At 40.9% G+C, this 57,671-nt stretch carries 45 protein-coding genes, 1 pseudogene, 1 riboswitch and 1 other annotated feature (1 of these 48 only partly in view); of the genes and pseudogenes, 16 read left to right on the top strand and 30 right to left on the bottom strand.

The window, feature by feature from the left end:
• Nucleotides 1–541 precede the first annotated feature (541 nt).
• A complete protein-coding gene (locus tag A6755_RS04905) occupies nucleotides 542–1,642 on the bottom strand; it encodes a GerAB/ArcD/ProY family transporter (RefSeq protein WP_063589928.1) in 1,101 nt (366 codons plus the stop codon).
• A gap of 553 nt (nucleotides 1,643–2,195) precedes the next feature.
• The gene (locus A6755_RS04895) at nucleotides 2,196–2,417 is read right to left on the bottom strand and encodes a hypothetical protein (protein ID WP_063589926.1); all 222 of its coding nucleotides are present in this window, start codon (nucleotides 2,415–2,417) and stop codon (nucleotides 2,196–2,198) included.
• Between the two features lie 332 nt (nucleotides 2,418–2,749).
• Here A6755_RS04895 and brnQ point away from each other — a divergent pair, with 332 nt between their 5' ends.
• Entirely contained in the window at nucleotides 2,750–4,090 is a 1,341-nt protein-coding gene (gene brnQ, locus A6755_RS04890; protein WP_034310842.1) for a branched-chain amino acid transport system II carrier protein, read from the top strand.
• 595 nt (nucleotides 4,091–4,685) lie between these two features.
• Here the strand turns inward: brnQ and A6755_RS04880 are convergent.
• From A6755_RS04880 to A6755_RS04850, 8 genes are all read right to left on the bottom strand, one after another.
• A complete protein-coding gene (locus tag A6755_RS04880) occupies nucleotides 4,686–5,225 on the bottom strand; it encodes a DinB family protein (RefSeq protein ID WP_244889634.1) in 540 nt (179 codons plus the stop codon).
• Between the two features lie 159 nt (nucleotides 5,226–5,384).
• Complete coding sequence (locus tag A6755_RS28430) at nucleotides 5,385–5,531, bottom strand: YuzK family famiily protein (RefSeq protein ID WP_197281894.1); 147 nt, start codon at nucleotides 5,529–5,531, stop codon at nucleotides 5,385–5,387.
• A gap of 299 nt (nucleotides 5,532–5,830) precedes the next feature.
• Nucleotides 5,831–6,706 (bottom strand): L-serine ammonia-lyase, iron-sulfur-dependent, subunit alpha, encoded by an 876-nt coding sequence (gene sdaAA, locus A6755_RS04875; protein WP_053536547.1) that lies wholly within the window; start codon nucleotides 6,704–6,706, stop codon nucleotides 5,831–5,833.
• A gap of 40 nt (nucleotides 6,707–6,746) precedes the next feature.
• Nucleotides 6,747–7,409 carry an L-serine ammonia-lyase, iron-sulfur-dependent subunit beta gene (gene sdaAB, locus A6755_RS04870; protein WP_054399153.1) on the bottom strand — a complete coding sequence of 221 codons (663 nt, stop codon included), beginning with the start codon at nucleotides 7,407–7,409 and terminating at the stop codon, nucleotides 6,747–6,749.
• Between the two features lie 349 nt (nucleotides 7,410–7,758).
• Nucleotides 7,759–12,090 carry an endonuclease gene (locus tag A6755_RS04865; protein WP_063589924.1) on the bottom strand — a complete coding sequence of 1,444 codons (4,332 nt, stop codon included), beginning with the start codon at nucleotides 12,088–12,090 and terminating at the stop codon, nucleotides 7,759–7,761.
• Nucleotides 12,091–12,144: 54 nt separating this feature from the next.
• The gene (locus tag A6755_RS27495) at nucleotides 12,145–14,955 is read right to left on the bottom strand and encodes a bifunctional metallophosphatase/5'-nucleotidase (protein WP_244889633.1); all 2,811 of its coding nucleotides are present in this window, start codon (nucleotides 14,953–14,955) and stop codon (nucleotides 12,145–12,147) included.
• Between the two features lie 650 nt (nucleotides 14,956–15,605).
• On the bottom strand, nucleotides 15,606–16,391 hold the full coding sequence (locus A6755_RS04855) for a PhzF family phenazine biosynthesis protein (protein WP_063589923.1): 786 nt from the start codon (nucleotides 16,389–16,391) through the stop codon (nucleotides 15,606–15,608).
• 301 nt (nucleotides 16,392–16,692) lie between these two features.
• Nucleotides 16,693–18,105 carry a glycoside hydrolase family 18 protein gene (locus A6755_RS04850; RefSeq protein WP_063592435.1) on the bottom strand — a complete coding sequence of 471 codons (1,413 nt, stop codon included), beginning with the start codon at nucleotides 18,103–18,105 and terminating at the stop codon, nucleotides 16,693–16,695.
• A 635-nt stretch (nucleotides 18,106–18,740) separates the two neighbouring features.
• On the opposite strand from A6755_RS04850, the gene A6755_RS04840 reads away from it, so the two are divergent.
• Nucleotides 18,741–19,118 (top strand): hypothetical protein, encoded by a 378-nt coding sequence (locus A6755_RS04840; protein ID WP_231688529.1) that lies wholly within the window; start codon nucleotides 18,741–18,743, stop codon nucleotides 19,116–19,118.
• A 1,308-nt stretch (nucleotides 19,119–20,426) separates the two neighbouring features.
• Here A6755_RS04840 and A6755_RS04830 read toward each other — a convergent pair.
• Complete coding sequence (locus A6755_RS04830) at nucleotides 20,427–21,170, bottom strand: hypothetical protein (protein ID WP_134402083.1); 744 nt, start codon at nucleotides 21,168–21,170, stop codon at nucleotides 20,427–20,429.
• A 524-nt stretch (nucleotides 21,171–21,694) separates the two neighbouring features.
• Here A6755_RS04830 and A6755_RS04825 point away from each other — a divergent pair.
• Entirely contained in the window at nucleotides 21,695–22,444 is a 750-nt protein-coding gene (locus tag A6755_RS04825; protein ID WP_063589919.1) for a sulfite exporter TauE/SafE family protein, read from the top strand.
• Nucleotides 22,445–22,525: 81 nt separating this feature from the next.
• Here A6755_RS04825 and A6755_RS04820 read toward each other — a convergent pair whose 3' ends face one another.
• Together A6755_RS04820 and A6755_RS04815 are read right to left on the bottom strand one after the other, a co-directional pair.
• The gene (locus A6755_RS04820) at nucleotides 22,526–24,130 is read right to left on the bottom strand and encodes an ABC transporter permease (RefSeq protein WP_063589918.1); all 1,605 of its coding nucleotides are present in this window, start codon (nucleotides 24,128–24,130) and stop codon (nucleotides 22,526–22,528) included.
• A complete protein-coding gene (locus tag A6755_RS04815) occupies nucleotides 24,130–25,047 on the bottom strand; it encodes an ABC transporter ATP-binding protein (protein ID WP_063589917.1) in 918 nt (305 codons plus the stop codon). The genes A6755_RS04820 and A6755_RS04815 overlap by 1 nt, the downstream gene beginning before the upstream one ends.
• Nucleotides 25,048–25,199: 152 nt before the next feature.
• Here A6755_RS04815 and A6755_RS04810 point away from each other — a divergent pair, with 152 nt between their 5' ends.
• Nucleotides 25,200–25,787 carry a TetR/AcrR family transcriptional regulator gene (locus A6755_RS04810; protein ID WP_034310816.1) on the top strand — a complete coding sequence of 196 codons (588 nt, stop codon included), beginning with the start codon at nucleotides 25,200–25,202 and terminating at the stop codon, nucleotides 25,785–25,787.
• A 75-nt stretch (nucleotides 25,788–25,862) separates the two neighbouring features.
• Here A6755_RS04810 and A6755_RS04805 read toward each other — a convergent pair whose 3' ends face one another.
• Entirely contained in the window at nucleotides 25,863–26,561 is a 699-nt protein-coding gene (locus A6755_RS04805) for a GntR family transcriptional regulator (protein WP_063589916.1), read from the bottom strand.
• A 1,650-nt stretch (nucleotides 26,562–28,211) separates the two neighbouring features.
• Here A6755_RS04805 and A6755_RS04800 point away from each other — a divergent pair.
• Entirely contained in the window at nucleotides 28,212–28,661 is a 450-nt protein-coding gene (locus A6755_RS04800; RefSeq protein ID WP_063589915.1) for a GNAT family N-acetyltransferase, read from the top strand.
• Between the two features lie 96 nt (nucleotides 28,662–28,757).
• Here A6755_RS04800 and A6755_RS04795 read toward each other — a convergent pair whose 3' ends face one another.
• Both A6755_RS04795 and A6755_RS04790 read right to left on the bottom strand, forming a co-directional pair.
• Nucleotides 28,758–29,774: an ABC transporter permease gene (locus A6755_RS04795; protein ID WP_048690069.1), complete on the bottom strand. Its 1,017-nt coding sequence runs from the start codon at nucleotides 29,772–29,774 to the stop codon at nucleotides 28,758–28,760.
• Nucleotides 29,771–30,496, bottom strand: coding sequence for an ABC transporter ATP-binding protein (locus A6755_RS04790; protein ID WP_063589914.1), 726 nt, complete (start codon nucleotides 30,494–30,496; stop codon nucleotides 29,771–29,773). Before A6755_RS04790 ends, A6755_RS04795 begins: the two co-directional genes overlap by 4 nt.
• A 118-nt stretch (nucleotides 30,497–30,614) precedes the next feature.
• Here A6755_RS04790 and A6755_RS04785 point away from each other — a divergent pair, with 118 nt between their 5' ends.
• Nucleotides 30,615–31,214, top strand: a complete 600-nt coding sequence (locus tag A6755_RS04785) for a TetR/AcrR family transcriptional regulator (RefSeq protein WP_063589913.1) — start codon at nucleotides 30,615–30,617, stop codon at nucleotides 31,212–31,214.
• A 45-nt stretch (nucleotides 31,215–31,259) separates the two neighbouring features.
• Here A6755_RS04785 and A6755_RS04780 read toward each other — a convergent pair whose 3' ends face one another.
• Both A6755_RS04780 and A6755_RS04775 read right to left on the bottom strand, forming a co-directional pair.
• A complete protein-coding gene (locus tag A6755_RS04780) occupies nucleotides 31,260–32,519 on the bottom strand; it encodes an MFS transporter (protein WP_084737423.1) in 1,260 nt (419 codons plus the stop codon).
• Nucleotides 32,520–32,843: 324 nt separating this feature from the next.
• The gene (locus tag A6755_RS04775) at nucleotides 32,844–33,035 is read right to left on the bottom strand and encodes a hypothetical protein (RefSeq protein WP_034310797.1); all 192 of its coding nucleotides are present in this window, start codon (nucleotides 33,033–33,035) and stop codon (nucleotides 32,844–32,846) included.
• A gap of 329 nt (nucleotides 33,036–33,364) precedes the next feature.
• Nucleotides 33,365–33,507, top strand: a riboswitch (cyclic di-AMP (ydaO/yuaA leader).
• A gap of 175 nt (nucleotides 33,508–33,682) precedes the next feature.
• Between A6755_RS04775 and A6755_RS04770 the strand changes: the two genes are divergently transcribed.
• On the top strand, nucleotides 33,683–35,020 hold the full coding sequence (locus tag A6755_RS04770; RefSeq protein ID WP_063589911.1) for a TrkH family potassium uptake protein: 1,338 nt from the start codon (nucleotides 33,683–33,685) through the stop codon (nucleotides 35,018–35,020).
• 23 nt (nucleotides 35,021–35,043) lie between these two features.
• Nucleotides 35,044–35,700 carry a potassium channel family protein gene (locus tag A6755_RS04765; RefSeq protein WP_034310793.1) on the top strand — a complete coding sequence of 219 codons (657 nt, stop codon included), beginning with the start codon at nucleotides 35,044–35,046 and terminating at the stop codon, nucleotides 35,698–35,700.
• 122 nt (nucleotides 35,701–35,822) lie between these two features.
• Here the strand turns inward: A6755_RS04765 and A6755_RS04760 are convergent, their stop codons facing one another.
• The 3 genes from A6755_RS04760 to A6755_RS04750 form a co-directional block, all read right to left on the bottom strand.
• The gene (locus tag A6755_RS04760) at nucleotides 35,823–36,656 is read right to left on the bottom strand and encodes an STAS domain-containing protein (RefSeq protein ID WP_063589910.1); all 834 of its coding nucleotides are present in this window, start codon (nucleotides 36,654–36,656) and stop codon (nucleotides 35,823–35,825) included.
• A gap of 327 nt (nucleotides 36,657–36,983) precedes the next feature.
• Nucleotides 36,984–37,685, bottom strand: coding sequence for a class I SAM-dependent methyltransferase (locus A6755_RS04755; protein WP_063592434.1), 702 nt, complete (start codon nucleotides 37,683–37,685; stop codon nucleotides 36,984–36,986).
• 343 nt (nucleotides 37,686–38,028) lie between these two features.
• Entirely contained in the window at nucleotides 38,029–38,649 is a 621-nt protein-coding gene (locus A6755_RS04750) for a class I SAM-dependent methyltransferase (RefSeq protein WP_063592433.1), read from the bottom strand.
• A gap of 268 nt (nucleotides 38,650–38,917) precedes the next feature.
• Between A6755_RS04750 and A6755_RS04745 the strand changes: the two genes are divergently transcribed.
• Both A6755_RS04745 and A6755_RS04740 read left to right on the top strand, forming a co-directional pair.
• Entirely contained in the window at nucleotides 38,918–39,196 is a 279-nt protein-coding gene (locus tag A6755_RS04745; RefSeq protein WP_222620182.1) for a PadR family transcriptional regulator, read from the top strand.
• 16 nt (nucleotides 39,197–39,212) lie between these two features.
• Nucleotides 39,213–39,932 carry a pentapeptide repeat-containing protein gene (locus A6755_RS04740; protein ID WP_063589909.1) on the top strand — a complete coding sequence of 240 codons (720 nt, stop codon included), beginning with the start codon at nucleotides 39,213–39,215 and terminating at the stop codon, nucleotides 39,930–39,932.
• A gap of 124 nt (nucleotides 39,933–40,056) precedes the next feature.
• Here the strand turns inward: A6755_RS04740 and A6755_RS04735 are convergent.
• Nucleotides 40,057–40,945 (bottom strand): annotated as a pseudogene (locus A6755_RS04735) (PhzF family phenazine biosynthesis protein).
• Nucleotides 40,946–41,091: 146 nt separating this feature from the next.
• Nucleotides 41,092–41,304, top strand: a binding site (T-box leader).
• Nucleotides 41,305–41,368: 64 nt separating this feature from the next.
• Between A6755_RS04735 and A6755_RS04730 the strand changes: the two are divergent.
• Nucleotides 41,369–42,193 carry an ATP-grasp domain-containing protein gene (locus tag A6755_RS04730; protein WP_063592432.1) on the top strand — a complete coding sequence of 275 codons (825 nt, stop codon included), beginning with the start codon at nucleotides 41,369–41,371 and terminating at the stop codon, nucleotides 42,191–42,193.
• Between the two features lie 172 nt (nucleotides 42,194–42,365).
• Here the strand turns inward: A6755_RS04730 and galE are convergent, their stop codons facing one another.
• The 6 genes from galE to A6755_RS04700 all read right to left on the bottom strand — a co-directional run bounded on the left by galE (nucleotide 42,366) and on the right by A6755_RS04700 (nucleotide 50,584).
• Nucleotides 42,366–43,337, bottom strand: a complete 972-nt coding sequence (gene galE, locus A6755_RS04725; RefSeq protein ID WP_057279109.1) for a UDP-glucose 4-epimerase GalE — start codon at nucleotides 43,335–43,337, stop codon at nucleotides 42,366–42,368.
• A 93-nt stretch (nucleotides 43,338–43,430) separates the two neighbouring features.
• On the bottom strand, nucleotides 43,431–47,033 hold the full coding sequence (locus A6755_RS04720; RefSeq protein WP_063589908.1) for a CDP-glycerol glycerophosphotransferase family protein: 3,603 nt from the start codon (nucleotides 47,031–47,033) through the stop codon (nucleotides 43,431–43,433).
• A 137-nt stretch (nucleotides 47,034–47,170) separates the two neighbouring features.
• Nucleotides 47,171–48,058 carry a UTP--glucose-1-phosphate uridylyltransferase GalU gene (gene galU, locus A6755_RS04715; protein ID WP_034310766.1) on the bottom strand — a complete coding sequence of 296 codons (888 nt, stop codon included), beginning with the start codon at nucleotides 48,056–48,058 and terminating at the stop codon, nucleotides 47,171–47,173.
• A 401-nt stretch (nucleotides 48,059–48,459) separates the two neighbouring features.
• Nucleotides 48,460–49,101: an NAD(P)-dependent oxidoreductase gene (locus tag A6755_RS04710; protein ID WP_063589907.1), complete on the bottom strand. Its 642-nt coding sequence runs from the start codon at nucleotides 49,099–49,101 to the stop codon at nucleotides 48,460–48,462.
• Between the two features lie 377 nt (nucleotides 49,102–49,478).
• Complete coding sequence (locus tag A6755_RS04705) at nucleotides 49,479–49,889, bottom strand: disulfide oxidoreductase (RefSeq protein ID WP_034310756.1); 411 nt, start codon at nucleotides 49,887–49,889, stop codon at nucleotides 49,479–49,481.
• Between the two features lie 2 nt (nucleotides 49,890–49,891).
• The gene (locus A6755_RS04700) at nucleotides 49,892–50,584 is read right to left on the bottom strand and encodes a DsbA family protein (protein ID WP_034310754.1); all 693 of its coding nucleotides are present in this window, start codon (nucleotides 50,582–50,584) and stop codon (nucleotides 49,892–49,894) included.
• Between the two features lie 312 nt (nucleotides 50,585–50,896).
• Between A6755_RS04700 and A6755_RS04695 the strand changes: the two genes are divergently transcribed.
• Complete coding sequence (locus A6755_RS04695; protein ID WP_034310751.1) at nucleotides 50,897–51,331, top strand: Rrf2 family transcriptional regulator; 435 nt, start codon at nucleotides 50,897–50,899, stop codon at nucleotides 51,329–51,331.
• A 45-nt stretch (nucleotides 51,332–51,376) separates the two neighbouring features.
• On the opposite strand, the gene A6755_RS04690 is transcribed toward A6755_RS04695, so the two are convergent.
• Nucleotides 51,377–54,478, bottom strand: coding sequence for an SH3 domain-containing protein (locus A6755_RS04690; RefSeq protein WP_063589906.1), 3,102 nt, complete (start codon nucleotides 54,476–54,478; stop codon nucleotides 51,377–51,379).
• Between the two features lie 584 nt (nucleotides 54,479–55,062).
• On the opposite strand from A6755_RS04690, the gene A6755_RS04685 reads away from it, so the two are divergent.
• The 4 genes from A6755_RS04685 to A6755_RS04670 all read left to right on the top strand — a co-directional run bounded on the left by A6755_RS04685 (nucleotide 55,063) and on the right by A6755_RS04670 (nucleotide 57,066).
• Nucleotides 55,063–55,668: a protein kinase family protein gene (locus A6755_RS04685; RefSeq protein ID WP_034310746.1), complete on the top strand. Its 606-nt coding sequence runs from the start codon at nucleotides 55,063–55,065 to the stop codon at nucleotides 55,666–55,668.
• Nucleotides 55,669–55,702: 34 nt separating this feature from the next.
• A complete protein-coding gene (locus A6755_RS04680) occupies nucleotides 55,703–56,146 on the top strand; it encodes a DUF6376 family protein (RefSeq protein WP_034310742.1) in 444 nt (147 codons plus the stop codon).
• Nucleotides 56,147–56,265: 119 nt separating this feature from the next.
• The gene (locus A6755_RS04675) at nucleotides 56,266–56,694 is read left to right on the top strand and encodes an SRPBCC family protein (RefSeq protein WP_095391274.1); all 429 of its coding nucleotides are present in this window, start codon (nucleotides 56,266–56,268) and stop codon (nucleotides 56,692–56,694) included.
• Nucleotides 56,695–57,066, top strand: coding sequence for an ArsR/SmtB family transcription factor (locus tag A6755_RS04670; protein ID WP_063589905.1), 372 nt, complete (start codon nucleotides 56,695–56,697; stop codon nucleotides 57,064–57,066). It abuts the gene before it with no gap.
• Nucleotides 57,067–57,104: 38 nt separating this feature from the next.
• Here A6755_RS04670 and A6755_RS04665 read toward each other — a convergent pair whose 3' ends face one another.
• Nucleotides 57,105–57,671 carry the final stretch of a YhgE/Pip domain-containing protein gene (locus tag A6755_RS04665; RefSeq protein ID WP_063592431.1) on the bottom strand. Its footprint extends 2,283 nt past the window's final position, so 567 of the gene's 2,850 nt are visible here — the last part of the coding sequence; its start codon lies off the right edge, out of view — the gene reads right to left on this strand; it ends in the stop codon at nucleotides 57,105–57,107.

Genomic DNA, 57,671 nt, shown 5'->3' with positions numbered 1-57,671 from the left:
ACATAATTGTTAAAAAAGTCAAACTATTTTTAATAGTCGATTTGACTATTTAGTAATACAAAAAAAACGTTCAGTGATTCCGGAAATACGCTCCCTTTCCGCCGACTGCCTGCCAAGCCTCCTCGACGCAAGCGTCTGTGGGGTCAGAACTAGCCAGTATTTCGGCAGGAGTGCCGCAAATTTCTTCAATCCAATAAGAGGTTTAATAAAACAGTAAACCATTAAGGATAATCTAGTTCAGTTGATTTCCACTACAGGCACTCGCTTTCCGCGGGCGGTCCGGGAGCCTCCTCGGCCTTGCGCCTGCGGGGTCTCCCCTCGACACGCTTTTCCCGCAGGAGTCTCGCACCCTCCGTTCCAATCAACTTTAAAATTTTAGGTAAAATCCTTTTGTCGACAAAGTGAGAGCTGCATTATTGAAGTAAAAGCACCCATTAGTTCATTAAGGAAAGCATGCTTTTTTAAAGAATTCGCCCTTAATGGAATGACACCTGAGCTTCTAATAGAATTTTACACTTGTTTCTTAATAGATAGACCCGCCTTAGTTACGTTGATCATTTTTCTGAACTTTGGCGATTATTAGTAATATCAATGGCAGCAGAAACCCGAATGTCATGGCATAAAACGGCCAGATTTCTGTAATGAATTTATTATAATGGACAATATTCGGTGACATCATCAGAGTAAAGGCAATCAAGAGGATACCAAACGGAAAAACCAGAGGACGATAATCTTGCAATTTTAACGTTTGTGCCGTACTTAAAACGGTCACATAAAAAAACAAACTAAATCTAATAAAAATTGTGATGAACCATATTATGGCTATTATTGCTTCCAGCCGCGTCAGGAAATCAGCGATATTTATCTTCTTTGCCAACATATAGATTGGATAATTTTGTCTTATCGTTGACTCGGAACCAAGTACAAGAATGGCTAACATGGTTATAATGATCAAAACACTTCCAGCCAACAATTGACCGACAAAAAGGCTTTTTCTTATTTTGGCTTTTTGACTTACGAACGGGAGGATCATTAGAATCGCAACCGGTTCAATAAACGGAAAAACAAAAAATGGTATAGAACCCCGTATAACCTGTTTCACTCCCCCCTCCCATACGGGTTGCAGGTTTTGAAATTTAATCTCAGGAAGCAGAAGAATTATCAAGGTTGATATCAGTAATAAAACAAAGGGGAAAAATATTTCCGCGCTTCGGGCCAAAGGTTCCAAACCAAGACGCGCGGCCATGAGGACGACACTCATAAAAAGAATCATGATCACTTGAATTGGAGTATCAGGCATAATATGACTTATCATAAAATCACCAATTTCACTCAGATAAGTCGCTGTAGTTATAAAGAAGTAGCTTATAAATAGAAGAGAAATTGCCATTCCCAGCCACTTCCCCAGAATTTTTTGGCTGTATTCCACTAATGTTAAATCAGGATAACATTTCCTTAAGGCCTCATATATCAAAACAATCAATAACGGTGCTATTGCCACGCTTATCATGCCCGAAATCCAAGCATCTTGTTCAGCTTCGGAAGCGACAACGGAGGGAAGGACTAAAATAGAATCTCCAAGCGTATATAGAATCACTAATATCAACAGTTGACGGCTTCCGATTTTACCCTTCTCGAGCATTTTCATAAGTTCCTTTCACGACAAAACGGTAAGTTATAGACAAAACGCAGAAATTCTGATTCCATAACCATTATTGACAGAAGAAGACTATACAAACCCTGTTGAGTGCAAGTTATTTTTACTCCCGTTGAAAGGATACCTTAGAGCTTCGATTCAATTTCTAATTTAAAAAGTATCGCTCCATGAAAAAAGAGCTGCATATGCAGCCTAAATGTAGACAAACCCTTTGAAAATTAAGTTTTCCTCAGTTTTTATTTGGGTTTATAAAACCTCGAATTTCGATTTCCACTACAGGCACTCGCTTTCCGCGGGCGGTCCAGGATCCTCCTCGGTGCGCTTTTCCCGCAGGAGTTTCGCACACCCGCTCCAACCAACTTTGTTTTGAAATTTTGGATAAACCCCTTTTGTCTACAAACTCAAGCGCTGCCAAAGCAGCTCCCTTATTGAAGTACCAGTCCTTAATAAAAGTAATAATTGTTATTTTAACGTCATTTTATTTTATTGATTAAACAACTACAATTAGCCTAACACCCCCTCAAACTAAAACAGAAGTTTAACCATCATTTTCCCTGCTTCTTTTTCCTTCAAAATATATCGATGCCGCAAGAATGATGATTGCAATTGATACAATGCCAGATAGCCAAAATAAGTCCATATCCGTGAAATACCCTACTATATTAACAATGGAAAGCGCGAATATCAAAATTAGTGATAAAACATCCTTTTTGTTTTGTTTCCGTTTTTCAAAGAATAATCCCAGTATTTTTTCAACCATTCTAAAACACCTCCTTATTTTTCCACAATTAATACCGCTTCTAAATTCTCACTTTTTATCGTGAGCTCAAACTGCACGACGCAAAGCAGTTTTTTCCGCATCCTCATTTCCTTTATATTTCAAATTTCATGAGTATGAGCAGCCTTTAGATGTTCAAAATAAGATAAGGGCGGACCACTGATCATCAAGGTAAATAATAAAAAACAAAAAATATATTGAAATATCAATTTAATTTAGTTATAATACTGTACGGTCTTAGTATTACTGTTTATATAATTTTTAGAAAATTTAATAATTTTCTAAAATAGCAAATTTTGGTCGGAGGGTTTATTTTGTCTAATAAGGTTCCATCTTCATTTATAGTAGTGATTGGGTTCATGTTATTTGCCCTTTTCTTCGGTGCAGGGAATTTAATTTTCCCGCCAATGCTTGGTCAATCGGCAGGCATGAATATCTGGTCGGCTAATGCAGGGTTTTTGGTCACAGGAGTAGGATTACCGTTACTTGGTGTACTGGCACTCGGTTTTTCTGGAAAAGATGACTTACAATCATTAGCGAGCCGTGTCCATCCAGTATTTGGTATTGTATTCACAACCATTCTTTATTTAGCCATTGGTCCATTATTCGCCATGCCTAGAACAGGAAACGTTTCTTTTGAGATCGGTGTAAAACCTTTTTTGCCTGAAGATCCAGGTCCATTGCCTTTACTTATTTTCACCATCATCTTTTTTACACTTTCATGTCTTCTTTCGCTCAATCCTGCGAAAATTGTCGAAATTGTGGGGAAAGTTTTGACACCCATCAAGTTGACGTTCATTGGAATCCTGGTGGTAGTCGCTTTCGTTAATCCAATTGGAGATTTTGAAGCACCTGCCGAGCACTATATGGTTCAACCATTTTTTAACGGGTTCAGAGAAGGATATTTAACCATGGATACTCTTGCATCTTTTGTTTTTGGCATCATCATCATTAATGCCATCAAAGAAAAAGGTGCCAAAACAAAAAAACAAATCATGATCGTTTGTGGAAAAGCGACTGCCATTGCGGCGGTTATCCTTGCTACCATTTATACAGCTCTCTCTTATATGGGTGCTTCAAGCGTTGGGGAACTTGGACGCTTGGATAATGGAGGCATTATCTTGGCGAAAGTCTCGGATTACTACTTTGGTTCATATGGCGGGCTATTATTGGGCTTAATGATCACAGTAGCTTGTATTACGACGAGCGTAGGACTCATTACCTCTTGCTCGACGTACTTCCATAAACTATTTCCAAGTCTGCCTTACAAAACGATTGCCATAAGTTTATCCATTTTCAGTGCAATCATTGCCAATATTGGACTAACTGAGTTAATTGCCATTTCAGTACCGGTTATGACAGCCATTTATCCATTAGCCATTGTTTTGATCTTCCTAACATTTCTTCATTCCTTATTTAAGGGAAGACCTGAAGTTTATCAAGGCAGCTTACTTTTAACATTCATCGTCAGTCTATTTGATGGATTAAATGGAGCAGGTGTACACATTACTTTCATCAATGATTTCTTCACTGCAATACTTCCTATGTATGAAGCTGGGCTTGGGTGGATCATCCCTGCCATTGTTGGAGGATTCATTGGGTATGCAAGCAGCGTCTTAAAGTCGAAATTCGGTCATGATCACCAAATTGATTAAATGATATAAAATCAGTCCAGGCATATACACTGTAGATGAACTCGAGATAAGCGAGTTTGCCTACAGTTTTTTTATTAAAAAACGTCTCAGTTGGTTTCATCCCATAAACCATAACCAAGTCTTGTTTTCAATTTCAATTTACGATGGCGTCACCGTCTTTTATAGCACTGACCGCTATAACCTCATAAGATCGGAAACCTCAATGCTTTCATCCGTGAAGGCTTGGACCTGTTCTTTAATTTAAAAACAAATAAAAACGTAAGCACATCATCACTCCGAGAAATATTCTTTTTTCCTCCGTCTTGTCTTGGACCATGTTGAAGATTGACATTAACCAATATACCATAAACCGTAACTCATTATGGGTAATCCACCATAAATATCCAACCATACCGTAACTCAACATACAAAAAGCTGCCATAAAGGCAGCTCCAGACTGAAAGAAAAGCAAGTTTATCTACGCGTTCTTTATTTATTAAACATTCCTGTGGATAACGGTAAAAAAACAATAAGGATAATCTAGTCCTGTTTTAAAATCATGGTTCGGTGTGAGACCATGTTGATAGCAGGGATAAAACATCACATTTCTTTAATTTCACATTTCTTTAATTTCACATTTATTCCGTAATTTCTTCAGCAATTGGAAAATCTGACCTCGATGATGTGATTCATGTTCAATCAAATGGTAAACGACCCATTCAGGTGTGACGTCATATTGATCAAGCACCCTCGGTTTACGCCACTCCTTCAGGTCCATCGTGCGGAAGTTTGAAAGAAATACCTCACGCACCTTATTGAGTCGGTAGAAATGTTCGTCCAATGTTTGTCCTTCAATATGATTTAGGGAGCCATCTTCAGCACGGCACCCTACTGGAAACAACGCGGATATTTCCGTATCCCATTCCGTAACAAGGACCTCTTCGTATAACCAATCTGCCTCTATCAGCGCGATGTGATATAACATCGAGCCAATCGTTTGCCTTTCATCGATTTTCGAATCGAGTATATTTTGGCTGATTCCAGTCAATTCTGATATAAGCGTACGGCGAACATCTTCTAAACACCATAGCCACCGCCCAATTTCCTCTTCATATCCCGGTAATGCTGATACTAGCAATGCTCTTTTCTCCAACAAGACCATCCTCCTCTTCATGAACGTACATTCTATTTAAAAGTGATGTTTCCTTCTTTTTAATGGAAAATTACCCTTTATGGCCGGACAAAAAGAGCAATCTTTTCGATTGCTCCTTTTTCCAGATTTTTTCGTTTATGTTATCGATATCGCAGATCGAAATTAGCTCCCCAAAAAAAGATTGGCTCTCATCTCCTCTGATATACGCCTGCCCTGTAGATAATCCTGTTCCCGTTCTTGTTCAACCATCATGCGTTGCTCCAGTTTTTGAGCATATAGTGCATAGCCGATTCCATGAGCCTGAAACATCGCTTTTTCCATTGCCGACGTGTACGTTAGTTCGAGAAAATTAATGAAGAATCAATCCTTCCCATAGTGAATTTCGTACTCATCTTATCATTGAAAGGGATAACTCACAAAGTTGCTATGGCTCCATATTCACTGATAATTCAGATTTTTCAACGACTGTTTCCATCCCCGTGTCCAAAAACGCCAAATCGCTCGGTCTTCCTCTAATTTCCTTTTTTCATTCACAAAAATAGCCTCATTTATTTTTAAGACAAATTAAAAATCCCATTAACAAACCTATTGTTAATGGGATTGGATGTTTATTTATATGAACCGAAAATTTCCTTTGCCAATTTTCGCCCAGTAGGAGTCGCAGCCAAGCCGCCTTCTGCCGTTTCACGAAGTGCAACCGGCATGGTCAATCCTATTTTATACATGGCATCGATCACTTCGTCACATGGAATGCGGCTCGTAATGCCCGCAAGTGCCATATCAGCTGCCGTTATTGCGTTGGATGCACCCATTGCGTTACGTTTCACGCAAGGAACTTCAACCAACCCAGCCACTGGGTCACAAACCAATCCAAGCATATTCTTCAAAGTGATCGCCATCGCTTCTGCCGCTTGGCTTGGTGTACCGCCGGCCAGTTCCACTATCGCAGCTGCGGCCATTCCGCTTGCCGAGCCCACTTCTGCTTGGCAGCCACCAGCCGCTCCAGAAATGGAAGCATTGTTTGCAACCACGAATCCGAAGGCAGCGGAAGTGAAAAGAAATTCAATCATCTCTGCCCGGGTCGGGTTTAATTTTTCTTTCACGGCAAATAATGTACCGGGGACAACTCCCGCAGAACCTGCAGTCGGAGTGGCACAGATCATTCCCATTGCTGCATTCACTTCGTTCGTGGCAACAGCTTTACTGACGGCATCCAATAATAAATTACCTGCCAGTGCCTTGCCCGACTTGATATAATTTTGCAAAAGAACGGCATCTCCGCCCGTTAGGCCTGTCACGGATTGCACACCTTTCAGGCCTCTTTCCACCGCTTGTTCCATCACTGTCAAATTCCTGTCCATCTTTTCGATGATCTGTTCTCTCGACAGGCCTGAGAACTCCATTTCTTGTAAAATCATGATTTCCGCGATTTTCACATTTTTACTTTCAGCAAGTTCTACTAACTCTGCTACATTTCGGAACATGTTTTTACCTCCATATCTATGCCAGCACTTTTAATGATGATCATTCAACCATCCTTATGACTTGCGACACGTTTTCCAATCCTTCAATTTCCTTCATCACATCGCTCTGGATTTTCTGATCGACTTCAATCACCATGAGAGCCATTTGACCTTTTTCTTTTCGTGAAACTTCCATATGACCAATGTTAATTTCATGATTCGCCAATACGGTCGAAACGGAAGATATGATTCCAAACACATCGTTATGCACGACTAAAATGGCTGGGTTTTCCCCTGACAATTTGAGCTTGAATGTATTCAGCTCCGTTATTTCTATCGTTCCGCCGCCAATCGAGATCCCGACAAGTTCCAATTCCTTATCCTCGTCGAACAATCTGATTTTGACTGTATTAGGATGATCCATCACAGTATCCTCGATTGTAAAGGAAACGTCCATACCGGCTTCTTCCGCTATCGTTAAAGAGGCAGGGATTCGTTCATCATCCGTATCGAAATCCAAGATCCCGCCTACGACAGCAACATCCGTACCGTGTCCCCTGTATGTTTTTGCAAAAGAACCATATAAAGAAATAATCGCTTTCTTCGGTTGCTTTCCGAATAATGTCCTTGCTACTCTGCCAATTCTGGCAGCTCCTGCTGTATGTGAACTTGAAGGTCCAATCATGACGGGACCGATTATATCGAATGCAGATCTGTATTTCATCGTGTAATGCCCCATTTCTGGCAATAAATTTTTTAACCGTCTTTTAAAGTGAATGAAGATCAAAAAGCGGCATTATTACTATATTAAAATATTTTTATTATTTCTGCAATGAAAACCCTTTCATTGCATATCCCATATTAACATATATTACATAACATACCTACCAATATTTTTTATTATTTAACCTAGAAATAATATTTGATTCTTCAGTATTTTAAGATAATTAACCCATTCACTTACATGCCGTTTTCTTTTAAAATCATGTTCGGGGTGAGGCACTTTCTAATTACCTGTGTAATCAAACTAAAAAAAAGCAGCCATCAGGCTGCTTTTCCCTTCGATCTCCGATTTAACTCGCCTTTTTTTCATCTCTGGATTCAGCGGCACCCCAAATTTCGGATGCCCATTCAGGATGGTCGATGAATGGATTGCGGTTATTTTGCCAATCCTGAATGACATCATTGCGATGGCTCTCGAAATCGTCGACTGGATCGAGTTCATTCCATTTCAAGAGTGTCGATAGCTTTCCATGAAGCGGCTTCGGATACGTATTGACTGTATCGGATAATTCAAGATCCAACTCGCCGTTTCCTTCATATCGGACGGCCATGTAAAATAGCATCCGTGCTATATCGCCTTTAACATGGTCTGGCGGCTCCCATGAATCTGAATCAAACTTACATTCACATCCACTATATGTTTGACCCCCCTCGTCGAAATCAAGGTGGCCCCGTTTTCCATTGACTGTCACATCAGCGGGACGGAGGTGATGAAGGTCTGTCCCGGGACCTTTGCTTGTCCCAAAATCACCGTGGGACTTTGCCCAAACATGTTCGCGGTTCCATTGTCCGGCATTGCCCCCATTCGCGTTCTCCGAGATCGATTTTCCAGAGTAAAGCAAGATGACATTCTGTTTGTTCACCGGATCTTCATCCGTTTCTTTAAGGGCATTCCACACTTGATCATAAGATAACATCGTATGGCCCTTAATTATCGAGTGCAGAACCGCTTTCAATTCCGTTCCCGTTTTTCCTGCCGCCGTTTCGTAATAAACTTCAAGCGGCTTATCATTCGATACGGTCAACGTGAAACGGGCAACCGTTTCCGATAGCTGGTCCTCGGCCTTGACTGCGACAAGGTATGTTCCAGCTTCATTTGCAGGAAGCGTTAATGTCTGGCCAGTGACTGTACCGATAGTGGATGAAAAGGTCAGCTTATCCCCATCAGGATCTGAGAAGTGCTCACTTAAATCGATGGTTACCTTTGAACCGGCTTTCACTTCAAGATTTTCCAGTGTTTTCGTTAAGACGGGCGCATGATTTTCTTTAGGGTCGAAAGGGGAAGCAATTGCTTCCCCCTTGGAATCGACAAATTTGATATTCGATGTGTCGACACCTTCTGTTACCGACCATTTCTGAACATTTTCAGCGCCTCTGATTTCTTTTACATTAGCATTATCAATGATTACTTCCTTCACTTCCATGCCGCCAAAATCAATGATTGCCCCATCCTTATCCGGTTTAATCGTCACAGCAGCATTCTTCAGCCCAAGGCCTTTGAGTACAGCATATGAGCCTTTTAACCAGATACCTTCTTCGAAGCTGGATGTTTCATCAAGATCGATTAAAGCACTAGGTGAAGCAATCGTAAGTTTTTTCGTTTTAACGTTTGTCAGTTTATATGTTTTTTCTGGAGCGGGAGTTTCAACTCCGCCTGATTCAGATAAAGTGGTTGAAATCAATACAGGGTCATGATCGCTAGCCCTTCCGTGAACTTCCATGAAGGATGAATTAATATGGACAATATCGACTTTTGTGGCCGCGGCCATATTATTCGATACCAGGATATGGTCCAGTACTTGTGAATTGCCTTGATAGGTGTAAGAATAACGTTTCTCAAAAGGGACTTTCTCGATCATATTGGTTAAATCCTTGCCCTTCAATGTTTTAAGCGGAGCCGAAAATTCAAAATCATTAAAGTCTCCAAGCAAGACGATATTCGCTTCGGCATCCTGTGACTTGATATCACTGACAAACCGATTGACTATGGAGGCAATTTGAAGCCTTTGCGTTTCACTTGAAAGGACAGGTGGCTGGTTTTTGCCGAATAACGGCTGGTCACCGCCCTTGGAATTGAAATGATTGGCCACCACCACTACGCTTTCGCCTTTAAATTCGAATTGAGCCGCTAAAGGCTTTCTGCTTGATTTGAAGGCGGGATCGGCAGGCTCGATTCGTCCAGGGTTCAAGGTAAGTTTTCCATCTTTGAAAGCCACGGACTGTGTTGCCGTCCCTTTCGTTCCTTCAGTCAATTTGACACGGTCGGCATTATATAAAAAGCCTACACGGATATTCCCGCCAGGTGCACCGCCATCAAGTTTATCTTCTGGAGCGATATCGATGTATTGATATTGCGGTCCGCCCAGCTCTTTTATTTTGTCGGTTAACTTCTTGGCACTTTGGGCAGAATCCGTTGTCCCGCTATCTGTTGCCCCATCGTTATCCTGCATCTCCGTTACTCCGATGATATCGGGTTGTTTAAGATTGGTAATGATGGATGCTGCGATCGTTTCAACTTTCGAATTTGCGGTTTGAGTGGAGAAATTCTCTATATTATAGGAAGCGATCGATAGCTCATCAGCATCCTTCTCTAAAGATGTCACTTCCCGAGCCGTACCGCCATCCTTTAACGCCGGCAGCTGGGCTTTATCCGTCACTACCCTATAGTTGCTATATCCATAACTGATCACACCCGTGATCGAACCTTCAAAGAAATCACCCGTTTTGGCTGCAAATGTTTCATCATTTATATCCAGAGTAATTCTTTCAGGGTTGAAATCCGTTTCCGTTATTTTGACGCCGCCAACTGCAGTCGTCGTTTCCATACTCCCTGGAATCACGACCAATTCACCATAGTCTTGAGGAGCAACCACTTTCGGGTTATATACTTCTACAAGCATTCCTTCCAGACTCTCGTAGAAATCAATACCGTCTTCACCCGGATTAAAATCTGTCAATCTATCATCATCAATGTTCTCAGACGGCGGAATGACATCCTTTCCGATGACGATCGGTTCTGGCATCGATGCAGTGCCAAGCTTTTCAATCGTCGTATTGGTCAATTCAGTTGTCGGCAGATCCGTCGTTTTCATTTCAGCGTATCCTTCGATATACCATTCGGCGACTTTACCTGCCACTTTGACATGATCGCCCGCTTTTAGGCCATGCGCTTTGTTATACACAAGTATTCCCTCGGAAGTCGTTAAGTCCTTATCCGGGTTGGGATCTTGCATGTAAAAGTTATTCGCATCTTTTACATAAGTGACGACACCTTCCACACCTGAGACGAGTTGAGTTTCATAAGATGAAAAATGATTCATCCCCTGAATGTCACGAATCTTCACTTCAGTGGTTTTATTAACGGTATAGGCAAATGTGAAAACTTCCGATGTCTTGTCGTTGACAGCGATTGCCTTGATGACCGTATCTTTCGTTAAAATGATAGGTTCTGTGTACACAGCACTTGAAGACGTTGGTGCGGATCCATCCAGCGTATAATGGATTTTCGCTCCTTCCCAACCAGATTCAAGTGATACCTTTGTATTTTCACTAACCGTACCAGGGAAAATATCCGTGTAAACGGCCGGTTTGTTCACCAGTTCATAATCTTCAATACCACGCGGCTTCAACTGGTACGTGTCATTGAACCTCGATCCGATTCCGGTTACGGAAATGACATCCCCTGCTTTAAAGCTTTTCACGAAATCTTCATAGCTCGAACCGGTCCGGTTATCATGGCGAACGATGACGGATTTCCCTTCAATATCTTCCGCTTTGAATTCGAATGTTCCGTATGTGCCCGATGGGGCCAATTCTGTAATGGTCGCCTTATCGATGGTGACCAGCTCACCTTGTGTATCCTCATTGACCCCTGAGGCATCAACCTTTTGGATTACAGGAAGTTCATTATCAGAAGATACGACTTCAAGGGAAGTTGGTTGGATTTGTAATTCCTTATTATAAGCGGATACACGTCCGATTAATCTAACCTTATCCCCTTGCTTTACTTCCGCAGGCCACGAAGAACCATAAACATATAGCCCTGCCGTTTCATCTTGGATATAAAAACCTTTTCCTCCCCAATAACCAAGTCCTGTCGTTACCACCCCATCGACCTGCACGACATCTTCCGTATTCGTGCGCGCCTCGGCAATGGAATCCAGAACCTTCACATCAGGCTGTTCAGGGGTTGTTCCCCCATCAGTGATGATCGTGAAATCCGTTGCGGATTTCAGGCCGGGTACTGAAAAGTACTTTTCCAGCTTCCCCGTAATCGTCACCTGCGCTTTAAGTAATTCCGGATGTTCGACCAAATTCAAAGCCGTTCGGATACTTCCGGCTGGAAGCTGAACAGGCATGATTTTCTTAACATCCGTTTCATCCGGACTATCGGCAATGCCTATGTTCGTACTTTCAGTAAAAGGCGATGTTTGTTGATAGCTTGTACCGCTTTTAGCTGTACCGACGATATATCCCTTCACCGTCGCCGTTCCGCTGTTATTATTAATCGCTTCCACGACCGATATTGTCCCTTCGGCATTTGCTGCGGCTGCATTTGGCAGAACCGTTGACAGTACGATCAGTATGGCAAAGAAAAGCTTGCTTATCCCGTTCTTCTTCAAGATCTCAACCCCTCCAACTTTTTTTCATTGGCTCAGCAATCATTTGAAAACCGTTTAAAGAATGGTTTCGCCATTCACCGTGACACCGCTCAGGCTTACGGTCTTACCATTAAGTCCCGATAAATCCAAATCACCCTCTACTGTAACCTCTGAAAAAGTAAAATCATCCGGAGGAGTTCCCGTTAATGTAAGATTCCCTTTAACCACTGCATGTTCCAATGAAGCAATATCCGTGATATCCACAACTACATTGCCTTCATGTGTTTTTGGCGCATCAGCCGTTCCGCCAAAGTCTTTAGCCAATACCACAGTCGGGTCTGTATTGCTTCCAGCCACATCCTTGATGCGTCCTTCGATGCTTGGATCGACAGTTTTCAGCCCGCTTACATAATCACGTAAATTCTCCCAATCAGCGAGGCCTATATCCGTCACTCTTCCTTCTTCATAAGCCTTCTTGAATACGGTGAATCCATCTCCGCCCTTGGCTGTAAAAGCATTGGTCGCCACGGTATATTCCTTCGCTGGATCCAATTCGGAATATGTTCCATCTTGTCCCAGGACTTCTGCCTTTGTCACACGATTGCCTGCTTCATTCGAACTGTCGTAGCTGAATTTCATTCCGGAAACATGCAGGAAGCCGCCATTTTCCTTAGGGGCCAGGCTTACACTATGCTCTAATGCTTCATTGATTTCTGCACCCGTGAGCTTCATCGTCGCTAACGTATTCCCAAACGGTAAAACGGTGAGGATTTCCCCTAAAGTGATCTCACCTTGATCGATGCCAGCGCGGATTCCCCCGCCATTTTGAAATGCCATTACCGTATCCTTATTGAATTCCTTCGCTTTACTAAGCATTCCGTCCGTAATTAAATTACCCAGTTCCGTTTCATTTTTACGAACACTCGGTTTCGTTTCATCACCTGAATCACGAGGGGTTTCCAAGGCCTTTACAGCTGTTGCCCCAGTCTTCGTTTCCTTCAGCTCCTTAATCTTCGAGGAGTATGTTTCGAGCACTTTTGCCGCTTCGGCATCATCCTGTTTTTCAGAAAGCTTAATCAGCTGACCGGCTTGTCCGACAATCTTGCCTTTCTTATCGAATTCCACATCGATCGTTCCTAAATAGTCGCTATATTGATACCCTTGAACGATGACTGTGGGATCTTTCGTTTTCCCCTTATCATCCTTATCAATAACAACGGGGGCGTTTAACTGCGTATGGCTATGTCCGCCCACGATCACGTCGATGCCCTTGACCTTGGCAGCTAATGTTAAATCATTGTCATATGCCGCATTATCATCGTAACCAATATGGGATACGGCAACGATCTTATTGACACCCATGCCTTTGAATGCCTTGACCGCTTTTTCGGCTTCTTCAAGATAATTTTCGAATTCTATACTTCCTGGACTTGAAATATCTTTCGTTTCTTCAGTCGTAAGCCCGAAGAACCCTACCTTTTGGCCATCCACTTGTTTTACGATGCCATTGTATATTTTCCCTTGCTCTGGCTTACTTGAAATCAAATCCGAGAATAGTCCCTTGAACTTATCATCTTTGGAGAAGTCCACATTGGAACTGACAAACGGGAACTTTGCCCCTTTAATGAAGTCAGCCAAAGCTTGATGCCCTTCGGCGCTTGAACCCAAATCAAACTCATGATTCCCGAATGTCATGACGTCATATTTCATTAAGTTCATGAAGCGAAGATCCGCTTGCCCTTTGAATTCATTAAAATAGAGAGTTCCCGAGAATACATCACCTGCATCAACCAAAAGAGCTTGCGGCTTGCTCTTGCGCACTTCCTTAACAGCCGTCACCCTTTTGGCCACATTGTCCAAGTGGGCATGCGTGTCATTCGTATGCATCAAGGAAAGCGTGATTGCCTTCCGTGGATTTTTCAAAGCTTCTTTAGCAGCAGCTACTTTCTTATCCGCCAATGCTATTTTCGTTTCGAATTCCTTTCGGTCCGACTCCTTGATCCCATTTAAATGGATGTCGGCTCTGGCCTTTTTAGCCGCTTTTATCTGTTCTTTCGTTTTAAGTTCCCCATTTGCAAGAGCTACATAGACATTGACCTGCTTTGCCACTTCTTTTTTCTTTTCTGCATATACCGCATCATCATACTTACCTTTCACTTCTTTAACATAGGCGTGTATGGCTTTTCCGAGCTTGGATGTTTTGCTGACCTTCTTCAATTGTGAAGAAACGGTCTGCATGCGCTTATCCGCGGTCTTCAAATCACCTTTCTTCACCCAGTAAGCAGCTTTTTCATAGTAGTATGGAACTTTCAGGTCACCGTTCAAAGCTGTTTTGGTCGCTTTAGTGAATTTATCGTATAGGAGCTTTTCGATTTTCGCACCGTAAACCGTATCTTTAATATCCTTATCTGCCTTTTTCACGGCTTTATCCAGTGCCTCGTATTGATTCCTGATATCAATGGATTTCTTGGCAAGTATTGAATTCGTAAGGTTGCCAATCGATTTGCCATGTGCAGCTTTTGCTTTCTCAGCCGCTCTATATCCTTTTACATAACCTTCCGAACGAGTGATGTACTTATCATAAGCTTCGATTTCTTTGTATTTGGCATCTTTTTCTTTTTTGCTTAACATTGATTTTTTAATGGTAGAGTTGATGTCTTTTTTTGCTTGTTTTGCAGACTTGATTTGTTTTTCAACAGTGGACACTGAAGCGAGTTTAGAAGTGTAGAAATAGGTATCGAATGGTTTTTTGATGGCGGCCTTGGCCGTTTTGATTTTACTATTAAGGCTAGTGGCAGCATCCGATGGTGCCGGCGCTACTGCTACGATCGTTGTCGCAGCCATTATGGTAGCTGAAGCAATTTTTACGATTTTCTTTTTCCCCATTATCGTAATCCCCCCATTAGTTCTATACTGGCATAACATTCTGCTAACTTATCCATATAATTGACACACTTTTCCAAAAAAATGAATTCCGACAAATTTACTTACCCATACACAAATCCACCCTACTTTTTTCCTCTAAAGATTCGTGTATCTCCTATATTACAACAAAATAATCCAATTTTAAAACAAATTTACAATACTGCACCGAATATTAACAGAATATTTTCATTATAGTCACCCTAAAATACCTAGTAACAGATAGATGATATATCAATAAAACGATTCACTAGTAAAATAGCATCAGTTTCAGCCGGTATCACCCTTGGTCTTTATACCTAAATTAACCAAAAATAAAAAAGAGAGATTTAGCTCTCTCTCAGACTGTACATAAATGAAGAAAAGCGAGTTTGCCTGCGGTTTTTTCAAAGAACATTCCAGCTGATTTCAGAAACCCGCTCCCTTTCCGCCGACTGGCTGCCAAGCCTCCTCGACTCAGGCGGCTGTGGGGTCTCAGCTAGCCAGGTATTCGGCAGGTGTGTCGCAAATTTCTTCCATCCAATGAGGGTTATAGTAAAAAAACATTATGGATATTCTAGTCTTGTTTTAAAATCATGGTTAGGGATGAAACCATTCCGAACCTCCTTTATTATCTAGATGGTTAAGTTCCCTTTGAATATTGTGACGGCATGGCCGGAAAGTTTAACTGTGTTTTCCGTTACTTCAACTTTCAACAGTCCGCCTCTTTCCGATGCCTGATAAGCTATAAAAATACTTTTGTCCAGCTTGCTTTTCCAATAGGGGCCCAGACAGCAATGGGCCGAGCCGGTTACTTGATCTTCGTCAAGGCCTTGCGCAGGGGAAAAGAAACGTGAAACGAAATCATATTCACTGTTATCGGATTGACTCGTCACGATGACGCCCCGAACCGGCAATTGGCCAATGGAGTCTATATCCGGCTTTAAATTCCTTACGATTTCCTCTGATTGAACTTCGACTAGAAAATCCCATTTGTTTTGCCCAACATACGCAGGCACAACACCTAAAGCCTTTATCAGTAAATCAGGGGCAGCGGTCTCCTTCTCCCTTAATGACGGAAATTCCAGCTGAACCATTCCTTCAACGAATTTTGCAGTGAGAAGCCCGCTTTTCGTCTGATAGGCAATCGGCTGATTCCTTGGCACGTATCCTTTATCCCATAAAAAGAAAGAGCTTGCCAGCGTCCCATGTCCACAAATCGGGATTTCAATGGAAGGTGTGAACCATCGCAGCTTCCATTCACCATTATGAGGTTGAATAAAAGCGGTAACAGGCATATTAAACTCTTTAGCTATGCTCTGCATCCACTCGCTGTCACTTTCCACGGTAAGAAGGCAGACTGCAGCAGGGTTTCCATTAAAAGGTTGATCTGTAAACGTATTTATGATGGTTAGTTCCATAAAATATGCCTCCGGTAAGTGATATTCTAATCTCCTAATTCCACAATGAGGAGCCCTTTTCCTTTTTTGAATGACCACTCCCTTAGTTTTTTAAAGAGTTCTCATTAAAATGAAAAGGACCACCATATGGCGTCCTCGATTAAGTCCCTTTATCTACTCAGGTTCCAGACGATTTTAAACGTTGTCATAAAAAACCGGTAATTCTTGTAGTGCATTTCGAAATACTAAAATAGACAGCTTTATAAAAAAGCTGCCCATCACTATATCAATTATGTGATCTACCTTGCCGTAACAAAACACCCTACAGTTTCCGTACAATGAATGTATCCCCAAGCAGTTCCCAATTCTGGGGGAACGGATAACCAAGTACCCAATAACTGAGACCCCTTGACCTGTAAATCTTCACCAGATCGAATTTGGCTTTGGCACTGCGTGCGTCCTCAAACCAAACTTCATGTGTGCGTCCCTGATCATCTTTGTACCTATAATAAGGAGATTGGGCTGTCTCGTCATATTTTATTTCTGCATTATATTGGACGGCGCGTCTGATCGCTTCCTGCATGTCGAAAGTCTCTGCTTCCTGTCCCTCTTCATGAGGAATAAGCCAGTCCCGTGCATAAATTTGAAATCCTATGAAGATTTTATTTGTTGGTATCACCGTTACGGCATAGTCAAGGACACGCTTTATTTCATTAATGGGGGAGATTGCCTGCGGCGGCCCCTTTCGGTAACCCCATTCATATGTCATCAGCACCACGAAGTCGAGCAGCCGTCCGTGAACAGGATAATCATGTGCCTCAACTAATGGCCCCTTTTGATTGGCGCTAGTTTTTGGGGCAAGGGAGGATGACACAAAGTAACCCTCAGGATGCAACCGATCCACTGCTCTTTGGAGAAAGCGATTATAGAAATCACGGTCCTCTGGTGCTACACTTTCAAAATCGATATTCAATCCACGGTACCCTTTATCTTTCATCGTTTTTATGACGTTGGTTAATAATGTTTCCACTAAATTTAAATCGGAAAGTATTGTATGGGCAAGCTGAGTTCCCGCTTCCGTCGCGGAAAAATTCGTTATGCACATCATGGGTATGACGCCAGTCGACTGTGCCGCCCGTATCGTCGGGATGTCATCAATGACTTCTAAGCTGCCATCTTGCCTCATTCTATAACCAAATGGACTTACGTAGGTCAGATCGTAGGCTACTTCACGTACTTGCTCCGCACCGGCTTGCCCGTAAACGTTTGTAAAACCATTTACTTCAATGATGGGTTTTGGTTTCTGGGGAATCCTCATTATCCGTCCGATATGGATATTGGACGGATCTGTAATCCTGTTCATCTGCATAATGGCCTGAACTGTCGTTCCATAACGTCTCGCTATATCATAAAGGGTATCTCGTTCCCTTACGGTATGATAAATAACCGGGATGGTTAGTCTCTGCCCTGGATAGATAGCGGAAGGATTTGTGATGCGATTCGATTGCATGATTTCCTGTACCGTAATTCCAAACTGATTTGCGATATTATTCAGAGTATCCCCTTGCTGAACCCTGTACTGAAGATAAGGTTCAGGAATCAAAAGGGCTAGGCCAATCACCAGCTTATCTGGATTTTCAAGGCCATTGATCCGAACAATCCGGTTGATACTGACACCATACTGCTGGGAAATTCCCCACAAAGAATCCCCCCTATTCACCACATGGATTTTCACATGCACAGCCCCGCTTTCCTTTAAAATATCCCTTTCATTTTATTCCCTGGATAGCCCTAATATGTTCTTTGCGTTCAACACTCATTAAATGAATGTGTTCATAAGCCTGTAAAGGATATAGGGAAAAAAATAATAATGGCAGCTATCAATTCCAGGGAATGTATGGTGGGCGTCCATGTATTTTAAATGAGACTGCAGGCATACGGTTTTTAGAGGGGCTTTAGAAGCCGAAGTAATTGAAGGAAAGGATTCATTTAAGATCAAAGCTTATGAGCATGAAAGAATTTCAGCATTGGCCTATTCCATGGATTGCTGTGTTAGTTTAGCAGCAACTATGCTGCTGATTGCTGGTATTTGAAATCGGGACGTCTCTACACAAATGGTGGATTCAGAGGTAAACCGTTTACTTGATCCGGTAAGGCTTAAAAGTTTAAACATGATTCAGAAATACATTTCAAAACTGAATGACGAGCACATTTCATTTTTTTCTCTAATTCCATATATTAGGCATGAAGTAGTGGATACTACAAAAACGCTTCATGAAAAAGTGAATCTTTGGATAGATGATAATATAAAAAATATTGATTAGAATTATATGGAAAATAATAAATCAAAACGGGTGAGGAGGAATGAGCATGAAGATGTTTAAAATGAGTGCTGTGATATTGTTAGCTGCGTTGTTGTTCCCTTCTTCTACATTTGCAAGTGGCTGGGATTACTTAGGAGAACAATCTCTTTATTCTAACGGTGCTGAAAGTGATCAGTTTGCCTCTACTGGTGGTGATTATAAGATTTGTCGGGATTCTTACGTGGGTCCAGCGGGTAAGTTAAAAGTTGAATTATGGGAGTATGATCCTGACAGTTATAATGATTATGTAGGGGTAAGATATTTAGATCGAGGCCAATGTGGTATTTTCCGGGGTATTGGTAACTTTGTTGATGGAGGAAATGAAGCAGAATTTTTTGCGAAATCAAGGACTAACAGTGATATGCATCTAATCTTTTATGATTAATTCACTAACTGAATGAAAAAAAGACCTGAGATTGATTCGTAAATGCTAAAGGATATTCTTCTAAAATATAGGGTTTTTTAGGCTGAAGTATTTCCACTTCAGCCTTTTCTTATGCAGGAAAATAATTACTTGATTTAACTAAATGGAAAGTGTCATAACTTAACGGAGGTTAACATCGGCCCACGTAGGTTCCTGACTCTAATCCTTAATCTAATCTCTAATTCACTCATTCTATTGAGGTAGTGAGTTGCATCCTGCATTGTACGTGTTGAGGGTAATGGCAAGTGCTGTGGTGTTAACGTCAATAGGGGTAGTAGGTACTCTAACTTATGCGTTTCTTTCATTTGCAGGATTTTGTTCAATGCTGAGTGTAATTTATCTGACATTCAACTTAATCAATTAAAGTAATTTTTGTTGTAAATAAACATTTTAAGGACTGCATTCCTAATTAGTGGGAAAATATGTACAATTGATAGTTAAATTAGTTTATAATTTGCTAGTACATAATTAATTTACTAAATAAGGGGAATTTTTCAAATGAATAATACACATATAAAAATTAAAATTAATAGGGTTTTGAATTAAAATGAATGTATCGCCTTCTTATTTTATATTTGGTTTAATAAACATGATTTTAATGATTGGAGCTATACCAGCTATCATATACGCTTTATATTTATTAAGAAAAATTTCAAAAAAGTAAAGCGAAAAAAGGAAGGGGGACTACAAAAGTCCTTCTTCCTTTTTTTGTGCCTTTGTTTCTTCAGCCAATTACTTGATTTATCTAAATGGAAAGTGTCATAACTTAAAGGTATTGGTGGAAGAAAGAGCATAAGGAAAAACTGTCCCCAACTAAGTTGTTGAACTAGGCAAAGCCTAGTGTTTTTGTGGGTACATGAAAACTCCCTTAATAAAACCATCAATGTCCCTTTCATGTCCCCCTATTTTATTAATTTTACTTTTTCATTGTTTTTTTTCGATGAAACTTAGCGATATTGTACGCAGTTACACCAAAATAAACCACTTGTAGCCAAGGGGCTTATTGTCTTTCACTTTTACCTTTTTTTCTCTTCTGTTATTTAAGGACTCACCTCTATCAAAGGATTTGGCGTTTAATGTGTACCCCTGCTGGGCACACAATAAACAAAGACCATCTTATAATGATGGTCTTTGTTTTGGTTAGCAGATTAAACTTTAAATTGAATAAAAGCTTATAATTCCAATTATCATAGAGATTATTAGAATTGATACTACACTAATAAGTATTTTCTTCCAAGTTTTCATATAATCACCTACTATATGTGAAATTTATTTTTTTACAGAAGTTTTTATACTACCTGAGAGTTTTCCTAGATGATTTCCTGATACTTTAAGATAAACATTTCCTATTTGTACAATACCAAGCGATCCTACTCCAACTTTATAATAAAAAGTTACCTCTCCGTAATATTTTTTATTATTGATATAACCACCATAATAAGTTAAATCTGTAGCGATGGTTGGATTATAATGATAGACTACTTCTCCTTTAGTTGAAAGGGCTGATGTAGCACCACTAGAAGTATAATTATATTTTCCTGTGATTTTATATTTTGTAATAGGGACTCCTAAAACTCCTAAAGTTCCAGTATGACTAATTGTTTTAGTTTTAGTTGATGCGAAAGTAGAAATTAATGGAGTTTCATCTGATTCAGTCCATTGAATATACTCGGCATATTCACCTAATTCATCTGATTCTCCAGCATACACTAATGCCATTAATTCTGTATTAGATAAAATATCTAAAAATAGTTCTTGTTTTTCAGATGAAAGTTGACTAAATTGATCAATTATTTCTTCGACATTCTCATCATCAGTATCAGTAGTATTTGTACTAAAAGTTCGAGTTTGAGTTTGTTTCTTAAATTGATTCAAATAATCAATGTATGATTCTGGTGATTCTAAAGGATTGCTTTTTGTTTCTGCTGCTTTTGTGTTAGATTCTGGAGTGACAAAGATAAATGTTAATGTTAATGCTAAAACTAAAACTAATACTCTTTTAATCTTTTTCAATATAACTTTCCCCTTTTCCCATATTTTATAAGTTAAAGTTAACAATAACAATTTTTCTATAAAAATACAATTGATTTTTAGTAGAAAAAGATATTCTAATATAGGGAATACTCTAAAAACACGCATCATTTTTGCTTCCCAATGTGAGCCCGGATTCTTTATTGAGAAAAACCAGGGAGTGATTACAGTAGAGGAACAAGAGTTAAAGCAAATCCCCCAATACTTTAGGAAACTTTTTAATTTAACAAACGATTCTGCGCTACCTCTATTAATCTGTTAGAAAACCCTCACATCAAAATATATTAACACCTCAAGATATACCCCCTCCTTCCCAGCCTCATTTTCGACTCATAGACAACAAAAACAAAGGGTGTGTACCTCTCCATTAAATAGTTAATCAAACGCTTTAAAAAGAGTGTAAAGGGTCTTAAATAACCCGTTTTTAAGTGCGGTTACCTCGGTCTAAAACTGGATTGGTATGGTATAATTATAGAAGGGTTATTGTGCTTTTAGGAGGTGAACGAATGACGATCAGCAGCATCATATTGGTGGTGGCGGCAGTCTTTATCGGCGCCTTGATGCGGACGATGTTCGGGTTCGGTGAAGCGATTGTCAGCATGCCTCTGCTTGCCTTACTTCATATACCGCTTAATACTTCGGTTTCCCTGATTGGATTGGCTGGTCTTACCGTCGCTTCACTAACCGTCGTTAGCGGATGGCGGCATATCGAACGCTCGGTATTAATCAGGCTGGCGGCTTCAACGGTGATCGGCATACCAGCCGGCCTGGCTTTGCTCCATTACGCACCTTCTATGATCATCACTTCTGCACTGGGTGTTTTTTTGATTGCATATGGGGGATATTCTCTTCTAAAGCAAAGACTTTTTCAGGCTGTGGATAAACCATTACTTAACTCGAAGGGCTGGGTATGGCCCTTCGGTTTTGCGTCGGGAGCCCTTGGCAGCGCCTATAACTTTAACGGGGTGCCGGTCGTCGTCTATGGAACTTTGCGAAGATGGAATCCAGATCGATTCCGCGGAACATTGCAAGCCCATTTCCTGATATCCGGTATCCTGGTCGTGACAGGTCATGCGCTAGGCGGACTTTGGACAGCCGATTCACTTATTCTTTACGCTTATTCCATTCCAGCCATATTACTTGCGACAGGTCTCGGAATCTTCATGAATAAGCGAATTCCCGCGAAGAAATTCGAAAGTTATTTATTCTTCATCATCATGGCACTAGGTGTACTATTATTGATTCCCCATGACTGATAACCAATAAAAGCCTGATCTCTCATTAAAACAACGAGAAATCAGGCTTTTTTCAGGAATAATAGAATCATAGTCGAACCATCAACCGCGGATATCCCGTTTGTTATATCCGAGAAAGCCTGCAGCCAGTAATAAGATAGCTATGATTGTAAGCATGAATACTTTCATGAAGTCCATATCTTCAACAGGAAGTTTCGGAATATGGCCAAATGGCGTTAGTTTTGCCATCCATTCCGGGAATTGAAGCATTCCCCCTAAATAAACGACTAAGATTGAGTAGGTCAAGTAAAGCCAAGTCAAACCGGATAATTTTGGTGCAAATCCAGTAAACAGCACGGCGATACCAATCATGATCCACATCGCAGGCAGGTAGACCATCGCTGCACTAAATATAGTGCCGAAAGCAACCCCTTCATCCATCACGGAATTCCCGACTGCCCAAAGACCGATGTCAGCAAGCGCAAGCATGAGAAAACCGCCAATAACGGAGATGATAAGATAGCTGCCCATAAGCCTTGTACGGGAAACAGCGCGGCTCAGTAAATGTTCAGTATGGTTCTTTTTTTCTTCCCCTTTAAGCTTTAACATTGCCATTAAAGGCGGGATGGTGCATATCATGGCGATGACTGACATCAACATTGTCAAGAACTGTTCTGTCAGCGAATAGCCTTCAACGGGCGCCAATAGTTCGGCCATCATTTCATTTTTTGTAAAAAAGGATTCCAAATCACCTAAAACGGAACCGTAAGATGCTCCTAAAATGAACATCCCGGCTGCCCAGGCGATCAATCCTGTACGCTGAAGCCTCAGCGCGAGACCAAGCGGACTTTTTAAAAACGATGAAGCATATTTCCGGCCGGGCTTAGCCGGAATGAATCCAGCTTCCAAATCACGGATGGCATTCAAATATAGAGATAAGGCAACCAAAATGATTGCCGCACCGATCGTAAGGATGATTGGCCACCAATAATTATTCACATATACTTCTGAACCTAAAACCCAACCCAATGGTGAAAACCAGGAAAGTGTTTCATTGCTGACATCCCCTATCGCCCGAATAAGATAGGAGAGAAGCAATACAGTGATGGAGTAACCCATCGTACCTCGAGCACTCTCGGTAAGCTGGGCAAATAATGCCGTTATTGCCGAGAAGAAAATACCGGTTGCCCCTAAAGCAGCTCCATACATAAGGGAACCTTCCAAATCCATGCTTTCTATTCCCAGAGCATACAACCCGAAACCGATTATTATCGCGATCAACGCATTCGTTCCAAACGATACGGAAATGGTTGCATATAAATTAGCCAATCGTCCAGCCGGCAAAGAACGGATCATTTCGATACGGCCGTCCTCTTCATCTGCGCGTGTATGGCGTGTAACAAGTAAAATACTCATTATCCCCACAGCCATAGCGGTTAACAGTAACATTTGATGCGCCATCATCGCTCCGTTTGTATAGTCATCCAGGCCATAACCTTTCCCCACCATCGCTGTCATTGCAGGGTTCTTCATCGTTTCTGCAATGGTTTGCCTTTCTAGCCCAGTCGGGTACAGATCGGTGAATGCCATCGCAACCATAAAGGAAAGGACGGATAAGGAAATGATCCAAACAGGGATCCGAATCCGATCTTGCCGGACGATGAATCGGGAGAGTCTCCCTGTATTATGATAGGACTGGTTCGCCATTATAACGCACCTCCCGCCCCAGAATCTGAAGTCTTCCCTACACCTTCATAATGGCTCATGAATAAATCTTCCAATGTAGGCGGCGCGCTTTCCAATTTCACAATTCCAAACTGGCTTATATACTTCATGACATTATCCAACTCATCTGTATCCACTTGGAATGAAAGTGCCTGGTCTTTCATCACGATATCCCGAACACCGTTTACATTCCCTAAAGCAGGAATAGGCTGCTTCGTTTCGACAAGCAAGCTTGTTCTCGTTAAATGACGTAACTCATCCAATGTTCCCGTTTCAATTATTTGCCCTTGCCGAATGATGCCCACTTTATCGCATAACCTTTCCACTTCAGAAAGAATGTGACTGGAAAGCAATATGCTTTTTCCTTCATTTTTCGCGTCCATCACACATTCCTGGAAAACCCTTTCCATCAATGGATCTAGACCTGATGTTGGTTCATCCAATATATAAAGGTCGGCATCAGATGAGAAAGCAGCAATCAAAGCAACCTTTTGCCTGTTACCCTTTGAATATGTTCCACATTTCTTGGAAGGATCCAAATCGAATTTTTTTATTAGTTCTTCGCGTCTGCTTTTATTGTTCGTCCCGCGTAATTCAACAAATAGATCAATAACTTCCCCGCCAGTTAAGTTGGGCCATAGGTTCACATCTCCCGGAACATACGCGATTCGCTTGTGAATTTCAACCGCATCTTTCCATGCATCCTTGCCAAAAATCTTCGCTTCCCCATCCGTCGCTTTTAAAATCCCGAGCAGCACACGGATCGTTGTTGATTTTCCAGCACCATTAGGACCGATGAATCCAAATACCTCCCCTTTATTCACTTCAATGTTCACACCATTTAAAGCGGTGAACTTTCCAAACTTTTTCGTTAAATCCGTTGTTTTCAATACTGACATTCCTCATCCACCTCTTCCTCATTGAAAAAATATGAAATATTTTAATTGATTTAGTTCATAATATACAAAAGAAGAATTCCTGACAATAGTTTATGAACTTATTTAATTGTTCTATTACATATTTTTAATTAAACTAAGATTGAGGTGAAACAATGGACGGATTTCAACGACGCAGGGAACAAAAAAAATTGAATATATTGGAGGCTGCCTTAGCTTTATTCATGGAGTATGGTGTCCAAAAGATTTCGATTGGGGAAATAGCAAAAAAAGCAAATGTATCTCAAGTAACGATATATAATTACTTCGAAAGCAAACATAATCTAATTCATGAGGTTTTTGTTTATTATACAGATAAGGCATTGGATGAATTTGAACAAATACTGGCCAGCAACATCGCCTTCCCTGAAAAAATAAAGCAGCTCATGTTCACGAAGAAGGAAACAGCCAAACAAATTCATGAAGATTTTTATCAATATTTAATGAAGGAATATTCTTCCGGAATCAACTATATGGAAAAAATATATACAGAAAAGGCCCTGCCCCGCTTTATCGATCTGTTTAACCAGGGGAAGGAACAAGGATATGTTGATCCGAACTTATCTAATGAAGCGATTTTATTTTATATAAAAGCAATGAATGAATATATCCAACGGGAAGAGGTTTATCAAAGCATCCTGCCTTTGACTGAGGATATTATGAAGATTTTGTTTTATGGGATCGTTGGGGAAAAAGAGAAATGAATGAAGAAAAAACGGTGTGAATCGATATCTCCCATTCACACCGTAAAAGCTTATTCAAGAATTTCCCTGCACTTTTTAAGTCAATGTTAATAATTTGGCTGAAGTGTAATTATATTTCTCGATTGATAAATCAAAAACGGCTCCCGCTTTTAAAAAGACCGTACTTTCAACGATTAAAGTCGGATCACCTGGCTGCAAGTCCAAAAGCCCAGCATCATCGTCATTAAGTTTTTCACACGAAATGATTTTATCCGCAAACCCGATATTCAACTTCAAATCTTCGACTATATATTCATAAATGGAACCATTTGCGATTTCTTTATTTATGATGGGGATGATGTCTTTATTGAAAAAGGACTCTTCTATTACAATGGGTTGACCATTTAAATATCTAACCCTTTTCAGGTTATAGATTTTGGTTTTTACATTGCACTTCATTTGTTTGGCCAATTTTTCATCGGCTTCTATTAACTCTAACTTCAACACTTTACTTTTCATTTCATCATTGGGAAACACTTTGGTTAAGCCACCCATATCCCTCATCGAAATGCAGCCCGGTCTGGTAAATTCCCTTAGGAATATGCCGCTTCCTTGCACTTGATAGAGATAACCCTGCTCAACCAATATGTTGATTGCTTTTCTAATGGTGTTCCTGCTGACATCGAACTTCTTCATCAACTCTTCTTCAGTAGGTAACTTAGTATTTAATGTATATTTTCCATCTAATATTTCTTTCTCCATTTGTTCTACGACCATTCTATACTTTACACCCATATTTCCATATACCTTCCTCTATACATAATGATTTAGAACAATAATTTAGACTGAATGATAGGTTTTCTTTACAATAGTTTATTTTATAACGATTGTAAAGAAACCTCTGTTTCTTTCAGACTCCAGAGAAATCCGAATTTGTCTGCAGTTTTTTTAAAAAACGTTCCAGCTGATTCCAGAAATCCGCTCCCTTTCCGCCGACTGCCTGCCAAGCCTCCTCGGCGTAAGCGCCTGTGGGGTCTCGGCTAGACAGTATTTCGGCAGGAGTGTCGCATATTTCTTCCATCCTATGAGGATTACAGGTGAAAAAAACTTAAAGGATAACCTAATCTTAAACTTGGTTGGAAATAGACCAGCCTGCAGTTTTTTCGAGAAAACATTCCAGCTGATTTCAGAAATCCGCTCCCTTTCCGCCGACTGTCTGCCAAGCCTCCTCGGCGTGGCGCCTGTGGGGTCTCGGCTAGACAGTATTTTCGGCTGGAGTGTCGCATATTTCTTCCATCCAATGAGATTACAGGTGAAAAAAACTTAAAGGATAAACTAGTCTAATACTTGGTTCCGAATAGACCAGCCTGCAGTTTGTTCTAGAAAACATTCCAGCTGATTTTAGAATTCCGCTTCCCTCCGCCGACTGTCTGCTAAGCCGCATCAAAGCGAGCGCCTGCGGGGTCTCGGCTAGACAGTATTTCGGCTGGAGTGTCGCATATTTCTTCCATCCTATGAGGATTATAGGTGAAAAACTTAAAGGATAAACTAGTCTAATACTTCGTTCCGAATAGACCAGCCTGCAGTTTGTTCTAGAAAACATTCCAGCTGATTTCAGAAATCCGCTCCCTTTCCGCCGACTGTCTGCCAAGCCTCCTCGGCGTAAGCGCCTACGGGATCTCGGCTAGACAGTATTTCGGCTGGAGTGTCGCATATTTCTTCCATCCAATGAGGATTACAGGTGAAAAAAACTTAAAGGGTAAACTAGTCTCAAACTTGGTTCCGAATAGAGCAGCCTGTAGTTTTTTCTTTTAAAACACAAAGTTGATTGGAGCGGGTGTACGAGACTCCTGCGGGAAAAGCGTGGCATTGGAGACCTCGTAGGCGTGCCGAGGAGGCTCCCGCCCGCGGAAACCGAGTGCCTGGAGTGGAAATCAACGTTCCCAATTTATAAACCAAAAAAAAGACTGACGGCAAACAAAATTATCTAGTTTGTAGACAAAAGGATTCTATCTAAATAAAACAAAGTTGATTGGAACGAAAGGTACGAGACTCCTGCGGGAAAAGCGTGGCATGGGAGACCCCGCAGGCGAGCCGAGGAGACTCCCGCCCGCCCGCGGAAAGCGAGTGCCTGAAGTGGAAATCAACGTTCCCAAATTATAAACCACAAACAAAAAAAGACTGTCGGCAAACAAATATTATCTAGTTTGTAGACAAAAGGATTCTATCTAAATAAAACAAAGTTGATTGGAACGGAAGGTACGAGACTCCTACGTGGAAAGCGTGGCCGAGGGCGGACCGCCCGCGGAAACCGAGTGCCTGGAGTGGAAATCAACGATCAGATTTACTAACATCAAAAACGTTCGTAACCATATATACCTTAGGGTATTTATATATCATGACAAAGCGTATAACCAAGTGTGAAATGAGGAAGGAAAATAACTGATGAAGACTACAATAATTGAAGTCTCGAAAGAAAAGGTAACGGATATTTTGAAATTGCGAATAAACGAAAAGCAAAAGGCTTACATCGAAACGACTGAACAATGTTTAAAAGACGCTAAGAAATGTAAATATTACAGGCCAGTTGGGCTCTATTATGATGATATCTTGGTCGGCTTTGCGATGTATGGATTTTTCCCTGGGGAAGGCGAAAATGGCAGAGTGTGGTTAGACCGCTTTTTCATTGACGCTGCACATCAGGGTTTCGGGCTTGGAAGTATCATGTTGGAGGCTTTAATAAAAAGAATAATAGAAGAATATGGTTGTCCTGAAATCTATTTAAACATAGTTGAAGATAATCAGGCTGCCCTTCATTTGTATAGGAAATCCGGCTTTGCATTCAATGGCGAATCAGATTATAACAATGAAAGGCTCATGGTCAAAAAGGTGTAAGTATCTAGATCCTTTTCAACTAAAAGTATGTCAGTAACAAAAAATGCCGGTTCCTCACTTTCCAGGAATCCGGCTTCTTTTGTTAAGTTGTTGATTTCATAGTGCACGGTATTTTTTTAAGCTAATGATATTGATGGTGATGAAAACGATGGCAAAGGCCAGGAGAATGAGCAGATCCAGTAAGACCTCATTGAACGTGAAACCTTTGTACATAATGCCATTCATGGCATCCGATGCGTAATAGAGAGGCATGACCTTGCCGATTTTTTGGAGCCAGTCTGACATGCCATCCAATGGGAAAATCCCTGTAAAGAAGACTTGCGGCACGATGACCAGCGGAATGAATTGTACCATTTGGAATTCGGATGTGGCGAAACTCGATAGTAATGTGCCTAGCGATAATGCAACGAGCGCGACCAGTATATTCGTCAGTAAAACGAGCCAAATGGAGCCAACAAGGACGATATCCAATACATTGACAGCATATAGCACGACAATTATGGTTTGAATTAGAGCAAATAAGCCATATCCGATCACATAGCCCGCTACGATTTCGTATCTTTTAATCGGGGTGGCAAGCAGCCGTTCCAACGTACCACTTGTACGCTCCTTCAAAAGCGCAATCCCCGCTATTAAAAATACAAAGAAGAAAACGAAAAAGCTGACGAGCATCGGACTGAAGGTATCAAAACCCTTTGTGTTGGCGTCTCCGTAAACATATTTCTCCTCAATAGAAGGAGTGTTTTTTTCATTCCCTTGCAAGCCTTGCATCATTTGCATTTGAACGGCCTTTGCCCGGGTCGGTTCGTCGTTCAAAAGTGTGAGTTTCATTTTCCCATTTTCAACATGCAGCCAGCCATCCGTATCCTTTTCAATCATCTTTTCCCGTGAGAATTCCTCAGCAGCCGTCACTTGAAAATCCGCTTGTTTCAATGCTTTAACGATCGTTTCATCACTGCCTGTAACAACGATTTTCAAATCACTTGCCTCTGTATCGAAAATAAAATACATGAGCGTTAAAATGAGCAATGGAGCCAGGAAAAATAAAGCGAGCGTCCTTCGATCCCGGCGCATCTGCTGGGTAATACGAGTAACAAGAGAGGCAATTCTCATTTTAGCCCGCCTCCAATCCTTAAAAAAACATCATCAAGCGTTTCTGCGGCAAATTGAGTTTTTAAAGCTTCAGGGGTTCCTGCCGCGATGATTTCACCTTCACGCAGCATCGCCAGTTTATCGCATCGCTCCGCTTCACCCATCACATGCGTCGTGATGATGATCGTCTTTTCATCTTCATTTCTTAAACGCTCAAGTTCCTCCCAAATCGATTGTTTCAGCAAAGGGTCTATTCCTACTGTCGGTTCATCCAAAATGAGAATCTCCGGATTTTGGATGAGTGCAACCGCAAGTGATAGACGGCGTTTCATCCCCCCTGAATAATGGGCAACCCGAACGTTCAAATCATTCGTCAGCTGTACGATTTCAGCTGCATATTGGATGCGTTCCCTTCGTTCCTTTTTCGAAAAACGGTATAGCTTCGCAAAAAATTCGAGGTTTTCAGCTCCCGTCAGTTCTGTATATAAAGCATCGGACTGTGCCATATAGCCGACATCCATTAACAGTGCTTCATTTGGCACTTCATGATCAAGAACCGTGACTTTACCCGCATCGGGCTTAATCAATCCGACAATCATTTTAATCAATGTCGTCTTTCCGCATCCGGATGGACCTAACAAGCCAAAAATTCCGCCTTTTTCAATATTCAGGCTCAATGGCTGAATGACCTTCTTCTGCTGAAAACCCTTAGCAATTCCGTCAATGGAAATCGCATTTTTCATTGCACACACATCCTCCCTCTTTAATTAACACGGTGTTGAGTGTATCATCATTCTAAGGTAGCATTCGGACTAATACAATCAACACATTTGGAAAAATGTTCAGTGAAGGAGACATTCCATGGCATCGATTCATGAGGATATGGTACAAAAGACGAAAAAGCAGATACAACATCATTTTATTGCACTTATTGAAGCAGAGGGGTTCTCACATGTATCCGTGAAGAAAATCGCAGAGCGTGCCAATATTAATCGGGGCACATTCTATTTGCACTACACAGATAAATATGAATTGATGGATCACTTACAGCAGGAATTGTTACATGAACTTCAAACCCGCATTACTGCCATTTTGCCTAAAGAGGCTTTTTTGGCTCTTAATCAACAGCAACTTTATCCGCCTTTCATAGCGATTTTTCAATTCATCAGTGAACATGCTCACGCATTAAGAGCCATTCTTGGTGATCAGGGCGACCCTTCTTTTGCGAAAAAAATTAAACGGGTTTTCGGGGAAGTACTGTTGGAGCGTTTGATCAGCCTTCATCCAGCAGCTAAAGATGAAGCATTCCGCATGTATATGCACGCCTTCCTGACATCGGCGATTTTAGGGGTGATTACTGAGTGGCTGGAAAACTGTGAAGAACAAACGGCGGAAGAAATGGCGAAAATCCATTTTCAAATCTTGAACTTCATCAGCCAATTGCGCACATTCATCCAATGAACGATTCATCAAAGGCATGTGCCATCAACATGCCTTTAAGTCGTATTACATCTTTTCCTTCGCTTCTATCTCTGCATCACCAACGGAATAATACCTGCTCTTGGAGGTCTTCATACTAAGCATCGACAACCATATGGATAAAGCGAACATGATCAGGGAACCTGAAATCACCACGAACCGAAGCGAAATGAAATGGGCTGAAACACCAACGATTGCGGTAGTAATGATGATCAATAAAGCTTCTAACAATCCAAAAACACTTCCGACCCTGCCCATGATTTCCACAGGAATATTATTTTGATAAAAGGTTTGAAAGCCAGTGTTGGCAAAAGCCAATGAAAAAGCAATGATGAAAAATCCGATGGCGGCCAGTGAAAAGGAATTCGAAAAGGCAAAGATCATATAACCTATCGAGACAAATAAAGATCCAAGACCAATCATGTGCGAGATTTTCACTTTACTGATGAATACGGCATTGACTATGGCACCAGCAATGATGCCTGCTCCGGCGACGCTTACAAGGAATCCGTAATCGCTGTCCGACAAAAGGAGCACGGCCTTGGCAAACGCAGCTTCTTGGGAGTCGATGGCCGTTTCCATCACCACCATGCAGCTGAATAAGAAATAAATGAGCATGATATAGGAAGATTTCCGTCTGAAGTCCAGGACGATGCCCCAATCCTTTTTCATGATGGTCCAAGACAGGTAATGATTGGATTGGTTAAGGCGATGATCCTTTTCAAGATTAGGCATGAATAGAGTGATGATACCGGATAACAATAAGGCAGCCGCGTTAATATAAATCGCTAAAACGGGCGTACCGATCAAGAAAAGGATACCCGCTAGCGCCGGTCCAATCAAAAAAGCTCCAGAATCCATTAAGCTTCGTAATGAATTAAACCGTTTCCTCTGTTCAACGGGTATTAGTTTTGTTATATACGACCTAGATGTCGTTCCGAACATGGTCCCTGCCATATTGATTACGAAGACAAGGGAATACATGACCCAAATAGAAGAAGTCAATGGCAGCAAGACTATGAATACCGTGCGAAATAGGTCAAGTGCCGCCATCAGGTTCCGCTTGTTTATCCGGTCGATCACGCTCCCTGCCCACACATTCGTAAATATGGCAGCCATCGGTTTAACGATATAAAGTCCAGCTACTGCCAAGGCTGAACCAGTCATATCCAGAACGATTAAATTAAGGGCAATGAAATACACCCAAGAACCGAAGTTGGAGATACCTATTCCGCACAAAAGAATGGAAGGGTATTTCCAGGATACCAATGCATTTCTTAATGTCATCGCTTTTCCCCCTTTGGCCATACATAAAAAACCCCGTCCCCAAGGAACGAGACCAATTTGCGATGCCCCCCATACATTCCCAACAATCCTCGGCTGCTCTCGGAAAGTGGTCATTTCATTTTACTTTTCTCTTCTCTACGTCCACATTAGTAATTACTAAATTTTAACATTAACGGTTCAATTCTGTAAATAACGCAAAAAAACTCATTAAATATAATGAGTTTAAAAGCAAAACAAGATATGGATTTTTCGCTCACCGTTCCTGGATAGAACACAGGGAATTACAATAATTGAATACCGCTATGAATGTTAGAATCAGTTGATTTACCTTGGGGAAAACAGTTTTAAAAACGGATTCTTTTTCTTATCCGTTATCCTTAATTCATTCATGATGATTTGATCCTCATGATCGGCTATCCATTTCCTTAGTGCATCTTTATCCTGGCATTGTGTTAAATATGTTTGGCCACCCTTGCCTGTAGCATTAATAACATATCTATTGAACGTCTTCTCCATAATTGCCCGCCTTTTTAATAAAATGTATTGAATTTAACTAATGATGTACTGCTTTTTCCTTTATCTTTTACAAAAGAAACATAATATATCTATTACAAATTTCGATTGGCAATAGCTTGTTCTGCTTGAAATTATTGAATAAAGTACATCGATGCCGGTTATCATAATTGGATTAATCGAACCTATCATAATGTGCTAACTAATATTTGTCAATACGTTTTTTTAATGTAAATAAAACGTAAATTTTCAGTTTTATTAAAGAAATATTTTTTTACGATTTAGGGGTTTACAACTGCTAAATGATGGGAGTAGAATACGTTTATCAATTTAATGCATTTCGGCCAAAACTCATGGTAAATGAGTACGGAGGACCCAATCATTTGGGGTTAATTCTGCCTTGCAGAAGGGATGAGATCAGCTCTTTCGCCATCCTACCCGTCAGCTAACTTCGTCGGCTAAAGCGAAGGAGGTCATAAGACCGCCTATTTCGGGAGCTTTTTTTGCACGCTTTTTGTGGCAATACAGCTATTCGATGTTTTCGCAGGTCTTTTTATTATGCCTTTTAAAAAGATTCGGAATGAGGATTGATGGTTAAGATATTCATACAGTTTTACACATTTCATTTTTATTAGGTAGGGATGATCAATTTGATAAAAGCAAAAAATTTGTTAGATCCGCCAAAAATACTTGTACTCGGCTTCGCCATCCTGATACTTATCGGGTCCTATTTATTGACCCTGCCGATTTCCACTGAAAGTGGGAATGGTCTTTCTTTTCTGGATGCTTTATTCACCGCAACATCCGCTACTTGTGTAACAGGGCTTGTCGTAGTGGATACGGGATCGACCTTCACCACTTTTGGTGAGTTGGTCATCTTAACACTGATTCAGGTAGGCGGATTAGGCTTCATGTCATTTGCGACGTTTTTCTTTTTCCTTCTAGGCAAAAAGATTTCCTTAAAAGGCAGGTTACTCTTGCAGGAGTCCTTAAATAATCTATCCATGGCGGGTGTAGTCAGATTAGTGAAACGGCTTTTAATTTTCACGGCCATCATTGAAGGTGTGGGTGCCCTTATCTTATCGATTCGCTTTTCTTTTGACATGCCAATCGGCAAGGCGATCTATTACGGGGTTTTTCATTCCATCTCGAATTTCAATAATGCCGGCTTTGATTTAATGGGTGAATTCAGGAGTTTGACCCCATATGTATCGGATCCCTTCGTAACCCTTACCGTCGTCTTCCTCATCACGTTTGGCGGGATAGGCTTTATCGTGATGAATGAACTATACGAATATCGTGACACCCATCGTTTATCCGTACATACGAAGGTGGTTCTGATGACTAGCTTGATCCTTACAATCACAGGTGCAATTTTAATCTTTTTATTCGAGTTCGGTAACGCCAAGACATTACAGCCTTTATCTTTCATGGGCAAAATGCTGTCGTCCTTATTTCAATCGGTATCACCAAGGACGGCAGGCTCCAACACGCTGAATATCCCTGATTTGACCCAGCCTACATTACTGCTCATCATCTTCTTGATGTTCGTTGGGGCTTCACCCGGATCGACTGGCGGCGGGATTAAAACGACGACATTGGCCACGCTTGTAGGAACGGTTTGGTCACAGATCAAAGGTAAGGGTGATGTGGTCTTATTCCGTCACCGTATCGTGAGTGAAACGATCTTTAAAGCATTATCCGTTACGTTCATTGGTGTATTCATGGTTTCAATCATCTCCATTCTGCTGACCATCACCGAAAGCGGAACTGATTTCTTGATGATTTTGTTCGAAGCCACTTCAGCATTCGCCACCGTGGGACTTTCAATGGGTTTGACCCCGGAATTATCACCGGTCGGCCGGATGCTCATCATTTTCACGATGTTTGCAGGCCGTGTTGGCCCTTTGACTTTGGCCTTTGCTATCGCCATGAGGCGCAAGCCAGATCCGTTCCGACGTCCAAAAGGGAAAATCATGATTGGATAATAATGAATGAAGGAGTGTAAAAGATGGGAAAACGACAATACGCCGTAATAGGTTTAGGCAGATTCGGAACCAGTGTGGCCCATAGATTATATACGGCAGGCCAAGAGGTTTTGGGTATTGATGTGAACGAGGAAAGAGTCGAAAATGCGGAACTGAACGTTACCCATGCCGTCATGGCGGATACGACCGAAGAAGAGACATTGAAAGCAATCGGAATCCGTAATTTCGATTGTGTCATCGTAGCCATCGGAAATGACATGCAATCGAGCATTTTAACTACCTTGCTTTTAAAAGAGCTAGGGATCAAAAAGGTCATTGCCAAAGCACTTAATAAAAATCACGGTCAGGTGCTCACAAAAGTCGGTGCCGACTGGGTCATCTATCCTGAGAGGGATATGGGGGAACGGGTCGCGAACCAGCTCCTTTCCCCTAACATGCTGAACTATATCGAGCTTTCTAAAGAATACAATATCGAGGAAATCATCCTCCCCATGAGCATGAAGGGAAAAAGCCTCAGGGAGCTTGATTTACGGGCAAAATATAATATCAGCGTCATTGCCATCGTGAGTAATGGAGAAATTATCATAGCACCGTCACCGGATCAGGATATCCATGAAAAAGATATGCTTTTAGTGGTTGGCAATAAAGAAGATCTGGCCGTCTTTGCCAATATTGAATAAAATCCGGCAGGTTCCGGCTCTTGCTCCTATTTTGATTGCTAATACATACGAGAAGACCGCCATATGGAGGCCTTCTCGATGAAATTTATAACGAACATGCCCGAGCCCAGGGTATGTATGTATTATTTTATCGTACTGATCGCTTGGGCAAGAGTGGACTTTATCGTCACTTTATCAAAAGGAAGTTGAAGCTTAACGGCAGTCATGGCTATTTCCGGCCGAAGTCCTGAAAGGGTTGTTTGAATTCCGATCAAATGCAAGGATTCAATCAATTGAGACAGCTGGTGTGCGGATCCGCTATCTATTGAATGAACGCCGGATAGGTCAATGAAAAGTCTGGTGACATTTTTTTCAGCGCACTTTTGTAAGGTGTTTTCAAGCAAGGACATGCCCCTCGTCGTGTCAATATCGCCTATCAGGGGAAGCAATGCCGTGTTATCTTTAAGGGAAATGATGGGTGTGCTCAATTCATCGATCGTTGCCTGTTGGGCTTTCATGATTTTATTGGCATACCTATGATTCGCTTCCGTAAACCTCTCCATCACTTCACTGAATACCTTCACCACTATCCGATACCAGGAGTTTATTTCCTCCTGTGTATATTGATCTCCATGCAATTTCACAAACCGGTCAATATAACCCAGGTATTGCTCTTGCGTACGGAAAAACTCCCTCAATATAAAATAGATGGGTGTGTTTAAATGCTGCTCATCCTGTCCGATCTCTTCAATCCAATCACCAAGCTGCTTAAAGAATTCCCTCTCCTCTGTATCAAAGACCTGAAAGAAACGTAAATGGAATTCATTATTCTGCTGCTTAAGTTTTTTAATCACTTTGGGATCGGTTGAGCAATATACACCCGCACTATCACTTTTATTCAAGGATGCGTACCAATCCTCAGTCAATTGTGCTGCCACACCCAATAAAAAGGCATATAATTCTTTATTTACGTGCATAAACTCCTCCTATTTTGTTTTTATAAAAAGCAATCGATAAATCTAATTTATCAACAAAGCAAGCATCGAAGACAACCTCTTCCATACTTAAAACCTTATGCTCTCTGATTCCTGATGGCCCCCTCTTTCCATATACCTTCCCAGCTGTTTTTGAAACCATGTTTTAAAAAAAAGATCAGCAAAAGCCTTCATCTATCATTCTGTTAAAAACCCGTTCCCAAAACTTCATAGTGTTGTTATAGTTTACCATTTTTATTTTTTGTTAACAATTTCCACGCAAAAAAGGACCTGATCCCAGATCCTTCGGTTTAAAACCATTTCGTCTTCTCATTTCATAAATAAAGCCGTCCATAAACCTTGCACCCCAAAGGTTTCTTCCGATTGTTCCATTTTCCTCATTTTCCGTATTTCCACCACTTCGAATTCCTTGAAGATCATTCTGAGTTTTTCTTCAGTAAAACCTAAACCGCCATTAAGGCTTCTTTGCCTATATACTTCCCAATCTGAAATATCGGCACCACCCAATATGCCGCCTTCGACAAAACAAGTAATCGAATACAACCCCTTAGGCCTTAACGCCTTTTTCACCATCTCCAAATAATTCATCCTTCGATGTGGAGCAATATGGTGAAAACAACCTGAATCATATACGAAATCATATTGCCCATTTGCAATATCCAAATCAAATATATTCCTTTGAATGAAGTTCACTTGGACATTTTTATCTCCTGCCCGTTCTTTTCCCCATTCAAGGGCTTCCTTCGAAAGGTCCACCGCATCAACGGAACAGCCCTTTTGAGCAAGGTAAATGGCATTTCTGCCAGGTCCGCATCCAAGCTCGAGAACCTTCCCTGGCCCAATTAACCCTCCATCAAAATATGAAACCAAATTCTCATCAGGGAAATTTTCAAAAAAGGGAACCCCTTTTGAGCGGTCTTCATAAAAACCATTCCAGAATCCAGTTGGTTCACGCAATAATGAGTCCAGCATGTTCAATAGATCTTCATAGGTTGTAATCGTCTCCGACAAAACCATCACCTCTTCCATTATATCCCACCATTTAATTATACTGATTTCGCCCGGTTCCTCTGTAACAGCCGCATAAAAAATTCGTTACATATGACGTTGAGACACCATTGGACCTTGTTGTTTATATAATACTCACTGGAATTTAAAGATATCAAAAATGCATGCAAACTGCCTTCTGATGGTATGATCCGTTCTTACTCAATAACCCGAGGATCAGCTCATTAACCATGTTAGGGAAGATATGGGTTTTATACATGCATGTCAAATATTACATGCTCTTTACAGCGAATCCGGTTTAGCTTCCAAAAAACAACACTCAGCACTATGTGGTATCCTGATGTCCTCACAACCGTTTACTGATGATTATCTTTCTATACATTCCATTCAGCATGATCGGCCGATCTTCTTCAATTTCCATAATATCCCCATGCCCGCTGAACAGGTCTTCAAACCTCAAGCCAATATCCGTTCCTAAAAATCGAATGATCGGCCTCAGCAGCTTTTTGGGCACTGAAAGCCGTTCATCTTTAGAAATAAACTTATCGAATAGTATTATTTTCCCCTCGTATTTTACAACCCTGATCATTTCCCGAAGACATTCATTGGCATCAGGTACGACGGAAAGAACCAAACTTCCCACTACATAGTCAAACGATTCATTAGCGAATTCCATATGCTGTGCATCCATCTCGAGGAAATTGATCGATGCATCATCAAATTTCCCCATCGCTTTTTTTAGCATATCTCCTGACAGGTCTATTGCCGTTATCTCAAGGTCAAGGTTTTTGATCAACTCCAAATCGGCCCCCGTACCTACGCCCACAAACAGGACCTTTGCATGATCATGAAAATCCAGCTCTTCAAACATTCTTTTCCTGGCATCTAAAAAGAGATGAGAGTTGAAGATTTTGTCATAAACCGGCGACCAAAATTTATAAATCACTTTATTCCACGAATTATTCAACATCCCCACCCCCCTTACATACTTCTTCCATGAAACATCATAAATCCCTTCCAAGCGGATAATATCTCTGGAAAATTAAAAGTATGCGAATGCAGTGATTCACGAAAATTGGCATGTTTCTTTTCATAAACCCTCCAAATCTGTATGATCCATAGTAACTAAACTACCTTGACTGTCATAGTAATATATTATAAGATATACCAAAGGAGGTGAGGATTTGGTTCAACGACAACTATCCTCTGACTTGCTTCGCGGACATGTAGATACGATGATTCTGAAACTCCTGCAAAGTGGCGATAAATATGGTTATGAAATCAGCAAACTGATATATACGAATTCCAACGAGCAATATGAAATTAAGGAAGCGACGATGTACTCCAGCCTAAAACGGCTGGAAAAGGATGGATGCATCATCTCTTATTGGGGAGATGCCACACAAGGCGGAAGAAGGAAATATTACAAAATCACCCCAATCGGGGAAAACACATATATCCAAAATAAAAATGACTGGGAGCAGGCCAAGCGAATACTTGAGCGCCTTCTCTAAGAAGGGAAGATGAAATGTGATTGAAAAACTGAATGCACATGTTCATAGCATTTTTGCCCCGTACAAAAGTGCAAAAACAGCAACGGAATTGGAAGAAGAACTGCTGCAAAATTTACTGGAAAAATACGATGACCATAGAAGGAATGGTGCCAGTGAACAGGAAGCGTTTAAGCTGACTGTTGATTCGATTGGGGAGGTATCAGAGCTCATGGAATCCCTCAACCTACAATACAATGTCCTTGAGCAGGCGATAAGCATGGACTATTCCAGGCATCGCTTATTGGATTCCGACTTCCGCTCGGTTTCGGTCCATGATGGGAAGTTCAATTCCTGCGATTTAAGCCGTTCTGACTTCAGCCATTCCGACCTGACGAACAGCACATTTAAAAACAGTAACTTAGATCATTGCATCTTTGAAAACGCCAATTTAACTAGCACCTTATTTAAAAATGCCAATTTAAAAGGCGTAACTTTCAAGAACAGCATTTATAATAAAACCCATTTTAAAAGCTGTAATTTATCTGGTCTTATATTCGATGGGGAAACTTTCAAACAAACCATTTTCGAAGGCTCTTCATTGAGAAAGGCATCATTTCGCGATGCCACCCTCATCAATGTTCAATTTCGGATGTCCGATTTAAAGAAAATCGACTTTACTGGAGCTTCGATGGATAAACTCACCTACAACTTTTTACATGGAGCAAAGGTTGATCTTAGCGGCGTGACCCTCATCTAAAGGACAGCGATTGGCGCTTCCACCCCGTGTTTCTGATTTACAAGAACCCTGTGCTAAGACACGTAACGTCTTAGCACAGGGTTTTTCAATATACTTTTTCAGACTTATATCTCAGTATGAACCTTTAGACTTCCACTTCAAAATCTTTAACGTAGACAGCATTCCCGGTGATTTCAATATCGTATGTGCCATCGTTCTTGGTAGCTGTAACGCGAACTCTGCCATCCTTTCCGATTTCATGTCCCTGTTCGATTAACAGATGCACCTCACCTTCAAGATCATCCTTTATGTATTTTGCATAATAAGCCCCCATTACACCTGAAGCCGTTCCTGTAACCGGGTCTTCAAGCGTACCTGAAAAGGGCGAGGAAAAATGCCGGGCATGCATATGGGCATCATTATCGTACGTTTCCAGGCAAAAGGGATGAACGGAAGCTCTTGGCATTTCCTTTAATAATTGCGGAAACAGGCTATTGTTGGCCTTCATCCTTTTAAATGAGCTTCTTTCTTTTACCGGAACCAGTAAAGTCCATAAACCTGTACTTCCATAAACAATAGGTAATTCACTTTCCAGATCTTCTATATCAAGGCCGAGAGAACTGACTAAGCCAGCTTTATCTCCGTTAAATGCTTCAAACTGCGGCGCGGCCTGCTTCATCGTAATATATATCAGGCCCCGCCGTCGGATGGATCTTGATTGGCAATATTCCAGCTCCTGTTTCAATCATTAGCTCATCTTTATCCAATAATCCCCTGGTCTTCAGTGCATGGATGGTAGCCATTGTCGCGTGTCCGCAAAGATTCATTTCGTGTCCCGGTGTGAAATAACGGATCCTAAGATCGGCAATATCGGATTCCATCGGAAAAGAGGTTTCATTGAACCCCACCTTCATTGCTATATCCTGCATTTCCTTTTCGGTCAGTCCACCCGCATCTAAAACCACACCTGCCGGATTTCCTTTATTCGGTGTACTGCTGAACGCATCGTAATGAAAAACCCTTACCGTTTGCAAATCTAACATCTCCTATTAAATGATGGTGCTTCTCTTGAATAGTAATTCTATATTTCTATCCATATTACCTTTTCGTCCTACAGTAAGTGAAACAACCATTGATTTTATTTTCTGACTATTATACAATTACTCAAATTCATCAAATGTAAAATTCCATGAAGGGAAGGAGTACGTTATCGTTCTGTTCCAAAGAGAGCTGGTGCTTTGCTGAAAGCCAGTGTACAGAATCTGACCGAATATCATCCCCGAGAAGTAAAGCCGAAGCTTCAGTAAGCTTTACCGGTTTCCCCCCGTTAAATGGGATGTGCGTTTAATTATTAAACAAGAGTGGTGCCGCGAGTTAAAATCTCGTCTCTTAATGAGGCGGGATTTTTTGTATATAAACCAATCAATGAAAATATCGGGAAAGCGGGTTCAGGAGTCATGCAGACACTATTATTCGTAACGGATTTATACTATGAGGCAAAGGGAAGAAATTATTATGAGGAGGATTTGTTCCTTACCTCGAAGCTTAGAGAGGATTTTCAGTTAGTACTTTGCCATCCTGAAGACATTGAAACGTTTGAAAAGGATTTTGACTTGATCGTCTTTCGAAATGCCGGTCCAGTAGCCAATTTTAAAGACAAGTATCTAGCATTCCGTAATAGAGTGGCTGCTGGCCATTTGAAAGCATACAACTCATTTGTTGGAAAGGCTGATATGAACGGGAAGGAATACTTAATTGAACTGACGAAAGCCCAATTTCCTGTCATTCCGACCATCGATACACTTGAATCTTTACATAAACTTCCCAATGTGGAAACGTATATAGTGAAGCCTAAAGATGGCGCGGATTCCATCGGTTTGGAATTTGCCGCGAAAGAAGAATTGGGAGATAAAATGGATACAAAATCAAAGAACACATTGGTACAGCCATTTATCAACTTTGAGTATGAAGTCTCTTTTTATTTTATCGATAAGGAATTTCAATACGCCCTTTATGCGCCTGATAAAGAGAAAAGATGGGAATTAAAAGAATATGTCCCTACTGAAGCAGACCTGGCTTTTGCTAAACGATTTATTGATTGGAATAATCTTGATTGGGGCATCCAACGAGTAGATGCCTGTCGGAATGAGCAAGGTGAACTCTTATTAGTAGAGCTGGAAGATTTAAATCCGTACCTTTCCCTATTGGAATTAACCGAAGAAACACGTCAAAATTTTGTAAAAGCCCTGAAAAAATCAATCCGGAAAGCTCTTCAAGCTTAGAATGAAAACTGCCGTATTACTGGCTAGCCAAGACCCGATACAGTTGGCGGAAAGGGAGCGGGTTTCTGAAAACAGCTGGAACATTCTTCAAATAAAAAAACTGCAGGCAAACTCGTTTTTTTTCTTCGAGTTTGTCTACAGTCCGAAATGACTACCGAGTCCCAAGGGACCATTAATTCATTTGAGATTTATGCCATTTCCACGCACTTTCAATGATTTCTTCCAAATTTATCGATGCTTTCCAACCGAGTTCTTCATATATCTTGTCGGCCGAAGCAACCAGGCGGGCTGGATCTCCAGGGCGACGGTCTGCATACTCAACTGTCGGTTTAACTCCTGTGACTTTTTCGCAAGTGTCGATTACATCCTTAACCGAAAACCCTTTTCCATTCCCAAGGTTGTAGATGGCCGTATCCTTCTTTCCGGATAATAGGGCTTGAAGCGCGATTATATGGGCTTGGGCTAGATCCGTTACATGGATATAATCACGAATGCATGTGCCATCTTCCGTATCATAGTCCGTACCAAACACGGAAATCTTCTCACGTTGACCTAATAAATGCTGTAAAATGATTGGAATCAGGTGTGTTTCCGGATCATGGCTTTCACCGATTTCTGCTGACGCATGTGCTCCGGCCGCATTGAAGTAACGCAAGACGACATAATGAAGTCCATATGCCTTTGCAAAGTCCCCTAAGATCTGTTCCACCATCAATTTAGAGCGGCCATATGGGTTAATCGGATTCGTTGGCTGACCTTCATCAATCATATCCACATTTGGTATCCCGTACGTAGCTGCCGTTGATGAAAAAATGAAATTCTTAACATCATGCTTGAGCATGGTATTCAATAATGTAAGAGTTGCACCTACATTATTATCATAGTATTTATAAGGATCTTGAACAGACTCCCCGACCAAGCTATTAGCGGCAAAGTGCATGACCGCTTTAATCGGATACTTAAGGAAAATTTCATTCAAGACCGCTTCGTCCCCTAAATTCCCTTCCACCAAGGTGGCCTTCGAATCAACCAGCGAACGAAATCCAGTTGAGAGATTATCCAGAATGACAACCTCTTCAGTTTTCACTAACTCTTTTACAAGATGACTTCCAATATATCCTGCACCGCCAACGACCAAAATCATATAGTATTACCCCTTTTACTTTAAGCTTGAATGAATCTTTAAATCTCGCATATGTCATTAGTGGGAGGTCTAATTATAAGGACCTCCCCCGTTTTATAAGCATTTATTGAAGGTTTCCATGGCCAATCCATTATATTGGGTGTAATCAAACTTCGCTAGTTCAGGATTATCATCACTAACCATGGTAGATAAGCCCTTTTCCAGTCCATCTATGCTATTTTCGACAAGCAAACCATATTTACCGTTTTCCAAAACGGTCCGGTTAGCCACTATATCAGTAGCCATGATTTTCATTCCTAAGGTCATTGCCTCCAATAATACCATAGGCTGGCCTTCATAATGTGAGGAAAGAACGAAGCAGTCACATTTTTCCATGAACGAAAATGGATTTTCAAGCTGACCCAAAAGATGAATGGAATGATTTAAGTCCAGCTCATCAATGATTGCCTGCAAATCTTCCTTTAAAGGTCCTTGTCCTAAAATATACAGTTTACTATTTTTGTGTTTCCCATGAAAACCTGCGAATGCACGAATCAAATTATCTTGCCCTTTTTCAGGGGATAACCTTCCCATATTGACAAAGTTAAAATCATTTTTATCAGGATATGGAACGAATTGATCATTCACTTCCAACCCATGGACCTCTTGTACGATTAACGCCTGTTTATCGATCCAGCCTATAGATACCCCATCCAATGATATATGGGCATATGTGCCAAGTTGAGTAACCGCTTCTTTATCGAATTCAACGATCCGGCCATTAAAGGTTGGCCCATTTTCCAAGACCATGGCATCTTGCAGCCCATAAGGCTTATCCCATATATGATAATCGCCTAATTTAATTTCGGCAGTGCCGCGCACTTCCCGTTCCTTTAACACCATTGGCTCTTCTATCATTTCAAATGCTCTAGTATTTAGCCAGCCTATTATCTTATTGTCTATCTCGAAAAGGTAATAGCCGCCTTTGTTGGTTCTATTATACTTGATGATTCTGACGATTTGCCCTTCAAAGTCGATTGCCTTGCTCACTCTTTTAGCCTTGTAGTTCGGATATGCCTTCGTCCAGATTGTATGATCTTCCGGGTTGGTTATTTTACCGTACTTCTGATTACCGGTGTTTATTTCCTTCAGCGTTCTATTCTCGATCTTATCGATGAACTTTTTATTGTTTTTATAGTTTCGCGATATTATATATTTTCTTTTCATCATGATTTGCAGCTTGTCATTATAGCTCATGTCTTCATTGATTGTACAATGTTCAAGCACGGATAAAGCCGAATTATCTATCCAGCCTATGGTCTTGTCTTTTACTGATATTCTGCTATAAATCGAATGCTGGGTTTTTGCTTCCCTATCGACTTTTACAATGATCCCTTTAAAATCATGACTGCCGGAAACTTTGTACGTTCCTTCAACTTTATACGGCAAGGACCAAATATAGTTCGATCGAGGTCTCACTAGCCTTGCCACTTTGTCCACTTCTTTTTCATAAATGATGCTGTCTGGCAGCAGCTCCACAGCTTCTTCACTAATCCAGCCTATCATTTGATTGTCATGACTGAATTTATAAAAAGTCTTTTGATCAGCATGGTTTTTCCTCGAAATCACGATTTCAGCACCTTCAAATCGTTCTTCCAATGGAAATTGAGCGGCATTCGAAATTCCCGGAAGGGTATTCCAAACAGGATTATCCTTGACATCCCTTAAAATCGCCCTCGCTTTGAAGTTTTCTGTGATCATCGCCTTTTCATCATTTTCACTACCTTTAGGCTCATTTGACTCGATTTGAAGGATTTTATCCGGGTTGATGGAATTCATTACATAATCAAATTTATCGAAGTCTGCATACTCCAATAGATTCTTTCGGTTTAATTCCATCGTTCCCTCAGACACGCTTACCAGTTTATCAAATCGATTGTATACCGAAAAAATCCCCCTTAGATTAATCCGGTGCGGTCTCTTTCCGTTAATGATGCGTTCACTATCAGAAAGCAAATCATTATGCATATAACAAACTTTCTTTTTTGCATCCGCCGCAAGCAGATATTTAGCCCAATAATGGCTATAACCGCTAAAATCGATAACAAAATCAAACTTTGTTTTGCCGAATAAACGTGCATGCTCTCTAATATAGGCATTTTCCGGGTAAAGCTTCTTCCCTAAGAAACCTCTTTCCCCTCTGTTATGGATGAATTTATCTTTATAGACTTCCAATATGTTATAAACAGGCAAGCCAGGTTTGAATAGAAAACGCACATTCTTATTAACCTTGCCCATATTTTTCAAAACCTCGTATGAGTGAGGAGTGGCCGTAAAACAGCTGACATCATATTTATCATAATCAATATTATTCATTAAGTTAAGGAAAGAGGATGTAATCCCGTTATCCCTCAAACCGCCCGGATAAATTAATATTTTTTCCTTTGCGGAATCAAGCCCGGTAATTGTGTTTAGTTGTTTCGTAGACTTATTGAATATATTTTTGACTATTCTCTCTGTTACTTTTCCATCCTCATGGTTCGTGAACTTTTCCTGCATTTTTTTATATTTATCGGAATATCTCAATTTCACATCTTTAATATCTTTAATGGCTAGCGCCAATTCTTTTGAGTTAAAAAGCATGGGTCCCGGAAGTTCGTCATTTTGGAGATATTGTCCCCTTTGCTCTGCATAAACGTCCGTATCCCAAGTGTAAAATAGAATGGGCTTATCGGTAACAAGGTAATCAAAGAAAATGCTGGAATAATCCGTGATAAGCAAATCGACTGCAGCAAGCAATTCATTTGTATCCACATGGTCTGGTATTAGTCGATCCTTGATTTCTGAATGCTTGGCCGCTTCTTTATATAGAAATGGATGCACCTTAATTAATAAGTTATATTGTTCACCGATTTGACTTTGTAAATAATGAATATCAGCAATGATTTGAAGAAGATCATTATCCACCTTGGCAAGGTTCGTCCCCTTCCAAGTCGGGGCATATAAAATATTTTCCTTAGCATCACTGATTTTCAAACCCAGGGTCCTTAAATAATCCTTATACTCCCCCGGATTCGTATTCAGCGTCAAATCAATCCTTGGATATCCTTCTTCTATTATTACACCTTTATACAATCCATTTAACTTATAGCTATGTGTAAATATGTTGGTAGTATGGGCATTAGGGCTCAAAATGAAATCTGCACTCAAGAAGTTCCTGACCACGTTTTGAGAGACCGAAGGGTTACCGGGTATATCAAAGCCCATATTCTTAAGGGGCGTTCCATGCCAGGTATTGATGTAAATCTGATCGCTTTTAGGGATGAAGAAAGACTGGAATGTGGAATTATTGATTAAATACTCACTAGTTGCCAACCACTTTAAATATTCCTTTGAATTACGTTGAACAAATTGAACATTCGGCATATCCTTATACTTCGCCATTACACCTGAGAGGACACTGAAATCCTGGATGGACCAAATGTGCACAAAATCTTGATAGTCCTGATTTTCCAGCATATATTTAAACATCGCGTATGGACTGTCGGTCATACTGTTTCCATCACGGCTCTCATATAGAATGGTGTTTTTTTGAATGCTTAATTTCTCATAGTACTTTGCATATCTATTTACACGCTGATGATTTTCCTTTAATAGGAAATTAACAATAGGCTGTTTAAGGAAATCGACTTTTCTTTTTATTACCTTCTTATTCACTAAATAGGCATCCCCTTTTATGGATTTATATTCACCATTCAAAATTTTGTTTGCATTTCAGTAACCAAAAATAACAACTATGAATGATCAATAGTTGGAGATTTTTTCTAAACTAATTACTCTATTAAATTAAAAGATCACTTATCCACTGCCTTGTGCATTTCGAGGATATTTTCCATTACTTTTAAAATGTCGTCTCTTAAATCGGGACGTTGCAGGGCAAATTCAATTGTCGTTTTCACAAAGCCATCGACAACCCCGACATCATAGCGTTTCCCTTCAAAATCATAAGCGAAGACACTTTGGATTTCATTCAGTTTTTGGATGGCATCCGTTAACTGGATTTCACCGCCAGCCCCTGTTTCCTGCTTGGCCAGGAAATCGAATATTTCCGGAGTCAGTATGTATCTTCCCATTATGGCTAAGTTGGATGGTGCCGTTCCTTGTTTTGGTTTTTCGACGAAACGGTTCACTTCGTATCTCCTGCCATCTTGCGTAAGCGGGTCGATGATGCCATATCTATGTGTTTCGCTCTCATTCACCGGCTGCACACCAATGATGGACGAACCTGTCGCATCATATTCGTTGATCAATTGACGCAAGGAGGGCACATCGCTTTCCACGATATCATCGCCTAAAAGGACGGCAAATGGCTCATCACCAATAAAGTTACGTGCACACCAAACAGCATGTCCGAGGCCTCGCGGTTCTTTTTGCCTAATGTAATGGATATTAGCCAAATTGGATGGGTATCGCACCTTCTCTAATAAATCGAATTTCCCTTTTTCACTTAAGTTATTCTCTAGTTCGTACGCATTATCAAAATGATCCTCTATCGCTCGTTTGTTCTTTCCTGTGACAATGATTATATCTTCAATTCCCGCTTTCACGGCTTCTTCTATAATATATTGTATAGTTGGTTTATCGACTATTGGCAGCATTTCTTTAGGCATAGCCTTCGTTGCGGGCAAGAATCTGGTTCCCAATCCCGCTGCAGGTATAATGGCCTTTTTAACTTTTTTCATTCTTTGTAACTCCTTCATATTAGGATAAATCAACAAAACAACCCATTTTTTTCTGAATCATCCTTTTTATAGTAACATAGACTCTCTTTTTGTAAATATATTAACAGAAAAAATTCCTTCATTTGTAAACGCAACCAAAATATTTAAGGCCTTTCCCCGATTTTTAAGGAAAAGGCCTTATTTCCTTACTTACAGCTCATAGATCAAAAGACTTATCAATTATTGATCATCTCACCTTCTTCAATTTCCGCTCGGCTTCTTCCCTATCGGTGCCCACCGTCGGCTCTTTGATCCTCATCAGCGATGAAATATACATCAACGGTCTTACTTGGCGAGTCTGCGTCGATTCAGAAGTTACTATCGTAAAAAAAACGTCACCCCAGAGGAGAGACGTCACTAAATCATTCAGCTTCGGCAACAACGGTAAAGCGCTGGTTGATGTGCTGCGGATTTTCAATTTCATCAAGTACTGCTAGGGCAAAATCGGCATAACTTACATAGCTTTCGCCCTTCGAGTTTACAAGAAGGTTGTCTTTACCCAGTTTATACCCGCCTGTTCTATTTCCTTGCGGATCAAAGAAGGCGGAAGGGCTGATGAAGGTCCATTGTATGTCAGTGGCGTTTTGCAGATCTCCAAGGTTCTTGGATTGATTAAACGCTGTTGCAAAGTATTCTTTAGGAAACTCAGGCGTATCCAGGACACGAATTGTTTTTGCTTCGTCAACAAAAAGGCTTCCAGCTCCGCCAACAACGATCAGTTTCGTTTGTGGAGCGCCTTTCATTGCTTCAATCAAGATTTTTCCTGCGTCCACATGCAGATGTTCTTTCCCCGGAGCAGCGCCAAATGCATTCACTACAACATCGAATTCTTTAATATCTTCTGCTTTCAGATCGAATACGTCTTTTTCCAATACGGAAGCTCCTTGAATTTGGACTCTAGCTTCATCCCTGACAATGGCCGTAACTTCATGTCCCCTAGTCAATGCTTCCTTTAAAATCAGACTTCCAGCTTTTCCGCTCGCACCAATAATACCGATTTTCATTTTACATTCCTCCTATATATTGTTTTTGAAATATTAATTGTAACTAATTTACTTACATGTAATAATATAAGTTACAGGTTAATGATTTGTCAACTTTTTTATTTAGAGGTGTTTCGGAGATATATCCGCTGTTTCGGAGATATAATTCGATTTTCGCTGATATATTGCTGTTTTTCGTCGATATAGTCCGATTTTCGCTGATATATCCGCTGCTTCGTCTATATATTGCAATTTTCGGAGATATATCCTGATTTTCGCTGATATATTGCTGTTTTTCGTCGATTAATCCGATTTTTGATGATATATCCGCAGTTTCATCGATATTTTCATCCGATATAAATAAAAACGCACCATTCCTTTTAGAATGGTGCGCTTCATTACATGCTGGTTTTCTTTTTCATTAGCAGTGCCATGCAGATTGTGATGAGCGTAAAGGCAATGAATGACAAAAACGGGATCGTGATGAATCCTAGCCAATTTATATACTCACCTGAGCAGGGAACACCGCTTTGGCACATTTCGAAATGCTGTAGTGCTGGAATTTTTTGCAGACTATAGTGATACCCTGACACCGCCATGCCCAAAATCGATAATGGGAGGATGTATCGATAGATTTTCAGGTCCTGTTCATAAAATGCCCGGCCCAATAAGATGACGAGCGGGTACATCAAGATCCTTTGGTACCAACAAAAGGTGCAGGGTACATAATGTAGAATCTCACTAAAGTAGAGACTTCCGGCAGTGGCGATGATGGACAGGATCCAAGAAAATAATAGAGGCTTGTTCATCACTATTTCTCCTTCGCTGCATCATCAACCATTTTCACTAAATCATCGATTGTATTTCCTTCAAACTTCTTGCCATTGACAAATAAGGAAGGTGTTCCAGTAACGCCCAATTCATCGGCCAACTCCATATCCTTGTTCCACTGGTCCTCGGACTTTTTGGCTTTAAAAGAGGTAACGACTTTTTTCACATCTTTCTCATTTGCGATTTCTTTCAATGTTTCTTCCAAGAATTTGTCCGTAAAGACATCTTCCTTTTCATATTTCAAGTCAGCTGGCTGCTTATCGAACAAAAGCTCATGAAATTCCCAAAAGGTCTCATTGCCTAATTCCTGATAAACACTTTCCGCGAATTTAGCGGATCTGGTTGAATCGACATTAATGAACGAATAATTCATGAAATAAAATTGCGCTTTTCCTGTATCAATCAATTCACTTTGTATAGAAGGGAAGAATTGCTTCTCGAATGTCTTACAGACTGGACATTTATAGTCCCCAAATTCCACTATTTGGACAGGAGCCGATTTTTCTCCCAAATATGGTTGTGATTTATAATCGATTTCATTAACGGCTGTATCTTCGTCTTTTTTCCCATTTGCTAAAAATATAAAGCCAATAATGATTACTGCGATTAATCCGATGATCCAAAACGTGAATGCAGAAGATTGTTTTTGATTACCCTTTTTTTTATTAGCCATCATATACCTCCATCACTTGTAGTTGTGTCGATTCCTTATCCAGCCATGGCGGCCGATTTCAGTTCCCCCTTTCCTGTTACCTTTCACCTGTAACTGATTCATTTACACGTTATAATATAAGTTTCACCATGCTTGTTTGTCAATTACACATACCTTTTATTTTTGCCTTTGCAGCAACGGCGTGACTTGACAAGGAAACGGTTAATGGATAAATATTATTCTTGCAGGCCATTATAGCTTGTAACCACTTGAATTACATGTTAAATAATTTATACTATATAGGAATAGAGATTTAAAGGAGAGAAAAAAGAGATGTCCATCAGTACCCGCTTTTCCGTAGGAATCCATATATTATCTCTTTTAGAAATAAACAAAGAAGGCGTTAACACTTCCGATTTTATTGCAAAAAGTGTAAACACCAACCCAGCCTTAATCAGAAAAATCACTGGCATGCTGAAGAATGCAGGTTTAGTGAATGTTCGGCCGGGTATCGCCGGAGCGACATTGGCCAAGGAATTGTCGGATATCACTTTGCTCGATGTTTATCACGCTGTCAACATTGTCTCCGATAAAGAATTATTTGGAATTCATGAAAATCCTAATCCAGCATGCACCGTTGGAAGAAATATACAAGATACAATAGAACCCATCTTTTCCGTTGCTGAACTTGCCTTGGAAAAGGCGTTGGGAGTGGTGACGATCGAGGATGTCGTCAAGGGGATTCTGGAAAAGGATAAAACTGAGTAGCAAAAAAAACACATGAGCCGGACTCATGTGTTTTTTTCCATTTCCTTATTTATACTTAGGAACCTCAATCGTCAATTTATATGAATCTAATAAACTATATAAATTATAAATCTGTTTCACTTGTTTTGTTGCCCAGCCAATATCAGTCGCATACTGGTGTGATGCATATCCATATTTCTCTGCAGCTGTAGGATTCCACCTCATTTTATAAAGCGTGTCCTGCCCAGCAGAGATATATCCTTTGGCGATGAATTCAGCACCGCCTATGATGGCCGCTTCCGGGGTGAACCAGCCCGCATTATAGGCGTATTGAGCGCCGCTGCTTAGCGCCGTTCCGTCAAACGCCCCGACTCCATACATATTATAGACCGTTTTCCCGTTCACCTTTACGCCAGTCGCTAATGGAGAAGTGCCATTCCCGGTCTCCAGCAAAGCATGTGAAATCAGGTAGATTTCATTGACCCCGTATTTTTCCCCTGCCGCAGTGAAGGTTGCCGCTTTGCCTTGTAGTATCCCTTTGCCTGAAAGGATTCTATCATTCACTTCAGAAACGTTCATGTTGGTGACTTGGGAGAGCTTGACGAATTGGAATGAATGGACTGGATCATTCACGAAATTATTTGGGTTAAGATTATATTCCATATCTTCCGGACTGGCATTTACCCATGTCTTGTTATAGTCCACCTCATACCAATAATATCCGTCAGAGCCCCTTACTTTTGATTTAATGGTCAATGATTGATAATTGCTTACAGGGCCGACTGCCCAATAATTCGATCCAGCTCCGCCCCTGACACGCCATCCGGTTCCTTTAACGGTACCTTTTGTTGAATTGATTAAAGTTAATCCATCTTCGCGTATGTAGGTTTTATACTTCTTATCCGTCTGACCGTTTACGGCCATTTGAATTTCAACCATCTTTTCCATCGTAAGATTATACTCTTTATCGATCCTGATTATCGATCCATTCGAGCTTCCCGGACCTTCCGGTGCTTTGGCCGTTAAATATTGCGTACTGACATATCCGGTTTTTCCATTGGCCGTGACTCTTGACCAGCCATTAGACTCTGAATACACCGTTACGGTCGTATTATTTACAAGCTTGGCTATAATTGAAGCGGAAGCCGATGCTGCTGAACGCATATTCAGACTCGAGCCATCACTTACACTTACATATTTAACCAATGTATTTACTTCTCCATCTGGATTCAGTCCCGGTACAGAACCTGGCTTCGTTGCTGATAGATATTTCGTACTGACATAACCTTCTCCGCCATACGCTTTAATTTTTGACCAGCCATTTGATTCCGAGATGACTTCTACCTCTACACCCCTTGCCAATTTCACAATGACGGAAGCACTATCCGACGGCTTATTCCGCATATTCAGCGAACCCGAGCTGACATTTACATATTTGGTTGTCGTTATTTCAGGTATGGATGGTTTGGAGCCCGTTCCAGGCTTTGTCGTTGAGAGGTAGTCAGTACTGACATACCCATCCTTCCCATTTGCCTTGATTTTCGCCCAGCCTTTGGATTCCGAATAGACCGTCACTTCCGTTCCTTTTGACAGCTTTGCTACTATGCTCGCGCTTTCCGACCCGCTTTTTCTCATATTGAGCGTTCCAGAGCTCACGTTTACATATTTCGTCGTCGTTTTTTCTGGCGTGACTGCCGTTGATCCCGTTCCTGGTTTTGTTGTCGATAGATATTTGGTACTGACATGGCCGTCTTTTCCATTGGCTTTGATCTTTGCCCAGCCTTTGGATTCCGAATACACCGTCACTTTCGTTCCTTTTGACAGCTTTGCGACTATACTCGCGCTTTCCGATCCGCTTTTTCTCATATTGAGCGTTCCAGAGCTCACGTTTACATATTTCGTCGTCGTTTTTTCTGGCGTGACTGCCGTTGATCCCGTTCCTGGCTTTGTAGCAGATAGATATTTCGTGCTTACATATCCATCCTTTCCATTGGCTTTGATTTTCGCCCAGCCATTGGATTCCGAGTACACCGTCACTTTCGTTCCTTTTGAAAGGATGGCGACAATGCTTGCGGTAGCTTTTCCACTTTTTCGCATATTGAGTGATCCAGAGCTCACGTTTACATATTTCGTCGTCGTTTTTTCTGGCGTGACTGCCGTTGATCCCGTTCCTGGCTTTGTAGCAGATAGATATTTCGTGCTTACATATCCATCCTTTCCATTGGCTTTGATTTTCGCCCAGCCATTGGATTCCGAGTACACCGTCACTTTCGTCCCTTTTGAAAGGGTGGCGACAATGCTTGCGGTAGCCTTTCCACTTTTTCGCATATTGAGTGATCCCGTGCTCACGTTTACATATTTCGTTGTCGTTTTTACAGGTGTGGCTGCCGTTGATCCCGATCCCGGCTTTGAAGCAGACAGATATTTGGTGTTGACATATCCATCCTTTCCATTGGCTTTGATTTTCGTCCAGCCATTGGATTCCGAGTACACCGTCACTTTCGTCCCTTTTGAAAGGATGGCAACTATGCTTGCGGTAGCTTTTCCACTTTTTCGCATATTGAGTGATCCCGTGCTCACATTCACATATTTCGTTGTTGTTTTAACCGTTGCCTCAGCTTTGCTCACTGTTCCAGGCTTCGTTGCCGATAGATATTTCGTGCTGACATATCCATCCTTTCCATTGGCTTTGATTTTCGCCCAGCCTTTGGATTCCGAATAGACCGTTACCTGTGTGCCTCTTGTCAGCTTTGCGACTATGCTGGCACTATCACTCCCGCTTTTTCGCATATTAAGTGAACCTGTGCTCACATTCACATATTTTGTTGTCGTTTTAATGGTTACTGCAGTTTTCGTTAAAGTCCCTGGCTTCGTTGCCGATAAATACTTGGTACTGACATATCCTTCTTTTCCATTGGCCTTGATTTTCGCCCAGCCTTTGGATTCCGAATACACCCTCACCTGTGTGCCATTTGCCAGCTTTGCGACTATGCTGGCACCTTCCGCTCCGGTTTTTCTCATATTGAGCGATCCGGAATTCACCTGCACAAACATGACGTCCTCAATATTGACCTGTTCGGCATGTAGTGGAGCTGCAGATATTTTTTCTTCGAAAGCAACTGTAGACAACACTGCAAAACAGAAAGTTGGTATAATTAATTTCTTCATCTCATTCTCCCTACTAAAGAATTATATTTTTAACATTTATTTAAATATCGGTTAAAATTAGTATGATGATATAGGTAAATATGCTCATTCACTTAAAATATAACATATTCCTTTAGATCTATAGGGAGATAAAATCGTTTGTAACATAATGGTAAACTAATAGACATTTAAGTAATTATATAGAAATAATTGCAATGAAGCTTATGCGACAAGCAAATGATGACTATTAAGTATATTGATATAATTACTTTTCACGTGAATTATTGCTAATGAGACGAGCATCTTTCTGCCTATATCGAATATATATAAAGGGTAGGCACGCGATCCTTATATTTGACGGATCGAGGCAATAACCTATATAATTACTGTATATAACTTATAAGAATCCTTCTGTTAAGGGGAGTAGCTATACAATAAAGTCGTCAGTACAGGATTGAATCCTCGGCTTTATTGGCAACTGATTTTAGTTGTTTGCAAGACCTTGCCGATTATTTGGTGAGGTCTTTTAATTTAAGACGGTATAACCAATAATCGGTTATACCGTCTTTTTTGATTCGAAAAATTGCACAATAGAGGTGAAAAGTATGCAGAACTATAATGAATTAGCTCAAAGCGTTAAGATTTCCGATGATAAAAAGCATGTATTGCTCGATGCCGATCCATCTTTATCACTGATTGGAAAAGGCCGAAGCGCATATGTTTTCCGAATACATTCCACCAATAAAGCGCTAAAAGTCTTTTTCCCGGATCATACCCATACAGCTAAAGTTGAAGCTGAAATATACAAAACCGTCCAATCCATCGAATACTATCCAACCCTATATGATTCGGGGGTAAATTACCTGGTTATAGATCACATTGAAGGGAACACTCTTTTTGAATGTTTAACATTGGGGATCCCGATAACGGAAGAAAACATTGCGGAGATAGACCTTGCGCTGCAATTGGCAAGGAAAGAAGGATTGAATCCTTCGGATATCCACTTACGAAACATCTTCATCACTTCTGAAAAAAAGGTGAAGATCATTGACGTTGCAAGATTTAAGCAAGTGAAATCCTGCAATCAGTGGCACGACTTGAAAAGTGCTTTTCACCTATTCTATTCGAAGTCATTTTTTCCGAAGAAGATTCCCAGCTTCATACTGAATTCCATTGCAGCGATTTATAAAAAAAGATTTCTGCCCATCTGATCCTTACTATAAAAAAATCACATTGGAGGCACATATGAAAAAAATAATGACCATTGCTCTGCTGTCCATCCTTACATTAAGCGGATGTTCAGCATTAGAAGAAGTCAATTCATCATTGGAGTATGCAGATGATGCGACGGAGTATGTAAATACCGTTCAGGATTTTGCCAATGAGGTTCCCGCCATGTCACAGGACGCCATCACGAATGCAGAAACAAGGGCAAATCTTGAAAAAGAACTGGAATTGATGAAAACGGAGATTGAAGAATTCAATGCAACTGAACCACCCAAAATCGCTGAAGGCATCCATGAGAAGATCGTCAGTTCAAATCAACAGCTTTCAGATGGAATTGAATTATATCTGAATAATATTGAAAAGGGCCAAATTGATCCTAAGGCATTGGAAGATTCAGAGATAATGAAATCAATCGATAATATAACGGGATTGGCAAAACAAATCGAAGAGTTGGGAAATTAAGCCTTCTGCAATGAATAAAAAGGAATCGCTTGAAACAAATTATTGACATGAAACCAAAAGGTTTTATATAATCGACAAAGCAAAACCAATTGGTTTCATATTATCACTTACAAAGGAGAATCAGTATGGAAAATACATTACAGGATATCAAGAAGACGGTTATTCTTGAAGCACCTATCCAAAAAGTTTGGGATACAGTTTCCACTGCAGAGGGCATAGCTTCATGGTTCATGCCAAATGATTTTCAACCGAAAGTGGGACATGAGTTCCATGTGCAATCACCCTTCGGCCCATCTCCTTGTAAGGTAACGGAGTTAGATGCTCCTCATCGCCTTTCATTCAGTTGGGATACGGACGGTTGGTTCATTTCCTTCCTTTTAAAAGAAGTGGATGGCAAGACGGAGTTCACCCTTATTCATGGCGGCTGGAAAGAGCCTGATACGATTCTTACGAAACCGAACGAAAAAAGCTCAGTGATTCGCGATAGAATGAATCATGGCTGGGAACAAATCGTTAATCAAGGTCTTAAAAAGGCTGTTGAGGGCTAAGTGTCTGCATCAGAAAAACATGATGTATTCCAGGCTATCGCCGACCCAACCCGCCGAAAGGTCCTGCAATTGCTTGCTGAAGGGGATTTACCCATTTCAGAAATCACTTCTCACTTTTCCATGAGCCGTACGGCGATTGCCAAGCATCTTCATATCCTTTCTGAAGCAGAATTGGTCAGTGGCCGGAAGGTAGGAAGAGAGAAACGCTTCCGGCTTCAGCCGGAACCTTTAGCGGAATTGAAACAGTGGCTTTCTTTTTACGATCAATTCTGGGATAACAAATTATCCATTCTTAAACATGTGATTGAAAATTCAGGGGAAAATGGCTTGAAAGTCATCGAAAAAGAAAAGGACACGACTGAACCATCATAATGAGAAAACCCCCGGCGCATTGCACCGGGGGTTTTTGTTTATGCATTCATCTCAATATTATGTGCTTTGCGCTTCTTGATGACCATCGTTAGCAATAGCAGCAGATTAAAGACAATGATGCATCCAGTAAGGAACACTATACTTGCTGTCAATGCATCCGCCCCAAGGCTCGTACTCATCGCCTGGCGGAAGCCCATGACAGAGTATGTCATCGGAATGAACGGGTGAACATGACTGAAGAAGTTATTTGTCAGTTCCACAGGGAACATTCCTCCGCTTGCACCTAGCTGTAATACAAGGAATATCATCGCCAATAAACGACCTGGATTTCCAAATCCTACGGTCAAGAAGGTAACGATGAACATGAACGTAAGGGAAGTCAGTATGGAAACCCCAATGAATTGCCCCATGTTCTCTACCTGTAAATCCATTCCCCAGATCATGATCGCATCCAAAACTAATGCAGAAAGCGTCGCTTGGATGAATAGGACCGTAAATTTACTGAACCACCATGCCACTCCTGATGTAGGCCTAGTAGAAGGCAAGCCTGTCGGGAATCCCATATTGAAGGCAATGGCTCCAACAAATAACCCTAGAGACAAGAC

It is taken from the genome of Peribacillus frigoritolerans (assembly GCF_001636405.1).
GTDB lineage: Bacteria > Bacillota > Bacilli > Bacillales > DSM-1321 > Peribacillus > Peribacillus frigoritolerans.
The sequence above is the reverse complement of the archived record's forward strand: the minus strand, read 5'-3'. Positions and strand labels throughout refer to the sequence as shown.

What these genes read in the sequence shown, in the direction of transcription:
- A6755_RS04805 (WP_063589916.1), bottom strand. Translation starts at nt 26,561, where the DNA reads ATGGGTGTAAAGTATAGAATGGTCGTAGAACAAATGGAGAAAGAAATA.
- A6755_RS04680 (WP_034310742.1), top strand. Translation starts at nt 55,703, where the DNA reads ATGAAAAAAATAATGACCATTGCTCTGCTGTCCATCCTTACATTAAGC.
- sdaAA (WP_053536547.1), bottom strand. Translation starts at nt 6,706, where the DNA reads ATGTTCCGAAATGTAGCAGAGTTAGTAGAACTTGCTGAAAGTAAAAAT.
- A6755_RS04790 (WP_063589914.1), bottom strand. Translation starts at nt 30,496, where the DNA reads ATGAAAAATGCGATTTCCATTGACGGAATTGCTAAGGGTTTTCAGCAG.
- A6755_RS04730 (WP_063592432.1), top strand. Translation starts at nt 41,369, where the DNA reads ATGCAGACACTATTATTCGTAACGGATTTATACTATGAGGCAAAGGGA.
- A6755_RS04760 (WP_063589910.1), bottom strand. Translation starts at nt 36,656, where the DNA reads ATGCACGTAAATAAAGAATTATATGCCTTTTTATTGGGTGTGGCAGCA.
- A6755_RS28430 (WP_197281894.1), bottom strand. Translation starts at nt 5,531, where the DNA reads ATGTTTCAGGCTCATGGAATCGGCTATGCACTATATGCTCAAAAACTG.
- A6755_RS04840 (WP_231688529.1), top strand. Translation starts at nt 18,741, where the DNA reads ATGAAGATGTTTAAAATGAGTGCTGTGATATTGTTAGCTGCGTTGTTG.
- sdaAB (WP_054399153.1), bottom strand. Translation starts at nt 7,409, where the DNA reads ATGAAATACAGATCTGCATTCGATATAATCGGTCCCGTCATGATTGGA.
- A6755_RS04810 (WP_034310816.1), top strand. Translation starts at nt 25,200, where the DNA reads ATGGACGGATTTCAACGACGCAGGGAACAAAAAAAATTGAATATATTG.
- A6755_RS04815 (WP_063589917.1), bottom strand. Translation starts at nt 25,047, where the DNA reads ATGTCAGTATTGAAAACAACGGATTTAACGAAAAAGTTTGGAAAGTTC.
- A6755_RS27495 (WP_244889633.1), bottom strand. Translation starts at nt 14,955, where the DNA reads ATGGGGAAAAAGAAAATCGTAAAAATTGCTTCAGCTACCATAATGGCT.
- A6755_RS04785 (WP_063589913.1), top strand. Translation starts at nt 30,615, where the DNA reads ATGGCATCGATTCATGAGGATATGGTACAAAAGACGAAAAAGCAGATA.
- A6755_RS04780 (WP_084737423.1), bottom strand. Translation starts at nt 32,519, where the DNA reads ATGACATTAAGAAATGCATTGGTATCCTGGAAATACCCTTCCATTCTT.
- A6755_RS04800 (WP_063589915.1), top strand. Translation starts at nt 28,212, where the DNA reads ATGAAGACTACAATAATTGAAGTCTCGAAAGAAAAGGTAACGGATATT.
- A6755_RS04825 (WP_063589919.1), top strand. Translation starts at nt 21,695, where the DNA reads ATGACGATCAGCAGCATCATATTGGTGGTGGCGGCAGTCTTTATCGGC.
- A6755_RS04685 (WP_034310746.1), top strand. Translation starts at nt 55,063, where the DNA reads ATGCAGAACTATAATGAATTAGCTCAAAGCGTTAAGATTTCCGATGAT.
- galE (WP_057279109.1), bottom strand. Translation starts at nt 43,337, where the DNA reads ATGATTTTGGTCGTTGGCGGTGCAGGATATATTGGAAGTCATCTTGTA.
- A6755_RS04705 (WP_034310756.1), bottom strand. Translation starts at nt 49,889, where the DNA reads ATGAACAAGCCTCTATTATTTTCTTGGATCCTGTCCATCATCGCCACT.
- A6755_RS04745 (WP_222620182.1), top strand. Translation starts at nt 38,918, where the DNA reads ATGATTCTGAAACTCCTGCAAAGTGGCGATAAATATGGTTATGAAATC.
- A6755_RS04695 (WP_034310751.1), top strand. Translation starts at nt 50,897, where the DNA reads ATGTCCATCAGTACCCGCTTTTCCGTAGGAATCCATATATTATCTCTT.
- A6755_RS04765 (WP_034310793.1), top strand. Translation starts at nt 35,044, where the DNA reads ATGGGAAAACGACAATACGCCGTAATAGGTTTAGGCAGATTCGGAACC.
- A6755_RS04855 (WP_063589923.1), bottom strand. Translation starts at nt 16,391, where the DNA reads ATGGAACTAACCATCATAAATACGTTTACAGATCAACCTTTTAATGGA.
- A6755_RS04775 (WP_034310797.1), bottom strand. Translation starts at nt 33,035, where the DNA reads ATGGAGAAGACGTTCAATAGATATGTTATTAATGCTACAGGCAAGGGT.
- A6755_RS04820 (WP_063589918.1), bottom strand. Translation starts at nt 24,130, where the DNA reads ATGGCGAACCAGTCCTATCATAATACAGGGAGACTCTCCCGATTCATC.
- A6755_RS04710 (WP_063589907.1), bottom strand. Translation starts at nt 49,101, where the DNA reads ATGAAAATCGGTATTATTGGTGCGAGCGGAAAAGCTGGAAGTCTGATT.
- A6755_RS04690 (WP_063589906.1), bottom strand. Translation starts at nt 54,478, where the DNA reads ATGAAGAAATTAATTATACCAACTTTCTGTTTTGCAGTGTTGTCTACA.
- galU (WP_034310766.1), bottom strand. Translation starts at nt 48,058, where the DNA reads ATGAAAAAAGTTAAAAAGGCCATTATACCTGCAGCGGGATTGGGAACC.
- A6755_RS04905 (WP_063589928.1), bottom strand. Translation starts at nt 1,642, where the DNA reads ATGCTCGAGAAGGGTAAAATCGGAAGCCGTCAACTGTTGATATTAGTG.
- A6755_RS04795 (WP_048690069.1), bottom strand. Translation starts at nt 29,774, where the DNA reads ATGAGAATTGCCTCTCTTGTTACTCGTATTACCCAGCAGATGCGCCGG.
- A6755_RS04895 (WP_063589926.1), bottom strand. Translation starts at nt 2,417, where the DNA reads ATGGTTGAAAAAATACTGGGATTATTCTTTGAAAAACGGAAACAAAAC.
- A6755_RS04700 (WP_034310754.1), bottom strand. Translation starts at nt 50,584, where the DNA reads ATGGCTAATAAAAAAAAGGGTAATCAAAAACAATCTTCTGCATTCACG.